We start from the raw sequence: 57,671 nt of genomic DNA, 5'->3' as shown, positions 1-57,671 counted from the left end.
TCAGGCATGCAATAGGGGCAGCGCAAATTGCACCTGTCCATGACGGAAATCCGCAGGTCCCGCAGCGGCCGCCCCAATTGGTCTAGCACTGGTGGCGCTGCGTTCATCGTTTGGCGCACCGGGGCGCTACCAACCATAAAAAGGCACTGTGGCGCCAACAGGCACAGGGTCCGCACCAGCCTCCTGCTGTGAAGGCACCACAATGATGCCATCTGTGGAACTGAGATGCATGAAATCGCCTGATGTGTCCTGGGGGCGGGGCATTACGCTGCCATCACGCTGCAGGTGGGCTGGCATGAAAAGGGTGCGCTTGCCGTGGCGCGGCGCAGGCGCAGCCAAGTGCACCAGCTGTGGCTGCGCCTGGGCCTTGCTTGCCAAAGCCAGCAGGGGGCCAACGTAGCGGGCCATGCACGCCATGACCGCCAAAGGATTGCCAGGCAGCCCAAAAACACGCTGCCCCTGCGGGCCGATGCCAAACCACAAAGGCGCACCGGGCTTCTGGGCCACGCGGTGGAACACCTTCACCACCCCTAGGGCGGCCAGGGCCTGGGGCACATAATCAAACTGCCCCATGGACACGCCACCGCTAAGCAGCACAATATCACGTTCTGCCAAGGCCTGGCCCAAGCTGCGCTCCAGCGCTCGTTCATCATCTGGCACATGACTGGCGGCGATCTCCTCCACGCCCCGCACACGCAAGCTGCCCTCAATAGCGCAGTCATTGGAACGTCTGACCTGCCAGGGCTCTATAGGGCCTTCAACGTCAACCAGCTCATCGCCTGTGGCCAGAATGGCCACGCGGGGCCTGCGGCTGACCAACACGCTGCCCTTGGCATTGGAAGCCAACACAGCTAGCGCTGGCGCACCCAGGTGCAGCCCCGCTGCAAGCAACACGTCGCCTTGCTTGGCATCCAAACCACGGTCATGCACATGCTGGCCTTGAACGGCCTTGGCTTGCGGTAAAACGCGCACCTGGCTGCCGTGGCGCTCAATTTGTTCAACGGGGATGACGCATTCCGCCCCTTGCGGCATGACCGCACCTGTCATGACGGCCAGGCAGGTGCCTGTTGGGCCCAGGGGCAATGGTTTGGCACCAGCGGCAACGGTGCCTGTGCACATGAGCGCTTCAGCGCGCACATCAACCAAGCGGCAAGCGATGCCATCCATCATGACACGGTCAAAGGGGGGCTGGTCACGCTCAGCATGGATAGTTTCACGCAGAATGCGCCCTGGCGCCTTCAGCAGGCTGACGCGTTCAATGCCAAAATCCCCTGCGTGTTCAGCCACCAGGGCAGCTGCCTCAGTAACACTCAATGGTGCAGCCACCCGAATCCCCTTGCCGGTCTTTTAATAACGGCTGCACTCTAGACTCTGATGGCTGACCCCTCAAGCACTTGATGTGGATCAAGCGTGGCTATGCCTCAGCAACGAGCGCCAAGGCGCGCCATGCCATTGACAACGCCAAGGCACATCAAGTGCCCCCTGGTACCCTCACTGCACCATGATGCTGTGGCGCCAACCATGCTTGTCCTCAACGCGCCCACGCTGCACATCCAGAAGGGCCTTCTTGAGTTTCATGGTCACGGGACCAGGGGTGGCACCGTCACCAAAAACGGCTTCAGTGCGGCGCCCTGCCTTGTCCCCCTCACCAGGGGTGCGCTTAAGGCGCCCAATGGGGGAGACGGCGGCAGCCGTGCCACAAGCGAAGGCCTCAACCACATCACCTGCTGCTGCGGCTTCGAAAAGCTCATTGATATCCACAGGCTCCTCACGCATGTTCAGACCCATGTCACGGCCCAAGGTGAGCAAGCTGTTGCGTGTGATGCCACGCAGGATGGTGCCATCAAGCGGAGGGGTGACAACGGAACCGTCTTTGCGCACGAACATCACGTTCATGCCCCCCATTTCCTCAACAAAGTGCCCCTGCGTGCTGTCGAGGAACAGAACCTGGTCGCATTTCTGGCTGTAGGCCTCGCGCTGGGCAACCAGGCCGCCAGCATAATTGCCACCGCACTTGGCTTCGCCTGTGCCGCCCGGTGCTGCGCGGGTGTAACGTTCCGTTACCCATACATCCACAGTGGGCTTAGCAAAGTAATTGCCCACTGGTGAGGCAATGACAGCGAACAGGTAGCGTTCAGCAGGCTTCACGCCCAGGAAAGCATCATGGGCAATCATAAAGGGGCGCAGGTACAGGCTATGGCCTTCGGCTTCTGGCACCCAAGCGCTGTCTTTCTGCACCAAGGCGTCAATGGCGCTGACGAAAGTCTCCACAGGCATTTCAGGCATCGCCAGGCGCCGCGCTGAAGCGGCCAGGCGCTGGCCGTTGGCTTCAGGGCGGAAAACCGTCACTGTGCCATCAGGGCCTTTGAAGGCCTTCATGCCTTCGAAGATTTCCTGACCATAATGCAGCACTAGCGAGGCTGGATCGAGCGCGAAGGGGCGGCGGGCTTCCAGGCGTCCGTCATGCCAACCCTTCTCTGGGTCGTAATCCATAAGAAACATGTGGTCGGAGAAGACCTTGCCAAAGTTGCCCTCAGCCAAAAGCTTGCGGCGTTCGGCTTCCGGGGTGGGGTTGGGGTGGGGAATATGTTTAAATTTTTCAGCGCTCATCAAAGATCCATCCTGCACAGGGGCGTGCTTGGTTCAGGGGGCAGCGTGCTCCAGCAACACGGGGGCTGCCTCCCACACAGGCACAGTGTTTGCCAGGCCATTGCGGCAGAATGTTAACCAGGCGCCCTGCCCTGGCAAGGGTCCGTTCTGCAACAGGGCCTTGCGCTCATGGCAGCCTGGGCTAAGGGCGCTGTGCCTAAAACAAAACCCTGCCTCCCATAGGGAAGCAGGGTTTTAGCAAGAAGCCTGGCCACTGTCGCCAGCAACCAGGCTGCAGGCTGTTCTCAGCGCTTGGAGAACTGGAAGGAACGGCGGGCCTTGGCACGGCCGTACTTCTTGCGCTCCACAACGCGGCTGTCGCGGGTCAGGAAGCCAGCAGCCTTCAGAATGCTGCGCAACTCTGGCTCATAATGGGTGAGCGCACGTGACAGGCCATGGCGAATGGCGCCTGCCTGACCTGAAAGCCCACCACCCTTGACAGTGCAGTAGATGTCAAACTGGTTGTAACGGTCTGCCACCAGGAAGGGCTGCGTTAGGATCATGCGCAGCACAGGACGGGCGAAATACTCCGTCACGGGGCGGCCATTGACGAGGATCTCGCCCTTGCCAGCCTTAAGCCACACGCGAGCCACAGCGTCCTTGCGGCGCCCTGTGGCGTAGGAACGGCCCTGGGCATCACGCTTCACTTCGTAAACAGGGGTGGCGGCAGCGCTGACGGCGGCAGCGACATTGGCCAGATCCTGCAGTGTACCTGTTGCCTCAATCACGGCGTTTTCCTGAGTTTCGGTCATGATGGCTGTTCCTTACGCCTGGCCCGGACGGGCAAGGGTGTTCTTGCGGTTCATGGACGCAACATCGAGCTTCTTTGGGGACTGCCCCTCATGCGGGTGTTCAGTGCCCGCATAGATGTAAAGATGCTTCATCTGGGCACGCTGGAGAGGGCCGCGCGTGATCATGCGCTCCACGGCCTTTTCCACCAGGTGCTCAGGGTGGTGGCCGTTCAGGCGCTGGGCAACAGTGCGCTCCTTGATGCCACCTGGGTAGCCAGTGTGGTAATGGAACAGTTTCTGGCCAGCTTTGTTGCCTGTCAGGACAACCTTTTCAGCGTTGATGACGACAATGGCATCGCCGCAGTCAACGTTGGGGGTGTACTGGGGCTTGTTCTTGCCGCGCAGGCGGTTGGCGATGATGGTCGCCAAGCGGCCCAGGACCAGGCCTTCAGCGTCGATCAGAACCCAGTCGCGTTTCACCTCAGCGGGCTTCAAAGGCCGCGTGGTCTTGGTCAGTGACATGCTTGTATCAGTGCCGTTTCATGGCAGCGCCGCCCCGCATTGTGGCGCGTGCGGGCTGGGCTGCATGGTGGTGGTTCACCCATGTTCACGACCCCACCACAGGGTGGGGCATGAAAACAGGCAGCGTGCGAAATTCGTAGGGGCCTTATCCAGTCTCAGAGCCAGGATGTCAAGACGCCATCACAACATTGTTGCCTAACCACCCTACCTTCACTGGCAGGAAACCGCTGCTAACTATCGTGTGGTATTATCATACCGTATGCAGTAACAGTGCTTGCGCTAACAATGCCCCCTTCCCCGCCTGCCCAGCCATGGCGTTTTGCCGTACCCCTATATGTTGTAGGGTGGGCCTTTGCTTGCTGGCTGGACAAAGCCAGCTTGCCAACCGCAGGCGCCAAGGGCCAATGCAGGCCAACTTCAGTTTGAACGGGGGAGGACAGCCTTGGGAAATGACTGGCTGAGACGGGGATGGTGGGCCATTCTCCTGTTCATCCTTACAGGGGGCATCATTGGCCTTGGTGTGTGGCATGAGGCCCAGCAGGCCTTGGCTGAGGCAGTGGGCAACTTCAAAGCGGCCCTGCCACCAGGCACCAAATTCACCTACGCTAGCATCAGGCCATCCTTCCTGGTGCGTGGCGTTACCCTTCATGGCGTCACCTTGGCGCGTGGCACCGAACGCTTCCAGACTGAAAGCATCAGGCTGGGCCATCCTGTTTTCCAGCCTGATGGCGCGTTGACGTTCAGCAGCCTCCTTTTTAGGGATGCGCGCTACGATGACGGCCCGCTTCACGCTAAGGCGGGGCGGATTCTGTTCAGCCACCTTTACCTGCCGCCCATCTATGCCCGCCATTCCAGGCGGCACCTCAATCGGGCTGGCTTGCGCGGCTTGGCAGCTGTGTTGGCCTTCACCCCTGAACAACTGACACGCATGCGCTTCCGCAGGCTACGCCTGCGGCGCGCGGCCGTCAGCATGGACACCCCCCTGGCACTGGTTGGTCAAGGGCTGACATTAAAAAGCGCCCAAGCGCGCCTGGCCATCCTGGAAGGCTATGGTAAGGGCAACCGCCTTTTCGCTGAAATCCAGGATGCCACCGCGACCTATCATTTGGACCCACGCCGGCTCCTCAACCTCTACATGCCGGCTGGCACGCTTGCTGCCCAGGTTCCAGGGCGCGCCCATGAGTGGCGCCTCACTTTAAGCAGCCTCTACGCACGTGAAGGAAGCCTGCAGCTGTTCAGCCACCCCTTCCAGCGAGACAGTGACATCGTGGCGCGCTTCTGGCAGGCCCCCATCCTGACGCTTTGGGAAGACCCTGGCAATTTCAGCGCCACCAACCTGAAACTCCAGCTGCTGTCTGACAACACCACACCAACCCTAACGGCCAATGCGGATGCGCAGCCTGTCAGCATTGGCAATATCAGCTTTGTCCGCCACATTCCCACAACCACGGTTCGCGCTGTGGAAACCAGCGCTGAAAGCAATGAAATCCCGCTAGGTCAAAACATTGAGGCCACCAGCGCAGGGGACGTGTCTGGATTGGTCTGGCCCATATTCGAATCAAGCAAACAGCCCCCCCAAGGTCATTTAGCCACCAATGCCAAGGCTGAACTCACCCCCAAGGGCTGGAAAGGCACATTGGCGTTGCAGTTCCAAGACAGCAACGGCCAGCTTGACCTGGAAACGGGCTACGTCATGCCACCAGTGCGCTCCTACCTGCCTACCCTTAGAAACACCCTGCAACTGACGCCCACCATCCCGGTCAGCGCTTCTGAAGTATTCAAGGCCATTGGCCAATCACTGCTGCACACCAGGTTGCTTGACCCTGAGGTTAGGATTGAGGGGCACAACCTCATCCCGGCCCTTCTAAAGGGCCTTGGCCTTCTGCCTGAAAGCAACACCCCTGAAGAAGCTCAAATGGCCACCGAGCAATTGGTTAGTGCCGCAGCCCAACAGCACGACCAATTCCAAACAGCCCAAACCTGGCTTTTGTCAGATCAACCAGACGTGCTGCGGCTGACATTTGGAAACATCAACCTCAAGAATTTCGAGAATGCCCCTGTGAGTGACGGCATGGCCGCCTTCATGCACGCTCTCAAGCTCAGCACAGTTCACATGAGCAGTGGTACAGGCACAGCAGACAAAGAATCTGGGCACGGTGAGGCCCCCCTTGCCAGATCAATCCCAGACCTGAAGCCTTAAAAGGCCATTTAAACGCATGAAAGCCCAGCTGCCTGGTTGCAGCTGAGCTTCCATGTTCACACCTAGTGCGGGGCAACTTAGAATTTCAAAGCATGAAGGGCCAAACCAATTGGCCTAGCAAAACGCGCTGCCTTAGCGGTAGCGGGGCCGCACCACCACAGCACCCCAACGCGTTGTGGTCAGCCGGAAGCCAATAGCTTCTGGCCTGTTGCGCTGGCTCTCCAACGTGCGTTCCACTGTGATGGCTTGCAGGAGGTGATAGAGGTCATCCTCCTCCCGTTGGGTCAGGGAAGGTTCATGGTTGATGGGAAACAGGGCCAAGGGCGCCTGGGGGTGCGCATGACGTGGCGCCAAAAGCCAAACGGCTTTGTAAGGGTATTGGGCCAGGTCATAGACAGGCCAACCCTCTTCACCCAAGGGGGCACGTGCCTCAACCAACCAACGGCCTTTTCTATATGTACGCGCCACAGCTTTTCCCTTCCTGCCATGAGGTTGATAACCGCTTGTCCTCACTCTGGCCCTTCAGGGCAGAGGTTTCAAGAAGCTTTGTCAGGACCACTGTGGAAAGGAGGCAGGGGGCAGCCCCACCCTGCAAGCCATCACATTCATAGGGCGCAACGGCACGATGCGGCATTCATGACCCAAAGCTGGCTGGTACCGCACTTTAAATCATACTGTGTTAAAACCCAGCTTCATTTAAGCCCAGCGTGCTTGAAGGGGAACAGCTGTACCAAGCCCCAGTCAAGGTAGCCCTTGACTTTCACCTGAAGCCAAAAACTGAATGGACTGGGCGTGCCATTATCGATTTTTAAGGGAAGGGCTGGGGCGAATGACGGGGATCGAACCCGCGACAACCGGTACCACAAACCGGCGCTCTACCAACTGAGCTACATCCGCCACACAGCGATTGAAGACTTAGAAAATCCTGCGCTTCCCGTCCAGCCCCCCAAGGGGTTTTAGGTCAAAAAAACGCAAGATTTTCATCACCCCCCTTAAAGGAAGGGCATTTAAACTAAGCCCAGCTCATCTTCAGAGGCGCGCTCTGCCGCCAGAAGGGCCTCAGCAGCCGCACCTTCCAGAATGGCGTTGGGGAAACGGCGCCTGAAACGGCTCAGGCCAGATTCAAACAGCCGCACATGCAGGACCATCCCCTCCTCACTGTCGAGGCGTTCCACCACTTCGCCATGTTCATAAAGCCAAGCCAGAGCAGCGCCGTCAGCCAATCCAATCTTGATGGTGACATCCTCCATGGAGGATGTCAGGTGCTTGTCGAGCAGCTCCAGCAGATCTGGTACGCCTTCACCCGTCAAGGCAGAAACAGCCACAGCGCGCTCACGTAAAGGCACGTCCGCCGTACCGCCCAGCAAATCAGCTTTGTTGAGGACCTCCACCGTGCGTGCTGGCCACTCCCTATCCATGATGCCGTCTGCGGCCATGTCATTGAGGACGCCCAGAACGTCCTCGCGCTGGGCTTCGGTGTCGGGGTGGGCGATGTCGCGCACATGCAGGATGATGTCGGCTTCAGCCACCTCCTCCAGCGTGGCGCGGAAAGCGGCCACCAATTCCGTGGGCAGCTCGCTGATGAACCCCACTGTGTCCGACAGGATGACCTTGCGCCCTGAAGGCAGGTCAATGGCGCGCATGGTGGGATCAAGGGTGGCGAACAGCTGGTCCTGGGCGTGGACGTCCGCCCCCGTCAAGCGGTTGAACAAGGTGGATTTGCCAGCATTGGTGTAACCCACCAGGGCCACGACCGGGAAGGGCACCTTCTTGCGGGCTGACCTGTGCAGACCGCGCGTGCGCCGCACCTGGTCAAGCTCGCGCTTGAGCTTGACGATGCGGTCGCCAATCATGCGGCGGTCAGCTTCAATCTGCGTTTCGCCAGCGCCACCAAGGAAGCCGAAGCCACCACGCTGGCGCTCAAGGTGGGTCCAAAGCCGCACCAGGCGTGAACGCTGATACTCCAAGTGGGCGAGCTCCACCTGCAGCACACCTTCACGCGTGGCGGCGCGGGCGCCAAAAATCTCCAAGATGAGGCCTGTGCGGTCAATCACCTTGCACTTGAGAGCTTCCTCAAGATTGCGTTGCTGCACAGGGGAGAGGCGAGCATCCACCACGACCACGCCTATGTCGAGCGCGCGCACCGCATCGCTGAGCTGTTCAAGCTGGCCGGGGCCAAAAAGGGTGGCCGGGCGGCGGGTGCGGATGGTGAAGATGTCCTGATGGACAATGTCCATCTCAATGGAAGAAGCCAGGCCAGCTGCCTCAGCCAGGCGTGCTTCGGCAGCACGGGTCGATTCACCCTGCCCGCGCGCCTCCCATGGCAGGACCACGGCAGCCCGCACCTTGGGGGTGGCCGTTTCATGGAGGGCGCCTTTGCGGCCTGGCGTTGCTTGGATGTTCTCTGTTGTCATTCGTCCGTCATTCTTCAGAAATCACCTGCAGCGGGGTATTCCTCAAGCCCTTCAACCATGTCGCGCGGCATGGGTGTGCTGGGCATGATGGTGCTGATGGCGCTTTTGTAGACAAGCTGCACGTGACCATCGCGCTTAAGCAGGATGGTGTTGCGGTCAAAGCTACTCACAGTGCCTTGAAGCTTGACGCCATTGACCAGGAAAATCGTCACAGCTTCAGCGCTGCGGCGCAGGTGGCACAGGAAAACATCCTGAACAGCATGGGGGGAGGGAGCGTTTGAGGGGGTGGTGTCAGTCATGGTCACGTGGTTCCTTCAGCGCTGGCATCTGTGCGCGCAGCCTGACCGGGCACGCGGGAGCGGTCATCCTGGGTGACACCAAGCTGTTTCAGTTTGCGGTGGAGTGCGCTGCGCTCCATGCAGACAAAATTTGCCGTGCGGCTGATGTTACCCCCAAAACGCATCAGCTGCACCTGCAGATATTGCGTTTCGAAATGGTCGCGCGCCTCACGCAGGGGCAGGCTCATCACATCGGTGTCTGCATTGAGGCGGCTCATGGAAGGAGCACCCTTGCGGACGATCTCTGGCAGCATGTCAGCCCGGATGGGCTCTGCCTCATTACTGGCGTCTGGAGCCATGATGAGCATACGTTCCATGAGGTTGCGCAGCTCACGGACATTGCCAGGCCAACCATAATTCTGCAGGGAGGCCACAGCGTCCACTGAAAGCTCGCGCACCCCAAGGCCTGATGAAATGGCGCAGGTTTCAAGGAAATGCCGTGCCAGGGCGGGGATATCGTCTGGGCGCTCCTTCAAGGAGGGGATGTGCAGCGGCACCACAGCCAACCTGTAGTAAAGGTCCTCCCTGAAGCGCCTAGCAGCGATCTCCTCTTTGAGGTCGCGACTGGTGGTAGCGATAACGCGTACGTCAGCGCGCACAGGTGCACCCCCCACCCGCTCAAACGTCTTGAGTTGCAAGGCACGCACGATTTTGCCCTGCGTTTCCAGCGGCATATCGGCGACCTCATCAAGTAGGAGCGTACCACGGTGGGCGCGTTCCAAAAGCCCACGGCGCGTCTCGCCGTCCTTTTCAGCGCCGAACAACTCCTCCTCAAAGCTGCCTGGCGCCAGCGTGGCGCAGTTCAGCACCACGAAGGGCCCTTCGGAACGGCGGCTCTGAGCATGGATCATGCGCGCTGCTACCTCTTTGCCAGCCCCAGCGCCACCACTGATCATGACGCGCGAATTGGTGGGGGCGACCCGGGCGATTTGCGAACGCACAGCCTGCATCTGGGCAGAAGTGCCCATAAGGGTCATTTCCTGCCCGGCCCTTGTGCGCAACTCAGCGTTTTCACGCCGCAGGCGCGCATCCTCCAAAGCGCGTGAAACCAGCATGACCAGGCGGTCGGACTGGAATGGCTTCTCTACAAAGTCGTAGGCGCCCTTCTGAAGGCTGGCAACAGCGGTTTCAATCGTGCCATGGCCTGACATCATCAAAATGGGGACGTCTGGATCCTCGGTCTTGAAGATTTCAAGCAGGCCAATGCCATCAAGGGCAGAATTGCGCAGCCAGATATCCAGAATGACCAAGGACGGCCTGTGCTCACGGAAGGCGGCCAGGGCTTCGTCAGAATTGGCCGCCCCGTGAACTTCATAACCCTCATCCTCCAAAAGCCCTTTCAGGAGAAAGCGGATGTCAGGCTCATCATCGACGATCAAAATCTCATGCTTCATCGAGCGTCCTTGTGTCAGGGATGGTTGAAAGGGGGCTGGACCCGTGAACGCAACGGCGCACCTGGCCACCAACCATCAGGTTTTAGAGCGCTCCAGGCCCTGGTTGCCTGTAGTCCCCCCCTGCTGTTCTGCCAGTGGCAGGCGCAGGCTGACAAGCGTTCCCCGTGCAACACCGCTCCCCAGCTGGGTGCCTGGGGGGGCTTTTGAGTCATGTGCGGGGCCAATCTGTTCTGCCGGGGTGGGTTGTTCCCAAACCGCGTCAGCCAGCTTGAGGCCCCCACCATGGGCATCCATGATTTTACGCACAATGGCCAGACCCAGACCGGTTCCCTTCTCTTTGTGGGTGACGTACGGCTCCACCAAGCGGTGACGTTCTGCAGAAGGCAGGCCAATACCATCATCCATGACTGTTATCACCCCGTCATGCCCGTCACGCTGAAGGGTAAGGGCTATCGTGCCACGCGTGCCGTCAACCCCTGCCGGGCGCCCTGCCATGTCGATGGCGTCAGCGGCATTCTGCAGCAAATTGGTTAAAGCTTGCGTAATCAACCTGCGGTCACACAAGGCTGTGAGCTTTGGCCCATCCAGGCCTGATGTCTCAAACGTGATTTCAGGATGGGCATGGCGCTGCAACACAAGGGCTTCACGGCAAAGCCTGGCCAAATCGTGGGGGGCCATCTCAGGTTGGGGCATACGTGCAAAGGCTGAAAACTCATCAACCATGCGCCCAATGTCACCCACTTGCCTGATAATGGTCTCTACAAGCTGGCTGTAAGTTTCAGGGTCTGACGAGATCTCCTTCTGGAAGCGCCGCCGCAAGCGTTCGGCGGCCAACTGGATGGGGGTAAGGGGGTTTCTGATCTCATGGGCGATGCGGCGCGCTACATCAGCCCAGGCCGCTTTGCGCTGGGCCATCTGTAGGGCCGTGATGTCATCGAACGTCACAACGTAGCCTGCAGGGACAGGACCGCGCCCAACTGCTTTGGCGGGCTGGACCTCATGCTGCGCGCCGCGCGTGAGCTGGGTGGGCAGCTGGTCTGCGCCGAACTCGCCAGCGACACGCACAAGCAGGGTGCGCCCAGCGCCTGCGCCGCCACCATCGCCAGGGCCGCCTGGCGCTGCTGCGCCTTCAGCGTCAATTTGCACCTCCGCCGTGTGCTCCCTGGTGGGGTCCTGTTGGGCAGCGGCCAGCAAGGGGGCGAATTCAGGCACAACTTCCGCCAAGGGTTTGCCGATGCAGTCATCAAGGTTGCGCTGGAGAATAGCTGAGGCTGTGCGGTTAGGCAGTTCGATGATTTGGTGGCAGTCCAGGCCAATCACACCAGCTGAAACGCCTGAAAGGACCGTCTCCGTGAAGCGCCGGCGCTCATCAAGCTGCCTGTTGGCCGTCACCAAGGCGCCCCGTTGGCTTTCAAGCTGGTCCGTCATGCGGTTGAAGGCCCGCGAGAGCACGGCCACCTCATCGTCACGCTCATGAGGGGCTGGGCCTGCGCCTTCACGGCCTGCGCCATGGCGCCCACCATTTTGGGGCACTGGCACGCGCACCGCCAAATCACCATGGGACACACGCCGTGCCGCTAGAATAAGCAGGCTCAAAGGCCTGGCGATGCGGTTGGCCAGCCGCAGCCCAATCAACATGCCCACACCCAGGACAAGCAGTCCCATGAGGGCGAAGATGCCCACAAAAACGGCCTGGGTTTCACGCCTGTGGGCCAGCAAGTGCTTGTAACCTGCAACAATGGCGCTGGTGGTGTGAACATGGCGCAGGATCTCTGGGTCCACAGGCTGGGTGATGGCCAGCATCAACCCACTGTTGCCCCCCAGGGAGACCACGGCGCGCACCACCCTATCCTCAGGTTGGTCAAGGACGGCCACATCGCCTGCGCGCGCCATTTCCACCATGGAGCGCGGCGGCAGCTCCGGCTCAGCCTGGGGGGTGTTGGGGGGGGCGTTGCGACCACTCAGGAAACCGGCGGAGGCCACAACGCGCTCAGTTAGGGGGTCGAACACCACGGCATCGGACAGGCCGCGCTCTAGCACCTCATTGTCCAGGAGGACCTGCAGGCGCGATGGGGCATGGAAAAGGTCCGCGCCTTGGGCGAATTCGTCATTTTCCACCGTCAGCAGCGTGTTGGCCAGCGCGAAGGCCTCTGTGCGGGTATTGGCGTTGTGTTCATGCAGGTAGCCAACCGCCACTTCGCGCGCTTCCGTCAAGGCGCTGTCAACGCGATTGGAAAACCAGATCTCCACGCCGAAATGGAAAAACAAAGCAGCCAGAAGGCCAACAATGATGGTGGGCGCCACAGCCACAACGCCAAACAGCGCCACAAGGCGCGTGTGGAGGCGCGCTCCAGCCAACCCCATGCGGCGTTCGGCCTGCAGGCGTCCAATTTGCCGCCACCCTGCCAAAACGACCAAAATCAAGGCCAGCAGGTCCAACAGGAACATCAAAGCCAGGATAAGTGAATTGTGCCCTAGCGCCATGCCCATGCCGCCAGCCAGCAACGCAAAGGTGAGGAACGCCAGACAAAGCGCAATGACCATCACGGTGATGACGCCACGTGTGCTGGTAACGCGCACAACCCAAGTGCGCGCGCCATTGCGCAGGCGCCGCCCCAGCTGAGCCAGGCGCCAGAAGAACACCGTGACCCGGCCTGCGTTCAAAGGGGGGGGATTATCCACAACCGTCAACCATGGCTAGCCTCCAACCAACTTTACATGCAGCCATGGCGGTTTCCTGGTAAGCACTTCATAACTGCGTAGCGACTGAGTTGGACTCAGGGAGGCTACGCTGCCAGTCACTTTCAATCAGGCGGTCATAGAAATTAGCGATAAAGGCTAAAACCTCAGCACCATCCTCCATCCTGTTGACTGTTGAACGGAAAAGGGCTGAATCGCGCAGGCCAGCTGAATACCAGCAAATGTGCTTGCGGGCTACGCGTGGTCCAGAAACGGGGCCATAATGCGCCACCATGGCTTGGTAATGCTGCAGCGCTAGCCCCTTCTCCTCAACCAAGGGCATGGTTTCCACCTCTCCACCGCAGCGCAGGGCTTGGGCCAGGCGCGCAGGGAACCACGGCCTGCCGTAACAGCCCCGGCCTACCATCACCCCATCAGCCCCGCTCAGTTCCAGGGCGCGCCGCGCCGTGGCAGCTGACGTCACGTCACCATTGACGATCAGAGGCAGCGTGCAGGCCTCGCGCACGCGGCGCACAAAGCCCCAATCCGCTTGCCCACGGTAAAATTGTTGGCGGGTGCGCCCATGCACCGTCAGCATCCTGATGCCGCATTCCTGGGCAATGCGCGCTAAGCTGGGGGCGTTGAGGTTCTCATGGTCCCAGCCCATGCGCATTTTCAGCGTTACAGGCACTTTAACCGCCTTGACCACTTGTTCAAGCATGTGGGCAGCGCGTGTCTCATCACGCATCAAGGCGGAACCAGCAGCTTGGCCAACAGCCACTTTACGCGCAGGGCAACCAAAATTGATGTCAACCACTTGAGCGCCGAGCGCTTCGGCACGCTTGGCTGCCTCTGCCAGGTCGTCACTGTCGCAGCCTGTCAGCTGCACAGCGTTGACACCCCCCCTGCCAGCACTCAACGCCATGCGCTGGGTGGCAGGATTGTCATGAATCATGGCTTTGGAGGCAATCATCTCCGATATGACCAGGTCAGCGCCAAATGAACGGGCCAAGCGGCGAAAAGGCAAATCCGTGACCCCGGACATGGGCGCCAGAATGACTGGATCCTCAATCCTGACGCCCCCGCCAAGGTCGATGGCTGGCAAGGGAAACAGCTTTTCAGCCATGGGTTCCGCAGCGGTGCCAGCCTTTGTGGGGCCTGGAACCGGTATGGACGACAGGGGTGTGTGTGAATGCAGGCTCATGGGGAAGCGTTTCTAAGCCACTGCGCCTGGATGGTGCAAACCACCCTGGCGCCCTGGCACTGTGGCAGCTGGCTGGGCACCCACTCAGCTGGGCCAGCCAAACTGTTCCAGCCAACTCCCCTCAAGGTGTGGGGGAAGGGGCCTGTTGGCCAGCAGTGGAAGCCAGGGCGGCACTTTGCGCTTTGCCCGTTTGGGCCGCCTGGTTGGCCTGGGCCAATTGATGCGCGTCCGCCTGGGCCTGCAAGGCCACAGAACACTGGCTGAAAGCGCTGGCAGCCTGCGGGGCCCCTGCAAGGCTGTATTGCCACACCTCCTTGTTATCGAAACGCTCTGAGAGCATCCCCTGCCCCCCTGACAAAGACAGCAAGCGCATGACCTTGCTCACGAAATGCTGCCCGCCCCTGTCGTCAAGCGTGCGCCCAGAGAAGGTGTAAGGCGTGTTGAGAGCCCCTGAAATTACATTGTTCATGAGGTAGAACATGGGGGAGGAACGGTCCTGCACCACCAGGGTCATGACCGGGGTGCTGTCATTGCCATTGGCCAGCGCGGGCGCCATGACGCCTGCCGCCACACCTTGGGCGTTCTGCACCAGCACCAGCGGTGCTACGCCGCCTGGCAGGGTGGGAGCGCGCAAAACGCACTGCCCAGGGCGGCTTTCCGTCACCCAGCTGGCGGCAGGGGTGATGGTGCCAGTCGGTGGGGCGCCGTTATCCGCTTTCAAGCTGGCTTGATTGAGGGTGAGCGTGCTGTTAAGCGCCTTAGACATATCAGGCTGGGGGGTGGCGCATGCAGTGGCGCGGTCCAGCATGTGGCATTCATGGGCAGTGTTGGGCACGGGGCACAAAGCCTGCGGGCTGACAGGCCAAGCAGGCCACATTACCCCCGCAACGAAAAAAGCCGCATCATGTACAGTCCCTTTGCAGTAGGTGCTGTCTTCTGCGCACCCAGCCAGACCTGTGGTCAGGGCTGCAAAAGTGATTAGTGGAATCATGCCCCTGCCAGCCATGCGCATGGTCATGGCGTTAAGCAAACGCTTAAGGGAGGAAAAACAGAACGTCCTGTTTGAAGGGGGCATGGTGTTGCGGCCTTAAAGGAGGGTTTAAAGGTCGTTGATGGTGCAAGAACGGTGCAAGCCATCATCCCTGAACTGTGCCAGTTCATTTCAGGTACGGCTAGATGTTAACGAAGCGTCACAAATATCTTGAAGGATTTTGTAACACCTCATGGAAACAGCCTCTGGTTTGGGTGCGGTCCGTGATGGAGGGCACCAGATGGCCAAAGCATGACTTTTCCCTCATTGGCCATACACCAGGGGAAGGTTCAAAAACTCGAGCGCCTGAACAGGCCTTCAACCCGGTCTTGCTTGACAAACTGCCAAAACTCGCAGTGCGGATAGCTTGGCCGTAGAGGTGATTTTCTAGCTTTTGCCATGATCGTTCATTGGTTTTTCATCTGGCGCCAGTCAGCCCCAGGGCCCTTCCCAAACAGCTAGGCATGAACTGTCATCCCCTTTGCCTGTTTATTTACATTTGCCCCTTGGCAATTTGCTATGGTGCCCTAAGAGAGCCCCGCAACATGGTGGGGCCGGGGCTACAGGGTGAACAGGCCAGCGTTCCAGCAGCTTTGCTTGTTCAGCCAACGTTCGAAACCATCGCAATTCTTCCTTGATAAAGGTGACGTGACAATGGTGAGGGCAAGCGAAATGGCCGCATGGCTTCTGCGGCGCCTGGGCCCAGAAGACGCCCATGAAGTGGCCATGCGCACGCTCCAGAGCGGCCTGGCGGGTTGGGCACGTCCTGATGATCCAGCCTTGGCTTGCGACGTCATGGGGATGCGCTGTCCCAACCCCGTTGGGCTAGCTGCTGGTTTTGACAAGGATGGACGCGCCATCAGAGGGTTGGCCCGGCTGGGCTTTGGTTTCATTGAGGCTGGAACTGTTACCTTACATCCCCAGAAGGGCAACCCAAGCCCGCGCCTGTTTCGCTTGCCTGCCGAGAGGGCCATCATCAACCGTATGGGTTTCAACGGTCGGGGGGCAAAGGCCTTTGAAGCCAACATGCACCGCCTTCAACGCCATGGTGGCAGCATCGTGCCGCTTGGCATCAATATCGGCCTCAACAAGGAAGGCGCCCATCCCCTGCAGGATTACCCAACATTAATCAATGCACTTGGGCCGTTTGCCCGTTACATGGTCATCAACATTTCCTGCCCTAACCAGCAGGGCGTGCGTGCCCAGCAAGGGGCTGACACCATAGGGGCGGTCCTAGCGGCTGTGCGCCAGCAATGCCCTGTGCACCCGCCGCTGGCCATCAAGCTTTCACCTGATTTGTCCTCACAAGATTACCCCCCCCTTGTGGAAGCGGCGGCACGCAGTGGCGCCTCAGCCCTTGTGCTCACTAACACCACCACCACGCGCCCTGGTGTGGGCAGCCCCTTGGCTTCGGAGGTGGGCGGGCTTTCAGGGCGCCCCTTGGCCCAGCGCGCACGTGAAGTGTTGCGAACCGTTGCCGCCTGCAATGAGGGGCGGCTGGTGCTGATTTCCACAGGGGGGATTGAAAGCGGGCGCGACGTTTTTGAACGCCTTTGCATGGGTGCCGACCTCGTGCAAATCTATTCATCCTTCATTTATGATGGGCCCAGCGTCATCAGCCGCATTAAGCGCGAACTTCTTGAAGCCATGCGCAGCCATGGCCTTGAATCCATCCGTCAACTGCGCAGTGAACGCGCAGAAGGCCGCCTGCGCGCCCACGCCTGTTGAACCACAGGTGGGCTGCCCATGCGCTTTGGAATGCAGCCCGTTAGGGCCATTGGTCGTGTTTCCAGTGGCCTTCCCCTCCCATCCTTGGCGTAGCACCCAGGATGATGTTTCACAGCGTCAACAATTGGGATTGTACCATCGGCATGATCAGGCCACCGCAGAAACCAGCCCAGAACTTCAGCTCTTTCCCTTTGCCTCAACGCTCCATGGCATGGATGGCCAGTGTGGCCTTGGTGGCCAGCCTACTGGGCAGCCCTGCTCTGGCAGCCACAAGCGCGGCCAAGGACCAGACTCCACCCACCCAGCTCGCCCCATCCTCACCTGCGCAGCCAGCAAACCAAAACACGCAGCCTGAACTGCCGCCTAGGCCTGGCACCATCCATGGGGAGGGGGCGACCACAACGGCTGCGCCTGCGCCAAACCAGCCTGCCACAAGCCAGCAAGGTCCCCAGAAACGTTTTGGCTGGAACCGCGTGATAACGGACCTAACCAAACGCCTTGACGCTGACCAGCATAAGCTGAGTGAGATCTACAACCTTCTGGAGACCGCAGACCCTGCCCCCACGGGCTTTATTTTGAGCATTTACATGGACAAGGTCAGCACCCTTCGGGGTGATGTCCAGTCCATTCTGGGCAAGCTGCAATCCTACAACAGCGCCATCAAGGCGCTGCTGGACATCCTGGGCCCCACGCCACAGCCAGGCGAAGCGCCCACTATCACAGCCCAGCGGGCCAAAGCCCTCCAAAACGCTACCGCCTTCAAGGCGCTGACTGTCCAGGCCAAATTATGCGAGCTGGAAACCAGTCAGCTCAAAAACCTGCTGAGCTCGCTCACCAACCACATTCAGCAAGCTACCCTCTCCCACCGGGACTATTCGCCCCTGGGCCTGGCTTTTTGGCGCAATGTTTGGCGCGAAGGGCAGGATGCCCTGCAATCCATGCAGTATGTGGGCATATTGCACAGCGTCATCATCCTGCCCTTGGGCTTGCTGCTTGCGCTGGTGGGCAGCAACCTCCTGGGGCGTGTGCTCGTCAAATACATCTTGCGTTTCCTGCTCAGGATGTTTGGGCAAACCGTGCCTGAGGCCACACCCTCTGGCAGCCAACTGCCAGCTGGCGCCAGTAGCCCTAAAGCAGGAGGAGACGGGGATGACCAGGGCACTGCCAAGGACGACCAGCTAAACCAATCCTCCCCGCCACCCCATCAAGATGCTGCTGGCAGCGCTTCAGATAAACATCCAAGGCCTTCAAGCAAAGCTGTCCCTCTCAACCAGCTCACTCCTGGCCAGCAGCAGTGGCTAGCTGGCTGGCAGCCCCTGGCAGCCTTGGTGACGGGCATTGCCTGCGCACTCATGGCTTGCCTGTTCTGGCTTCTCTGGAACAACTTGCTGCTGCCTTCCCCCATGGTGCTGACCTACACTGTGACGGTCAGCCTGCCAGCGTGTGCTTTCGTGCTGGGGGCGGGGATTCCCCTTTCCCAATGGCACCATGGCCAATCCACACGCATCCTCAGCCTTTACCTAGGTTGTGAGCTGATGGGCTACGCTATGCTCAACGCTTTGCAAAACCAGGAGATCATCGGTCAAAGCCTGGCAGGCCTGTTCAGTGGCATTGTAGCCCTGATCGGCGCTGTGGCCATTGTCCTGCTGGGGCGGACCATAGTGCGCAATGGCCAATCCAAAACAAGCAAGCCTAGCCAAGAGGGCAGCACATCCTCCCCATCAACGCATGAAAGCAGCCAGGGCCACGACCGGGCGGCGGTGAAGCTGCCTGCCCTGCCACCATCACCTCTGCTGCGGAAAACCTCCCATATCAACTTCCGCAAGCCGCTCTACGCCCTTTGCGTGCTTGTTTTCACCCTCACAGCTGGTGCGGTGGCTACGGGCTATATCACCTTTGCCTATGTCCTCAATGGCATCATCATTGACTTCATCTACGCTATCAGCGTCACCGGTGTTTTGGCTGGGGCATGGCAAACGGCCGTTCGGGAACTGCTCAACCCTTCATTTGGCCTGGGCAAATGGATTTGTTCCATTGGCGTGTCGCCACGCCACCTCAAGCAGTTTGAAGTTCTGCTTGGGGCTTTCGGTTCACTGGCGCTTATCATCGTCCTGATTGCCCTGCTGCAAACTCACGGCGATCTTTCGCTCGCGGTGCTGTGGGAACGCATGCACCACATCTTCATTGGCACCTCTGGCGCGGGCGTTGACATCTCGCCAGAAAAAATCGTCATCTGCCTGACCATCATCGTGGGCACCCATTACTTCATCGCTTATGTGCGGGATTGGCTGGAAAACCGCTTTTTCCCCACCACCAACCTGGAAATGGGCGCACGCACGTCCATCATCAGCATCCTGGCCTACATGATTTGGATTGGCATGGGGTTGACGGTGCTTTCCATGCTGGGCCTGTCCGTCCAGAACCTGACATGGGTTGTCAGCGCGCTTTCAGTGGGGGTGGGCTTTGGATTGCAGTCCATCGTCAAGGACTTCATCTCAGGCCTCATCTTGCTGGCTGAACGCCCCATGCAACCAGGCGACATCATCAACATCAACGGCAAAAGCGGTGAGGTACGGCGCGTCAATATCCGCGCGACAGACATCACTTTGCTGGGTGACGGTTCCACTTTGATCGTGCCCAACTCGCAGTTCATTTCATCGGATGTGAACAATGCGAGTTTCGGTGGGCTGCCTTCACGCATGGCGCTGAACTTCACGTTCTCAGCCAGCACGGACCTTGACCAAGCGCGCCAGGTCCTCATGGACGCCATGAATGACCAGGAACTCATCCTGGCCTTTCCAGCGCCAGTCGTGCCGGTGACCCACATCGGTGACATGGAGGTAGTTCTAACGGCAGCCTTCTGGTACGCCACCGCGCGTGACGCCACAGGCATTCAGACGGCCCTGCTGGGGGATGTGTTCAAGCGTTTTCATGCTTTGCACATCAATGTTTCCATGCATTGAGGGGCCTTGATTTGAGGACAAACCGCTGCCCCAGCTGAGCTATTGCCCTGACAGGGCACAGGCCTACAAAGCAACGCCTTGGCACAAGCCAAGGCGTTTTTCATGGACACAGAGAATTGGGCGCAGCGTTTTGGCTGGGAAAGCCGTTACCTCTCTGGCTGCCCCTAAGGTCCCTTCAGGAAGCACTGAACCCGGTGCACGCACCCCACCTTCCTTACCCTTAAATTATATGCGTTATCATGGGCAGCGTTCCCATCCCTGGGCTGGGGCACTCAGGAAAAGGACACTCCAAGGTGTGGCTTTCAGTCCCAACAAGCTGGCAGCACATGTAACACAAAAGGCGGGCGCCCCAATTGGGAAGCCCGCCTTTCAATATTGAAAGTAGTTGCCGTTCAGGGAAGGTTCAATTCACTGCCCTTGCTGAGAGGCAATGTTTTTCAACGGCCAATGTCACGCAGCTTTTTGCCGCTCAACAAGTTCTTCTCAATGGTGTCGAGGGAGACGTCCTTGGTTTCAGGCGTCAGGAAGTAGATCAGCAGCAGGCCAAGCACGTTGAAAATGGTCAGCAGCCAGAAAGTGTCCGCTTTGCCCATGAAGGCCAGAACAGCTGGGAAGCTCTGGGCGATGATCAAGCTGAAGGTCAGGTTGGTGGCTGTGGAGACCGTCACGCCGAAGTCACGGCCAGCCGCAGGCTGAATTTCAGCGCAAAGCAGCCACACAATGGGCCCAGCCGACATGGCGAAACCAGCGACGAACAGGAAGATCAACGCCAGTGTGGTAAACTGGGCAGCCACGTCAGACCAGCCCATAGTGAACAGGAAGGCCAGACCACCCATGGCGATCGTCATGGCCGTGCAGCCCAGGTACATGATGGGGCGACGGCCAAGACGGTCTGAGTAGCGCATGGCAAACACAGTCATGATGGCGTTGACGGCACCGATGGCCACTGTGCCCCACATCTGGCCAAGTTCACCGAAATGAGCTGCCTGAAGGACTTTAGGGGCATAGAACAGCACTGCGTTAATGCCGCAGAACTGCTGGAAGATCTGCAGCAACATGCCCAACCCGACAGAGCGGCGGAAGTTGGAGTTGGTGCGGAAAAGGTGCCAACCGTCAGACTTCTTGTGCTCGCCACCGCTGAGGGCCTCGTCAAGCTCAGCCTGGGCTTCCTCAGGCGTGGCGCGCAGCATGGTGAGGACCTTAAGCGCCTTGGCGTGCTCACCCTTGGCGGCCAGCCAACGGGGGCTTTCAGGCAGGATGAGTGAACCCAGGACGAACACAACGGCCACAGCAGCTTCAAGGCTGATCATGCCGCGCCAGTTGCCGCTTGGAATCCAAAGGGTGTTGTAGAAGAACTGAACCAGGATGCCGATCGTCATGAACAGCTGGAACGTGGACACCATGATGCCGCGTTGGATGGGCAGCGCGATTTCAGAGAGGTAGAGCGCGCCCGTGAAGTTCGTCAGGCCAAAACCCAACCCGACAATAGCGCGGGAGGCGAACATGGTGGGCACGTTCCAGCTGAACATGGCGCAGAGCGCGCCAACGGCAAAGAAAATGCCAGCCAGGGAAAGCGTTTTCTTGCGGCCATAATGCTGACAGAAAAACCCGCCAGACATGGCACCAACAATGGCGCCAACCAACATGCAGGCTGCAAAGCCACCCTGCAGGAGGGGATCGACATGATATTGGGCAGCCCAGGCATTGATGACACCAGCAGGCAGGCCAGTGTCCAGGCCGACCAGAAGGGCGGCTAGGGATGTCAATATGCAATACAGCATGATGCGGCGCGCGGCAGAGCCGTTCGTCGCGTCAGCGTTAGGGCCGGAGGCCGGCTGTGCGGTTGAGGTCATGTTGAAGGTGTTCTCCCACCGTAGGTGACGCCAAAGGACTTCATGAACTTCGCTGGGGCCGGGCCCCGGTCCTTAAAGCCGTTTTTAATGGACATTCATCAAATGTCCAGCAGTAACCGGGACACTAGCGCAGTGTGCTTTCATATCCAAGCCATGGCCCCATGATGAAAACGGCCTGGGGAAAATTAACCTGCAAAGCCGCCATGTGCTGACGTACTGCCTAAAGTTCCTCCCCGCTGCCTTACCCTGGCAGCCACCCCAAAACGTGCAAGCCCTCTCGCGCTAATCAGTTTTCCTGGCCATGTTCCTGGCATTGGCGGCACTGCTTGCAGCGCCCTGTTATCTCCACCACGGCTGTTTCAGGTTCGAAACCTTCTTGGTGCGCGGTCTCTTCCATGATGGTGCGGAACGTTTCATGGCGTAGCTCTCTCGCCTCACCACAATGGCGGCAAATAAGGAACTGGGCTTGGTCAGCATGGTGCCAACCTTGAGGATCATGTGCTTGAGCGCCATTGAGTAGGGCACCCTCACCCTGATGGACCATATCATGGCACGCCACAAAAGCGCTGAGGCGCTCAATCTTGTGGATGAAGCCCTGGGCGCGCAGAAAATCAAGTGCACGGTAAATGGTTGGGGGCACGGCGTTGGTGCGGCTGTGGCGCAAGCGTTCAAGCAGGTCGTAAGCCCCCACAGGCCGCAATGACGCCAAAACCAATCCCAACACCTGCCGCCTGACCGCCGTCAGCTTCTCCCCCCGGGCAGTGCAGAGCTGTTCAGCATGCTGTAATTGCGCCTGGATGGCCGGGCTGAAACTGGTGGGTTGGCCTGTCTCCTTCAGCGCTACCGCTCCCTTCATGGCGTTAAGGCCTGGACTGCCTGAACCTGCTCAGGTGGCAGTGCCCAGCGCCAGGTGGTCAGGCCGCGGCGCGCCAGTTCACGGTGGACCACCATGATGGAATCCACTCCTATGGCCCCACCCACCCCTGCCTGGCGCTGGGCACTGATGGCCTGCGCCAAATCAGCAGCCAATTTTTCCGCCACGGTGACAGAGCGGTGCTGCCCGCCACTGCACCCAAAAGCGATGGTCAAGTACTTTTTTCCCTCAGCCACGAAACGCGGCAACACAATGTTCACCAAACGCTCCACAGCTTCATAAAATTCCCTGAAATGCCCGTCTGCCTGCACATGGTCTGAAACGCGCCCCTCCAACCCAGTGGCTGCCCGCAAAGTAGGTTCATAGTGGGGGTTGGCCAGAAACCGGACATCAAAAACCATGTCGGCCTCATGGGGGAGGCCAGCTGGATAGGCGAATGACATCACCACCACACCAAGCCCCCCGCGGGCACCCTTCACGCCAAAACGCGTGTTGACCAACCGCCGCAGCTCCGGCAAGGGCAGGTCGGTTGTGTCAATGACCAGGTCAGCTTTGTGGCGCAAGGGGGCCAACATGTCGCGCTCACGTTCAAGCACTGGTTCAATGCTGCCGCCCAGCGCCAGGGGGTGGCGGCGACGCGTGGCGGTGTAGCGGCGCAAAATCACGTCATTGTCGGCTGTAGCGAACACGATCTGCACAACCCAATGGCGCATGCGCAATGCTGAAAGGGCCTCCAAAAGGCGGTGCGGCTCAAACCCACGGCTGCGAACATCTACCCCCACTGCCAAGGGCTTGTCTGTGCGCTCAGCCAAGGCGACAAGCAAATCCAATGGTGGGTTATCCACCACCTCATAACCCAAGTCCTCAAGGTGGTTGAGGATAGAACCTTTGCCTGCACCTGAAACACCCGTCACCACCACAATGCGGTGCGCATTGTCCTGGCCCTCTCCAGGGGCATTCTGCGGAGAGCTGGCAGTTAAACCACCCTCCCCTGCTGGGGCGCGGCAAGCATCCCCCCAAAGGGGGGTGGGGTCAGTCAACCAAGTGAGAACAGGTGACATGGCGTTATTTTACCCTGAACATGGTGGTCATCAGCAAAGCCTTCCCCAGCACCAATCTAAGCCCAACAAAACAGCTTTGAAGGGCATTCATTTCAGGGAACCGTGTCCCCGAAAGCGCGCCTTACGCAACCAAATCCAGCCTGTGCGGCCTTGGTTTGAACGGAAAGGGGAGGTTCTCAATCCCCACTGTTCCCCATTCCACTCGAATAGTCATTGTTCCCCAAAGGGGCGCACGGCAGAATAACCACAAAACGCGCCCCAGCCACATGCCCTTTGCCATCTGGTCCGGTTTTCAACACGTTCTCCGCTTTCACCGTGCCATCAAGCGCCGTGATGATTTGTCGGCAGATGGCCAGCCCCAATCCTGAATGCTGGCCAAACCCTTCACCTTGGGGGCGTTCTGAGTAAAAGCGCTCAAAAATGTTCTCCAGCTGATCTGGCGGGATGCCTGGCCCCTCATCCTCCACCACGATTTCCACAGCAGGGCGCAAGGAGGCATGGGGACCAACCAAACGGGCGCCTGTCTCATCACTTCCATGGTCGGCTACCTGCACCTGCTTAGCGCGCAGGGTAATGGTGCCCTGGGGGGGGGAGAAGGAAATGGCATTGCTGATGAGGCCACGCAGCGCCTGCACAAGCCTGTCCTCCACCGCCATCACAGCTAGGGGGGGGTCGGTCTCAACAGCCTCAAGGCGCATGCGGGTACCCTCAGCATCCCGCGTTGTTTGGTGAAGCTCCACAAGCAATGCCAGCAAGGGCACCACAGCTACTGCATGGCGCGTGCGGCGCGAAAGGTCGCCTTCCACGCGGCTAGCATCCGATATGTCAGCGATCAACCGCTCCAGGCGCGCCACATCAGCCCGCACGATGCTCAGCAAGCGTTGGCGCTGGGTTGGCTCTTTCAAGCGCGGCAATGTTTCCAATGCTGAGCGGATCGAGGCAAGGGGGTTTTTGAGTTCATGGCAGACTTCAGAGGCAAACCTCTCCGTGCCATCAATGCGCCCCCAAAGCGAAAGGGTACTTGTGCGCAAAGCGCGCGCTAAAGAGCCGATCTCATCGCGCCGCGCCAGCAAGGGCGCTGGCACGGGGTCAGTGCGGCCCTGGGCGCTTTCCCCCATGGCCTGGGAGGCCAAGGCCAAATGCCGCAAAGGCCGCGCAATGGTCAGGGCAAGAATAAAGGACAGAACAGCAGAAACGGCCAACGTCACCAGCATCATGGTCAGGATAAGGGAACGCACAGCGAAAAGGGAATGATCGATTTCCGGGTCGTGGCGCGTCAGGATGATTTCACCAACGCGTACGCCGTCATAAAGCACAGGCTCTGAAATCGTGATGACGAATTCATGGTGCGAAGTGCGCTTAATGCGCGCCGGCCCCTCCCCCATCATGAGGCCGATCTTGGCGCCCATGCCAACAGGTTCCTGCCCAAGTGGGGGTGGGTTCTCTTCAAAAGGAACGGGGCCGGTGCTGGTGCTGAGAGGCAGACGTGACAGCAGCCAGCCATAGATGCCATCAATGGTGTCCTCCCCCATACGGCGCCCCAAGGCTGGCGGGTGGGGGAGCAGCGCGCTGCCATGGCTGCGCCTGACGCGGCGCATGGCCACCACCAACTGCCCGCCACCATTGTAAAGTGCCACATGGGCGTTGCCGCTGCCCGCCATTAAGGCCTGAAGCAAAGAACTGGCCGCCAAGGGATCCATGGCTGGTCCATCTGGCGTAGGGTGGACGGTGACCTCACTCAGCGCGTCAGCGTAGATCCGGGCTTCCTCACGCAGGGACGTCACGTCTGATTCAAGCAAGCTGGTCTGGAACTGCGTGATAGAAAGCAACATGCCTGCCAGCACCACAAGCGGCCCCAGATTGAGCAGTAAAATCCGCACAAGCATGGGGGAACGGCAGCGCCGCCACCAGCGCTTGAAAGCCCTTGACCAGCTTGGGCGCGCGCCAGAACATCCAGGGGAGGGTGCCGTTGGGGGCGTGGCGCCCAGCTTCAAGCTGCCTTGGGCGTTGCTTGCTTTCATGACCACTGTCTAAGCCAGCCCGTCACTCTTTGTAACGGTACCCGATGCCGTACAGGGTCTCGATTTGGGCAAAGGTGTCGTCAACCTGGCGGAACTTCTTGCGAATGCGCTTGATGTGGCTGTCAATGGTACGGTCATCGACATAGACGCTGTCACCATAGGCGGCGTCTATCAGCTGGTCGCGCGACTTTACCATGCCTGGCCTGGTGGCCAGCGCGCGCACAATCAGGAACTCCGTCACGGTCAGGGAAACTTCATGGCCCTGCCAAAGGCACTGGTGGCGCTCACTATCGAGGGTCAAGTCACCACGGACGACCGGCAGGCTTTGCTCACGGCCTTGGCCTGTGGCCACCTGGATGGCGGCTTCCTGTCGGCGCAGCAAAGCACGCAACCGTTCAGCCAGCAAATGAACCGAGAACGGCTTGGTGATGTAATCATCCGCCCCCAGGCGCAGCCCCGTCAGCTGGTCAAGCTCATCATCCTTGGAGGTGAGGAAAATCACAGGCATGGTGGAACGGCTGCGGATGCGCCGCAACAGTTCCATCCCATCCATACGGGGCATCTTCACATCCAGGACGGCCACATCAGGTGGGGTCGTCATCATGCCCCGCAAGGCGCTTTCACCATCGCTGTACGTGCGCACTGTGAAGCCTTCGGCTTCAAGGCTCATCCGGACAGAGGCAAGGATGTTGCGGTCATCATCCACCAAAGCCACAGCGGGACCTTGGTTAGGATTGCGCCGTGGGGGGGAAGTCATGTCATCAGCCATGCCTGCCTTATTATCACCTCCCAAAGGGGGCGTCATCACCTGGCGGCGCCAAGCCAGCCTGACCCCAGGGGCCTGGGTGCGCGGCAAGGCCAGTCTGGCCGTGGCGCCCCCCTTGCTTTCAAAGGAACAATCCCCATGTGCATTTCATGCTGAGCAATCTCTGGAAACGCCGCGCCAACCGCAAAGCCGCCCGCCAGGCGCCAAGCGGCAGGCAGGCGCCCCAGCCCTCCCCCAACCACCAACGGGATGAGACCATGAGCAAACACCATCACGACCATCACCACGAACACCCCTCCAGCCAGGAAGAGCAGGCCACCCAAGCTGCCATGGCTGCGGCGCAGGCCGCCCAGGAGGCGCAGAACGCTGCTGAAGGCGAAGCGGCAGGCAAAGCTGAGGACGGTGGCGACCGCCTGCAGGCGCTGGAGGCAGAAGTGGCCAGCCTGAAGGACCGTTGGATGCGTTCTGAGGCGGAAATGCAGAATGTGCGCAACCGCGCAGCACGTGAGGTTTCAGACGCACGCCAGTTCGCTTTGCAGAAATTCGCTGGCGACATTGTGGAGGTTGCCCATTCCCTGCAGCTTGGCCTGGCCCACATTCCCCCTGCCCATGAAGGCGAAGATCCCGCCATTGGCAAGCTGCGTGAAGGGTTTGAATCAACTGAGCGTGCTTTGCTGAACATCCTCAAGCGCCACGGCATCACCCGGATTGAGGCTGAAGGCCAGCCTTTCGACCCAGCCATCCATGAAGCCATGCAGGAGGTCCCCTCAGACCAACATGCCCCTGGCCATGTGGTGCAGGCATGGACCCCAGCTTGGATGCTCAACGGGCGCTTGCTTAAACCAGCCAAGGTCATTGTGGCCAATGACGCTTCAACAGGCCAGCCCCCTGCCCCCAAGGCTGACTGAACGCCCTTTGGCGGGAGCCCTTTTGCAACCAGGGCAAACAGGGCGCGTGCCACAGCGCATCCTAGTCATCCGCCATGGCGCTTTGGGGGATATTGTGCAGGCGTTTGGTTTCTTCGCAGCTTTGCGGGGGGCCTGCCCCCAAGCATGGATCACGTTGCTGACGGAACCTGCCTTTGCACCCTCCATGCGCTTGGCGCCCTGGTTTGACGCCGTGGCTGAAGACAGGCGCCTGCCTTTGTGGGGAATACCGCCATGGCGGCTGTGGCGACAAGCGCGCCACCTGACGGGGCTTTTCAACCAGCATTGCCTGGTGGTGGATGCCCAGCAAAGCGGGCGGACACGCCTTTACCGGCGCTTGGATGGCTTCTGGCGTCAGGCGCGCGGGCTTAAAGCGCTTGAATGGCCTTGCGCTGAACGGCTCCACCACCATGGGCGACTGCACACTTCTGAACGCCAGAAATCCCATTTGCGTTGCTTAGGTGTGCTGCCTGTGGCGCCCACGCAGCCCCTTTGGCTGTTCCAAAGCGTGGCCGAACCCATGCGGTCCTTCATTCACGCTTTGGCAAAGCGCCCTTTTGTTGTTCTGGTGCCAGGGGGCTCCGCTGGGCGCCTTGGCAAGCGCTGGCCAGCTGGTTGCTTTGCGCACGTGACTGCTCAACTGGCCCAAGCAGGCTGGCATGTGGCCCTGGCAGGCACAGACCAGGAGCGCACCTTAGTGCGCGCCATTACCACCCAGGCTATAAAAAGGGGGGCGTCTCCTAAATATTTGGTGGACTGCAGCGGCCGCACGGACTTGGCAGCCCTAGCCCTGCTTCTGCATAAGGCCCATGGCGTGGTGGGTAATGACACAGGCACCATGCACCTAGGGGCGGCTTTGGATGTGCCAAGCCTAACCCTTTTTTTTGCTGAAAGTGACCCGCGCCGCACAGCGCCCTTGGCCCCCACCCCTGGGCATTCACGGGTGCTGTCCAGCCGCCAAGCTGCACAGCTTGCCCCTGAAACCGTCCTGGCTGCTTTCAAGGCCCTGCTTGCTGAGGTAGCCAGGACACATTAAATTAACAAATTGACCCATCCTATGGCCCCTCTTGCCAAACTGGACATCATGGCGGCATTTAGGGCCCCGCCCATGCTCTGGCTAGGTTTCAAGCAGGCAGCAGGGCACACATTCCATGACCACAACCTTAAAGCCGCGCCACGGGGCCAGGAACGACAGCCCCAGCGCAGCGCCATTCAATTCTTACCGGGAGCAACCCATGCCAGTCATCACCTTCCCCGACGGCCAGACCCGCACGTTCGGCGAGACGGTGACGGGCACTACCATCGCCGAGGCCATAGGCCCCGGCCTGCTGCGCGCCGCCCTAGCCATGGAAGTGGACGGCAAGCTTGTGGACATGGCCACCCCCATCAGCCAAGACGCCGCAGTGCGGTTCGTCACCCGCAAAGATGAGGAAGCGCTGGAGCTCATCCGCCATGATGCAGCCCATGTTCTGGCAGAGGCCGTGCAAGCTTTGTGGCCTGAAACGCAGGTCACCATCGGGCCGGCCATCAAGGATGGCTTCTATTACGATTTCTCCCGTGAGGTCCCCTTCACGCCAGAGGATTTCCCCGCCATTGAAAACAAGATGCGCGAAATCGTCGCATCCAAAGCGCCCTTCAAACGCGAAACATGGCCGCGTGACGAGGCTATCAAGTTCTTCGAAAACAAAGGCGAGCGCTTCAAGGCTGAGCTCATCCGTGACCTGCCGGGCGATGAGGAGATCTCCATCTACCGCCAGGGCGAGTGGCTTGACCTCTGCCGGGGCCCGCACCTGCGCACAACAGAGGATGTGGGCACGGCCTTTAAGCTGATGCGCGTTGCTGGCGCCTATTGGCGTGGTGACCACCGCAACCCCATGCTGACGCGCATCTATGGCACCGCATGGCGCGACAAAAAGGAACTTGCCGCCCATCTCACCCAGCTGGAGGAGGCTGAAAAGCGCGACCACCGCCGCATTGGCCGGGAAATGGACCTGTTCCACATCCAGGAAGAGGCCGTGGGGCAGATTTTCTGGCATGCTAAAGGCTGGCGCCTTTACAACGCCCTGCAGGATTACATGCGCCGTGCCCAAGGCCGCCATGATTACCAGGAAGTGCGCACCCCACAATTGGTTGACCGTGCCTTGTGGGAGGCTTCAGGCCACTGGGACAAGTACCGTGAGAACATGTTCATCGCTAAGGTGGAGGATGAGGACAAGACCCTTGCCCTCAAGCCGATGAACTGCCCATGCCATATCCAGATTTTCCGCCACGGGCTGCGTTCCTACAGGGAACTGCCTTTGCGCATGGCTGAGTTCGGCGCCTGCCACCGCTATGAGCCTTCAGGCGCGCTCCATGGTTTGATGCGCGTGCGCGGCTTCACGCAAGATGACGCCCACATTTTCTGCACTGAAGACCAAATCGCCAGTGAAACCGTGGCCTTTGTGGAGATGCTGGAGGAGGTCTACCGCGACCTCGGCTTTGAGGCTTTTAAGGTCAAGTTCTCAGACCGCCCTGAAAGCCGCGCCGGCACAGACGAAATCTGGGACAAAGCTGAGCAAGCGCTTAAGAAGGCCTGTGAAACCGCAGGTGTGGCTTGGGAGCTTAACCCAGGGGAAGGCGCTTTCTATGGTCCTAAACTGGAATTCGTCCTGACAGACGCCATCGGCCGTGATTGGCAGTGCGGCACCCTGCAGGTGGATTTCGTTCTGCCTGAACGGCTGGACGCCACCTATATTGGCGAAGACAGCCAACGTCACCGCCCCGTCATGCTGCACCGTGCGATTCTTGGCAGTTTTGAGCGCTTCCTCGGCATTCTCATTGAGCAATTCGCTGGTCGCTTCCCGCTTTGGCTGGCACCTGTCCAGGTAGTTGTGGCCAGCATCGTGACGGACGCTGCCCCCTGGGCGGAAGACGTGGCCAGGCAGCTGCGCGCTGCTGGGTTGGCTGTGGAAACAGACACCCGCAATGAGAAGATCAATGCCAAGGTGCGCGAGCACAGCTTAGCGCGCGTGCCTGTCATCCTAGTAGTGGGCCGGCGGGAGGCTGAAGAAGGCACTGTGGCCATGCGCCGCCTTGGCGGCAAAGCGCAGGAGGTTCTGCCCCTTTCTGAAGCTATAAAGCGCCTGCGTGCTGAAGCTACCCCCCCTGACAAGCTGCGCCAGCAGGAAAACGCCACTGTGGCTGCGCACATGGCTGGCTGAAAGCTTATGGAGAGCAGGTTTTCCCGTTTGGAAGCGTGGTAAAACCAGGCTCCCACAGATGGGCTTTGCAAAATTTCATAATGCAGTGCCCGTTTCACTCATGGTCCCTGGCAGAAAACAGGGGCCTTTTTTGTCCCTGCATTTCATGCTGCCCTGCTTTCCCCAACAATCCCTTGCACCTGGTGGTGGCTGTGGCTATGTGTTGGCCGTAAAGATTCAAAGTGCTGCCAAGGGGTTGATAGGCACGCTTGGCCTTTCACGGCCTTGCCCAGTAGCCCTGGCACACAGGCCACACAGCGACAGGAGTCGACCATAGCCAGACCGCCCTTTCAGAGCGCCCCTACCCGTGGCGGGCCTCGTGTTAACGATGAAATCCGCGTTCCCCAGGTTCGAGTCATCGATGCTGATGGTGAAATGATTGGCATCATGTCCACGCGGGATGCACTGCAACGCGCTTTTGCGGCTGGACTGGACCTGCTGGAGATCAGCCCCACGGCTGAGCCGCCAGTGGCCAAAATCCTTGATTACGGCAAGTTCAAATATGAACAGCAGAAAAAACGTAACGAGGCCCGCAAAAAACAGAAGGTTATTGAGATCAAGGAAGTCAAAGTCCGCCCTGGCACGGGCGAGCATGACTTCAACACCAAGCTCAATGCTGTGCAGAAATTCCTTGAAGGGGGGGACAAGGTCAAAGTTTCCCTGCGCTTCAAGGGGCGTGAGATGGCCCACCAGGACCTTGGCTTGAAAATGCTTGAGCGCATCCGCGAATCAGTGGATGCCCTGGCCAAGGCTGAGCAGATGCCCCGCATGGAAAACCGCCAGATGATCATGATCCTGGCTCCCCGCTAAACGGAGCACCCGTTTTCATCAGCGCGTTGATGTCCGCAGAACCTTCCCAGTCACAAGCTGGGGAGGTTCTGTGCGTTCAGGGTCATGACCTCAGGTGGCCTTGGCCGTGTTGTTATCTTTGGGGGTGGGTTTTTCCGTTGTTGGAACGGCATCTGGTTTGGTCCGCACCACAGACTGGCAATAGCGCGCATCGCCACTGGCGACAGCGTAAACGTAGAAAGAACCCCCAACCTGCCAGCCTTCTGAAAGATACTGGTTAACTTGCTTGTTCAGGGCATAGGCTGATTCAGCGTCACAGAGGCAGTATTCCTGCATGGTTTTTCATCCTCTTTAAATTGGGTGGCGATGAATGGCGTGGCTCAAGGGCCAGGCAAAGCACCTTCTCAAGGTTGGGGTGGCTGCGCGTGAACTATGCGCCACGCCTCCCCCTTACTGAGGGCAATACCATAAAAACGGCTGTAAAAAGCCCTGGTTTCAACCATCATAGCCTGGGCGACCTTTTCATGGGCCGCTTCACGGGCTTCACCAGGTATAGGGTGCGTTTCAGCCTCAACCACCATCCTGGCCCAGGAAAGCTGCAACAACAATTCTGGCCCATAACGGTCCCACAGGAACAGCCCAGCTGGATTGCGCCAAACATGACCATGTCGCACAGCTGCCAACCGTGACAGCACAGGATCCTGCGCCAACCATTCTTCAGGGCCCGCATTGGCAGCCAGGATAATGATGTCTGGCGCCCAGGCCAGGACCTGCTCAGGGGTCACTGATTGCCGGTTACCACAAACGCCTTGAGCAGCCGTGGTGGCGCCTGCAGCCTGCGTCCATTGGGCCAAGATGGTGCCGCAGCCATCTACCCGCAAAGGGCGCAGGGAAGCGATATGCAGCAAGCGTGGCTTGCGCTGGCCTGCACCAGCCGGGGGCATGGGCCTTTTCAAGCTGGCCTGCAACGCTTGCTGGTAAGCTTGCGCACGCTGGCGCGCCAGAGTGGTCCCCACCAGGGTAGCGGTTCGCCAAACACATTTCTGCAGCCCGTCAAAATCATCAAACCCCAACACGGACGCCTTGATGCCCGCCATGGCCAGCTGGGCTTGCTGGGCACGGTCAGCCTTGGGCAGGATGGCCACCTTAATGCCAGCATGGACCAGTGCCTCCACATCAAGCGCACCTGTGTGAAGGCGCTTAGCGCGTTCCAGGGTGGGCACCAGCTTGAACAGCCATGGCTGGTCTTTGGGGCTGGCCACTGTGGCGCCAATGTTCCCTGCTGCACCCATCATGACCATCATGGCGTTATGAGCAAACCAGTCCTCAGCCCATGTGGCGGTTGTGCCAAGCGCGCCTGCAGTTGAAGCTTGGCCCACTTGGGGGAGGGCAGAGAACGCCCCAGCCAGCGTGAGGGCTGCCCACGCAAGCCAACTGGCCCCAACCGCGCTTGGTGAGCGATCCCTCACTCACAGGCCTGTTTGGGAAGGTTGCGCCTTGAACCGCCCCTGGGGTGCCTTGCGCTGGCTGGGGGAGCGGGGTTGGCAGGACATGAAATAGATCCCCGCCACAAACACCATCAGTGAAATTTCGTAAAGCCAATCCCAAACCCACATGCTGGGCGAGGGCGGGTGCCACAGCAGGGCCACCATGTTGCCCAAGCTGATCAACCCAAAACAGACACGCAGCCCCCACAGCATGAATTGAAGCGGATTGGCCATGCCAGGCCGCACCAAGGCCCCCAAGCGTTGAAAAGCCACGTACACCAACACGGCACTCAACAGAAGCAGGCAGTTGCTCAGGCTTTCCCCCCAGGTAGCGCCATAAAGCACCATGGGCATTACCACAGCGGCCGCTTCAAACACGATTGACCCCAACACCAAACTGTTGCCCAACGCCCAGCTGCTCAGTCCAACTGGCAAATGGTTGGCACATGGTTGGAACACCCTGTTCAGTACTGCCAGGTCAAGGGTTCGCAACAGGTTGCCAAGCGGATGTGGTTTGGGGGAAGGGTTCAAAAGGACTCTCCTTAGATGGTCTGCAGGGGGCGGTCCTGCGACAGTCATAGCGTGCCCACTTTAAGCGCAAGGGGGAGGCTGCGTCATAGTACCCTGCACTAAAAAGCTTTTGGGCAGGCATGGTTGGGGCATGGGGGCTTGGATGCTATGGTGCCCATGGCCCAGTGTCCCTGGGGCCTTCCTGCCCCGCTTCACTGGAATGGTGCTGCTCATGTCCTTGCGTCTGCCCTTTTTGCCTTTTTTTAAGAACACCCGCCTGACACAGTGGCTACTGGCTGGCACAGCCTTGGCCGCCGCCCATGGCCTGGCCCTGGGTTTGACCACACCAGCGCAGGCAGCCCCACCAGCCCTAGCCACCACTGCCACCCCCACGGAACTGCACCCTCTGCGCGCCACCCTGGCCAATGGGCTTCATGTGGTGATCATCCGTGACGCCTTGGCCCCTGTCGTGCGCACTGTGCTGACCTACGACGTGGGATCTTCAGAAGCCCCCAAAGGCTTTCCTGGCACAGCCCATGCCCTTGAACACATGATGTTCAACGGTTCCAAAGGGCTGACGCGCGATCAACTGGCTACCATTGGCGCTGAGATCGGCAATGACGAGAACGCCTCCACCACCTCTGACGCCACGCAGTATTACTTCACGGCGCCTGCAGATGACCTGGACATCCTCCTCCACATCGAGGCTGCCCGTATGGAGGGGCTGGACATCACCCCTGCTGAATGGTCGCATGAAAAAGGCGCCATCGAGCAAGAGGTCTCACGCGACCTCTCCAACCCCGTTTACCGCTACCTTTCCCAATTGCGGGCACTGCTTTACGCCAACACCCCTTACGATCATGACGCCCTGGGCACCAGGCCATCCTTTGACGCAACAACAGCCCCCCTTCTGCGCCATTTCTATGAGCAATGGTACAGCCCCAACAATGCCGTCTTGGTGATCGCAGGTGACGTTCAGCCTGAAAAAGCCCTAGCTGAGGTCAAAGCCATCATGGGCGCCGTTCCAGCGCGCCCACTGCCAGCCCGCCATGATGTCAAGCCTGGCGCCGCCAAGGCCCAGACCCTTCACCTGAACACAGATCTGCCTGTGGGGCTGGTGACGGTGGGTTGGCGTATGCCAGGCGAGCGCAGCCCAGATTACGCGGCGGCCACGTTGCTGTCTGACGCCCTCTCCAGCCAGCGTGGGGCGCTGTTTGCCCTGGTCCCCGCTGGCAAGGCGCTGGAAGCGGGCTTCATGTATGAGCCTGAGGCCCAAGGGGGCATTGGCATTGCCTATGCCGGCTTCCCCAAAAGCGCTAACCCAACCCCTCTAGTGAAAACCCTGCAGGGCCTGATGGACCATGCTTGGCGCCACGGCGTTCCAGCCGAACTAGTGGAAGCAGCCAGAAAGCGCGAAATCGCAGGGTTGGAGTTTGACGCCAACTCCATCAGCGGGCTGGCCTCCAGTTGGGCACAGGCCGTGGCGGTGGAAAAGCTGCAAAGCCCCGCTGACATGATCGCCGCCTTCAAACGGGTGACCCCTGAGGAGGTCAACCAACTGGCACGCCGCCTCTTAGACCCGGCCCATGCCATTACAGCCATCCTCACCCCCAGCGACAAGGGCAAGGTGTTGGCGGACAAGGGTTTTGGGGGCACTGAATCCTTTGGCGCCGCCCCCAAATCGGTTGTGCCGCTTCCTGACTGGGCATCAGCGCCTTTGGCCAAGCTGACACTGCCCCCACCCATGCCATTGCCCCAAGTGACCCATCTGCCTAATGGGCTGACGGTGCTGGTTATGCCTGAGCATGTCAGCCACACTGTGGAGCTAGTCGGGTCCATCCGCCAGAATGCTGCCCTTGAACAACCCAAAGGCCAGGAAGGCGTTGCTGACATCACAGACCAGATGTTCCTGTTCGGCAGCACCACCCGTGACAGGCTGAAGTTGGCGCGTGACCTGGACAACCTGGCGGCAGATGAGAGCGCTGGGTCTTCCTTCAGCCTCAGCACGCTGACGCCTGTATTCAGCAAAGCCTTGGGCATTTTGGCTGACCATGAGCTACACCCCGCCTTCCCTGAAGGGGCTTTCCGCATCATCCAGGCCCAGGCTGCCAGTGCCCAGGCTGGCGTTCTTGAATCACCTGGTTACCGTTTTGGGCGGGCCGTGCGCAAAGCCCTTGTTCCGGCCAATGACCCAACACTGCGCCAAGCTACGCCAGAGAGCATCAAAAGCCTGAAGCTTGACGACGTGAAAGCGTATTACCACCACACTTACCGGCCTGACCTCACCACCATTGTGGTGATGGGCGACATCACCAATGACGAGGCCGTTAAGCAGGTACGCGCCGCCTTTGGCGATTGGAAAAACGAAGGCCCCACGCCAGCGACCACCCTTCCACCTGTGCCCCTCAGCAAACCTTCCCAAGCTGACGTCAGTGACCCTGGCCGTTCGCAAGCAGACGTCAAACTACCAGAGACCCTGGGCCTTGACGTTCGCAACCCAGACCGCCACGCGCTGGCGGTGGGTAATGAGATCCTGGGGGGCGGGTTCGCCTCCAAATTGCTGCAGGACCTGCGTGTGCGCACAGGCTATGTCTATGGCGCTGGCAGCTCCATTGGCTACAGCCGCACCCGCACCACATTCTCCGTGAGCTTCGGCGCTGACCCGGACAAGGTGGAACCAGCCCGCAAACTGGCGCTGGAGGACATCAAGACGCTACGCACCACGCTGGTCTCCCCCGACACATTGGCCCTGGCCAAAGCCACGTTGCTGCGCGGCATGCCCATGGGCCGTTCCAGCTTCGATGATCTAGCTGAAAGCTGGCTGAGCATGATTGACCTTGGCCTGCCCCTGAACGCGCCAGACGAAGGCGCCAAAGCCGTCTACAGCATGACGGCCATTAAGGTGCGCAAAGCCTTCGCACGCTGGATCAGGCCTGAGGACCTCTCCACCATTATTTTGGGGCCAGCGCCCAAAGGCTTCAAACCCACACCCTGATGGTCTGGGGTGGGGGTCAGCCACAGCTTGGCCCCTGCACGCGATACCTTAGGTCAGGGGCTGCCTAAGCTACTGCCATAAGAAAAAGCCCATCCCTGAAAAGGGATGGGCTTTTCTCTTGTCAGCCACCGCTCAAAACGGAGCGCTGGACTGCTCCATGACCTGCTTCAGGAAACCGCCCAGGCCTGGGAGGCATATTGGCCACCCGGGCCCCTTATGGGGCTTCCAGAAAACTGGATCAGGATTCCGGGTTGCGGCGGCGGATGGCCGCACCCAGGATGTCACCCAGTGACGCGCCGCTGTCGGAAGCGGAGCCGTACTCGTTGAGGGCCTGCTTGTCCTCTTCCATTTCACGGCCGCGAATGGTCAGGGAAAGCTTGCGCGCGCCCGGATCCACAGCCATGACCTTGGCTTCCACAGTGTCGCCGACATTGAAGCGCTCAGCACGTTGCTCTGCCTTGTCGCGGGCCAGCTCGCCACGGCGGATGAAGCCTGTCAGGACGTCATCAACCTTCACTTCAATGCCGTTGCTCTGCACAGCGGAAACAACGCAGTTAACGACGTCACCCTTGTTGATACGGGCCAGGACATCTGCTGCGGGGTCTTCCTCCAGCTGCTTGATGCCAAGGGAGATGCGCTCCTTCTCAGCATCGATGTCGAGGATCTTGGCCTTGACGACCTGACCCTTCTCATAGTGCGACATCGCCACTTCACCAGGCTCGTCCCAAGAGAGGTCAGACATGTGGACCATGCCGTCAATGTCAGGGGACAGACCAATGAACAGGCCGAATTCCGTGATGTTGCGGATCTCGCCTTCAATGACGGAGCCAATCTCGGTCTCTTCGGCGAACTGCTCCCACGGGTTGCGCTGAACCTGCTTCAAGCCCAGGGAGATGCGGCGCTTGGCGCTGTCCACATCCAACACCATGACCTCAACTTCCTGGGAAGTGGCCACGATTTTGCCAGGGTGGACGTTCTTTTTGGTCCAGGACATTTCAGAGACGTGCACCAGGCCTTCAACGCCAGGCTCCAGCTCCACAAAGGCGCCGTAGTCGGTGATGTTGGTGACGCGGCCCGTGAAGCGGGTCTGCACAGGGTATTTGACGGCCACGTTCTCCCAGGGGTCAGCCTCAAGCTGCTTCATGCCAAGGGAGATGCGCTGGGTTTCCGGGTTGAAGCGGATAACCTGCACGCGGACTTGCTGGCCGATCTGCAGCGCTTCGGAAGGATGGTTGATGCGCTTCCAAGCGATATCAGTGACGTGCAGAAGCCCGTCAACGCCGCCCAGGTCAACGAACGCACCGTAATCGGTGATGTTCTTGACCACGCCATCAAGGATCATGCCTTCCTTCAGGCCCTGAATAAGCTCAGAGCGCTGCTCGGCGCGAGTCTCTTCAAGAACGGCACGGCGAGAGACAACGATGTTGCCGCGCGCACGGTCCATTTTCAGGATCTGGAACGGCTGCGGCTGGCCCATCAGGCCGCTCACGTCACGCACGGGGCGCACGTCAACCTGGCTGCCTGGCAGGAAGGCCATGGCGCCGCCCAGGTCAACGGTGAAGCCACCCTTGACGCGGCCATAAATGCTGCCGCTAACGCGCTGGTTGTTGGCAAAGGCGCGCTCAAGCGCTGTCCAGGCTTCCTCGCGGCGCGCTTTTTCACGCGAAAGAACGATGGAACCGTCACGGTCCTCATAGCGTTCCACGTAAAGCTCAAGCACGTCGCCAGGCTTGACCTCAGAGGCGGCTGGGCCGAACTCCCGCAGGGGAACGCGGCCTTCACTTTTCAGGCCAACGTCCACAACGGCGTGGTCATCAGCAAGGCGGATAACGCGGCCGCGAACGACAGAGCCTTCAAAACCCGTGTCGGCAGCGCCCAGGGTCTCATCAAGAAGGGCGGCAAAATCTTCAACGCCCGCAGTCATGTTGTCAGTGGCAGAAGCCATGTAATTCTTGTTTCCAGGAAGTGCCCTGTGCCGCTTCCCCAAGGAAGGGCCATGGAACTTCACCGATTTGCGCAGCCCAGCCTACAGGGCCGTTCCTGACGGACGGCAGACTTGGCGACGGCTCCCAGCAGCCCAAAATCGACCTTTGGGTGGCTAGTCAGTGTGGGAAAAATCAAACCATTCACCCACCATGTCCCAAAAAGCCAAGGACCAGACCCTTGCAGCATGAATGCTTTGAAGGCGAATCACCCAACCAGACCAGAACATGGCATGTGAAATGGTTTTCACGTCAAGTGTGACAGCACCCCAGGGGGTTTCTGTCAAGTGGGGTCCAGCAGGCCGCGTTTTTCAAGGTGTGCCACGACCACCTTCAGCACCCCGGCAGCATCCAGCCCATCTGTCATAATATGATGGGCATCAACAGCAGGGCGCAAAGGGGCGGTTGCGCGGTTTTCATCCTGGCTGTCGCGCTGCTTGATGGCCTCCACCTCAGCTGCCAGGGTTGCTGTCTCCTGGGGGTTGCAGCCATGGCGCTGCCTGTAGCGGCGGCGTGCCCGTTCCTCTGGACTGGCGGTCACGAAAAACTTTACGTCAGCGTCAGGCAACACCACAGTGCCAATGTCACGCCCATCCAGCACAGCCCCCGTGGCAGCGGCGAAATCACGCTGGCGTTGCAGCAGGGCTGCGCGCACCTTGGGTTGGCGCGCCACAAAGGAGGCAGCCTGGTCCACATCAGGGGTGCGCAGGTCTGGGCGCACCAGGTCCGCGCCTTCAAGCTGCTCTGCAAAGCGCACCGCCTCTTCCAACGGGGCGCCTGCGTCAAGCGCCAACCTTGCCGTTGCCCTGTAGAACAGACCTGTATCCAGGTAAGGCAGCCCTAGGAACTGCGCCAAGGCCTGGGCCAGCGTGCCCTTGCCGGCTGCAGCTGGCCCATCAACGGCAATGACCAAGCGCTTGGCTGGAGACGCTGTGCCTGCCCTGCCAGCTTTGCTTGAAGGGCCCGTCATGGTTTCCCTCCCACAGGGGTTTGCTGAAGCTGGCCAAGCAACTGTAGAAATCCTGGGAAGCTGGTGTCCACAAAAGAGAGGTCGTCCACCTCCAGCCCCTTCTGGCTTGCCAACCCCATGACAACAGCGCTCATGGCCAGGCGGTGGTCCATGTGGGTTGCGACCACCCCGCCACCGGGCACAGGGTCACCACCAGAGCCTTCAATGAACAGGTCATCGCCTTCCACCCAAGCCTTCACGCCATTGCCTTGCAAAAGGGCGAGCGTGGCCGCTAGGCGGTCCGATTCCTTGACGCGTAACTCCTCCAAACCGCGCAAGCGGGAAGTGCCAGCGGCCATGGCGCACGCCATAGCCAGGATGGGGTATTCGTCAATCATGCTAGGCGCGCGTTCTGCTGGCACATCCACAGCCTTCAAGGCGCTGTGGCGCGCATGGAGGGTGCCCATGGCTTCCCCAGCGCCATCACGCACATCCTCCAACTGCAGGTCCGCACCCATTTCACGCAAAGTCGTCAGCAAACCTGTGCGCAGCGGGTTGAGGCCAACATTCTCAATGCGCACATCCGAACCAGGCACCAGCAAAGCCGCTACAAGGGGGAAAGCAGCCGATGACGGGTCACCAGGCACATTGATGTGGACTGCCCGCAACGTGGCTGGCCCTGTGAGGCGAATAGTGCGGCCCCTCTCCGTATCCTCCACGCTGACGGGCACGCCAAAATGGCGCAGCATGTTCTCAGTATGGTCGCGCGTGGGGGAGGGTTCAATGACCACTGTTTCCCCCTGGCAGTTCAACCCAGCCAGCATAAGGGCCGATTTCACTTGCGCTGAGGCTACCGGAAGCCTGTAGGTGATGGGCCTGCCTTTAACCGTGCCTTGAATGGCCATGGGCAGCCTGTCGCCAGCGCGGGTGGCGAAACCAACCCCCATCCGCCCCAGCGGCGCTGTGACGCGCTTCATGGGGCGTTTGCGCAACGATCCGTCACCCGTCAGGAAAGCGGTCAGGGGCCAGGGGGCCAGCAGGCCAGCCAGCAGGCGCGCGCCTGTGCCGGCATTGCCCATGTCCAGCACGTCCGCCGGTTCCTGGGGGCCTTGCCTGCCCCACCCCACGACACGCCACATCCCTGGCCCATCCCCCTGGGTGACGGTGGCGCCTAACTGACGCATGGCCCTGATGGTGGCCATGACGTCAGCACCTTCCAAAAGACCTTCAATAGTGGTGGTGCCTTCAGCCAAAGCCCCCATCATAATGGCGCGGTGGCTGATGGATTTGTCCCCAGGTACGCGCACAGCGCCCCGCAGCGGCGCTGCGGCAGGGCTGGCTTGATGGGCAATGGGGGTACGGGCGGATGGGGTGGGGGCGGGCTCACTCATGGTTTCCCTAGATGGCTGCAGCAGCTTGCGGGTGTCAACCGCCCAGCGCCTTGGCGGCAGCTGCCTTCAGCCGTGCTGAGCGCAACGTTGGTAACGCCGGCCAAGGCCATTTAGCCTTTGCTGTGCATTGACAGCCACGCCCCACAATGGCATGGGCGCTATCTTTCCATGACTCATCACCCGCCATTCACAGGAACAGGTTTGCACCATGGCCAATGAAGAACTCGGGCTGAAACGGACATGCGTTGAATGCGGCGTGCGTTTTTACGACCTCAACCGCATTCCCCCCGTCTGCCCCAAATGCGGGGCTGAACAACGCTCCCCTGAGCGCCCCAAGCACCTTGAAGACGATGTCCCCGCCGCCACCAAGCACAGCAACGGGGTGGAAAACGATGATGATGTCGACATCGAGGAAGATGACATCATTGATGATGACATTGACGATGACATCAGCAGCGACATCGAAGTCAAACCCACCAAGGACGACCAGGACGACAGCTGAACGCACCCCTGAATCCCTTGCTTCCCACTGGAGTAAGGGCACGGGCCTCTGCAGGCTGCGCCAAGCCCTTGCCAGCCACGCCAGCGCCACCAAGGCGCTGCAACAACTGCACCAGGCCGCTGCCCATATAAGGTACCAGCCGCTCCAGGGGGCGGTAGAATTGCCTGCCGCGCTTGAAGGGCACCTTCACCTTCTGGGCCTCACGGGGCAGAATTGGCGCGCCCACGCCACCTTGCGCATGGTGCAGCTGCACTGCGGCGCACGGCATTGTTCAGATGCCTGGAACCTATTCCTGCCCAGCCAGCTTGCACCCATGGCCCTTGAACAACTGCAGGCCAACCCGTTCCTGCCTTTTGGGCTTGCCGCCGCACCCTTCAACCGGCGGCAGTTGGGGGAACGGTGCCAACCCTTCCAGAGCTGCAGCGAAAACCCGTGGGTTCTGGAGCACACCGCGCTGCTTTCAAACCTTGGGGGGCCTTTGGCGCTTGTGCTGGAACGCTACCGCCCAGAAGCCCTTCCTGAAAACACAATCCCTGAGAACACGGTGCTGGAAGCTACGCCTATACCCCGTTAATCCAAAATCTCCTTAGGCAGGTGGGCCCCAATTGAGGTGCTGCCCACCATCGATAGCCAACATCTGCCCCGTGACGCCCGGCAAACAACACAGGGCAAGCGCTGCCTGCGCAACTTCATGGGGACTGGCCCCGTGGCGCAGGGGGGTGTTATCGCACATGCGCTTGAAATGCCCTTCCCCCTGGCCTGCCGCTGGCAGAACGGGGCCTGGCCCCACAGCGTTGACACGTACTGAAGGGGCCAGAGCCAAGGCCAAGGTGCGCGTCAGCGTCCACAAAGCGGATTTGGCCACTGTGTAGCTGACGAAGTGCGGCGTCAGGTTCCAGACACGTTGGTCAAGCACATTGATGACCAGTCCAGACCGCCGCCCTTCAGGCGCCTGGGCAAGACCTGAAGCCAAACCTTGGGAAAGCACAAAGGGTGCGCGCAGGTTCGGTTCAAGGTGCCTGTCCCAACTTTGGCGGGTGGCGCTGTGCCATTCATCACGTTCGAAAACGCTGGCATTGTTGATAAGGATGCCAACGGGACCGCCCAATGCCGCGTGCGCTTTGGCCATCAGCGTTGCAGTCTCCCCCTCAGAGGACAGGTCAGCGCGCAGAACGCAGGCCTGGTGGCCATGTTGGTGCAGTTCATGGGCCAGTTCATCAGCTGCCTGAGTGCTTTTGTGGCAATGGATGGCCACAGCGCACCCTTGCTCAGCCAGCATGGCCACAAAGGCCCTGCCAATGCGGCGCGCGCCACCTGTAACCAAGGCCACACGGGGCACAGTAGGGGGCAGGCGCAACACGTTGAATAACTGTTCCATGAGCCCAGCTGCTTGTCAGGTGGGGGGGTTGCCAGCGCCACCAGGGACTGGACGGGGGGGCTTGATTTCAAAGGGTTGGTTGGTGCCTGGCTGCACCTCAACTGTTTGGCGGGTGGCCAGGGCGGCCGCCAAGGTGCCGTCATCGAGAACGTCAAGCGTTCCCCCCATGGGCATACCGTGCCCAATGCGGCTGACGGGCACGCCGTAAGGCGCTAGCCGCCCCTGGAGCCAATGGCGGGTCGTGGCGCCATCCACCGTGGCGCCCAGCGCCAGGATGACCTCACGCACCTCTCCCCCTTCAAGCCGCGCCTGGAGCCCAGACAGGTGCAGTTCCTCTGGCCCTTTGCCACTCAATGGCGAAAGGACGCCCCCCAAAACCTGGTAGCACCCCCTGTAAGTGCCAGAGCGTTCCAAGGCCCAAAGGTCGCCAACGCTTTCCACCACGCACACAACACCCCTGTCGCGGTTGGGGTCTGCGCAAATGGTGCAAGGCACCGCAGTGTCCAGGTTGCCGCATTGCGGGCAGGCGCGCACAGCGCGCACCGCCTCCTCCAGCGCCTGGGCCAAGGGCCGAAGGCGGCTTTCAGGTTCCTGCAGCAAAGCCAAGGCCGCTTTGCGGGCTGAACGGGGCCCAAGGCCAGGCAGGCGCGCCAGCCGCTTGATGAGCTGTTCAATCGCGCCGTTTTCCTGCCTTGGCTGGAATGAGGCGTTGTTCCAGCTCAGAACGGCATCTCCAACCCTGGCGGCAAAGTGATGCCCCCTGTCACCTTGGACATTTCCTCTTTGCTGGCGGCCTCCGCTTTTTTGCGGGCGTCAGCGTAAGCGGCCATCACCAAGTCCTGAAGCGTTTCCATGTCGTCTGGGTCAGCCAATTTGGGGTCAATGACCAGATCATTCAAATCCCCTTTGCCCGTCAATTTCAAGCGTACAAGGCCATTGCCAGCTTCCCCCTCCAGCGTCAGCTGAGTCAGCCTTTCCTGGGCTTCCTTCATGCGGGCCTGCATTTGTGTGGCCTGTTTCATCATGCCAGCCAGGTTCTTCATAAAACCAATCCTTCAAACGTCTGTATCAATGGGTTGCTGGCAACAGTCTTAGCACAGCCTGCCCAGCAGGCAGACGGGAAATTGCCCTTGCACACCCAGCTGTTGGCCCAAGGCGCCAGTTGGCTGCTGCCTGGTGTTCACTCCTCGACCATGTCCCCATCCTCATTGAAGGGATAGGCGCCGTAACTATCCTCATCCAGGGCAAAGGGGCTCTCATAGGGCTGGCCTTGAAAAGTGCCGCCAGCGCTTTCCCCAGCACCCAGCAGGGTGAAGGCGTTCTCAGCGCCAGCGTCCTGTCCCCCTTCTGGCTCCGTATCGCGCACCGTGCCCATGCGTGCCCCGGGGAAACGCTTCAAAATGGCCCTCACCAGGGGGTGGCGCCCAGCGGCCGCGTGGTGAAGCGCAATGACCTCCGCGCCCTGCGCCTCCAAGGTGGGTTCACCTTCACCGTCAGAAGGGAGGATGTGCCATTGGCCTGGGTAGTATTCCTCAAGCCGTTCTGAAAGCAATTTGAGGGCGCGTTGCCTAACAGCCTTGTCGTCAAGCCGCACGCTGACGCACCAGGGGGCTGCCCCATGGTCGGCAAAGCGCACCATATGGGCTTCGCAACGCAGGATGCCGTGCAACCAAGGCTCATGGCAAAGGCTGGTGAAGCGCACCATTTCACGCCAGCTGCGCGGCAGGGGAATGGTGTCACGCTTAGTAGGGCGGGCCAGCTTTGCAGCAGGTTCCTCTGGGCTGTCGTCTGCCCAACACATGGGGGCTGGAACGCGTTCAGCCCCCCCTTCCAGGCGCACAGACCCAAAGCGCGCCTGGCTTGGAGGCATAGTTGCCGCTGCACCCGGCCCCTGCAAGCTGCCTTGGAAGGCCTGGGGGGCGGAACCCTGTTCAGAAACCGTTTGGGGGACTGGTTGCTGGGCGCCCTTCAAAGGCGCAGTTCCCAATCCACCCTGAACGGGAGCCCTTGAAACCCCAGCCCCTTGATGGGGCGCAGGAGAGGAGGGGAGGTTCTGGTTTTGTTGGTTTTCCTGCTTGGCCAGGCGCGCCAGGATGCGCTCTGGCGTGGGCAGCTGGCTGGCATGGAGCAGGCGGATGAACACCATCTCCGCCGCGTTTTCCCCCTGGGGGGCTTGGGCGATCTCTTCAGCGCCTTTGAGCAAAATCTGCCACGTGCGGGCCAGAACGCCCATCGGGTGCTTGTCTGCTAAAGTACTGCCGCGCTCACGCTCCAGTTCAGGCAACGTCTCGTCCTGGCGCAAAGCTGGCACGGCGCGCAAACGCGAGACAGAATGCGTGGCCTCAAGCAAATCTGCCATGAGGGCCTCTGGGGCGATGCCGTGGCTCCAGGCCTGTTCAGCCAATGCCAGGGTGCGGGCCCCTTGCCCCTCCAGCATGGCTTCAAGAAGGTCAAACACCATGGCCCTGTCAGCCTGGCCCAGCATGGCTGCCACGCTTGGCGCGTCAGAAGCCCCCTGGGCTATGGCCTGGTCGAGGAGGGACAGTCCATCACGGACGGATCCATCAGCGGCACGTGCGATGAGGTTGAGGGCCTCTGGCGCCAGGTTGGCACCTTCCTTGGCGGCGATGCGCCCGTAATGCTCAACAAGCATGGCCTGGGGCACTCGGCGCAGGTCAAAACGCTGGCAGCGCGACAAAACGGTGACGGGGATTTTCCGCAATTCTGTGGTGGCGAACACGAACGTCACCTGCGGCGGTGGTTCCTCCAGCGTCTTGAGCAGCGCATTGAACGCCGCTGTGGAGAGCATGTGGACCTCATCAATGATGAAAACCTTCATGCGTCCTTGAATGGGCCTGTATTGGGTGGCCTCAATGACTTCCCTGATGTCGTTGACGCCAGTTCGCGAGGCAGCGTCAATCTCCAAGACGTCTGGGTGGTTGCCAGCCAGGATGGCCGTGCAGTTAGGGCAAACGCCACAAGGGGCCGCTGTGGCATGGCCGGTCCCGTCTGCCCCTGTACAGTTGAGGGCGCGGGCCAGAATGCGTGCTGTGGTGGTTTTGCCCACCCCGCGCACGCCCGTCAGCATGAAGGCATGAGCCACGCGGCCTGTTTCAAAGGCGCGCTCAAGCACACGCACCAGGTTCTCCTGGCCGATCAGGTCATCAAGGACGCGCGGACGGTACGTGCGCGCCAGAACGCGGTAAGCGCTTTGCCCAGCACCTTCCCCCTGGCGTGCAGCAGAGGGAGCGGGGGAGAGGAAGCCACCATCCGTGACGGGGGGCAGGGGCATGTCGTTGTTTTCATCCATCACCCGTTCTCCTGCTGTGCTGCCTCATGGTGGCTCTTAAAGGCCTAAAGGCACCTGTACCCCATCATGGCGCATGTCAGGGCGGATTTTAAGCGGCCAAGCGTGCAAAGCGGAAAAGCCACCAACCACAGCAAAACCCTGGCGGCGCCCCGCGCGGTGCGTCCAGCCTAGTGGCTCCAGCATGGTGACCACTGTGGCCGTTCAGTTTTGAAAGGGGGTGGAAAGCCGGACACCGACCCGACCGGACAACGCTGCGGCTGCTTCGTTCCCGATCTGACCGGGTTCACGCGCCAATCGTCCGGGCCGACTTTCCAGGGCCTTTAACATCACATTCAGCCACGACATGCAAGTACCCCAGCCCCGTGCCGCTCAATAGCCTATGGCAGCGCCACCAGGGTGGCGGGGGTCAGCCACCCCGAAGAAACGCCGCGGCGGTGTGGCGCCAGCCTGTGGCACTAAGTGGGGCGCATCAGTCAAGATGGCCTCCACCATGCCCCATGGTCGATGGGGCACGATGACGTAACCCAGCTTTTCCAGTCCCTGTCGCACTTCAGGCGACAAAGCGCCCGGCTCCACCTCCACAGGGGGGGGCATCCACTGCTCATGGATACGCGGCCACACCACCGCCTGGCGCAGGTCAAAGCCATAGTCAGCCAGCCCTGACATCACAGAAAGCAGGATGGTGGGAATGCGCGACCCGCCAGGGCTACCAAACACCAGCACAGCGCGGCCATGGCGTGTGACCACAGTGGGCGCCATAGAAGAAAGCGGGACCTTGCCAGGCGCAATGGCGTTGGCGGCACTGCCTGGGACGCCAAACATGTTGGGCACACCGGGCGCCATGGCGAAATCGTCCATTTCATCATTGAGCCAGATGCCTGTTCCACCCCCCATGACGCCAGCCCCGAACCACCCATCCAACGTGAAGGTCGTTGAAACCGCCATGCCGTCATGGTCCATGACGGAATATTGGGTTGTCTCGTGCTTCTCCTGAGCTAAGGGGCCAAGGGGGGCAGCCAAGGGCAAAGGGGCTGCGCGCCCCACCTGCAGGCGGCGCGAATCAAGCGCGTGGTCCAAAGGAAGGCTCTGGCGCACTGCGCTGAGGTAACGTTGGGCCAAAACCTGCCCCACCACCTTCATGGAAGGCGTGAAAGCAGGGTCCCCTATGCTGCGCCGGTCTGAGTAGGCATGGCGCATGGCTTCCAAAGCCACCTGCACAGCTGGCAGGGTATGGGGGCCTAGGGCCTTCATGTTGTAGCCCTCCAGGATGCCCAGCATTTCACACAGCGCCACACCGCCAGCGCTGGGTGGTGGGGCTGTGTGGAGGGTAAAACCACGGTAGCCGCAACGCAGGGGGGCGGCCACACTGGCATGGTAGCGCGCGAAATCCCCCATGGTGAGCAACCCGCCGCCCTGTTGGCTGGCCTGGGTGATGGCACCCGCCAAGGGACCTTTGTAGAAGGCATCGCCACCCAAGCGCGCCACCAACGCCAAGGAGGCTGCCAGGGCAGGCTGCTTGAAGCGCTCCCCCACTTTCCAGGTGCTGCCATCCTCATGGAGGAATATATGGCGTCCGTAAGGGTCTTCCCTGAAACTGGGCAGATTAGTGCCCATCAAATCTACATCGCCTTGTTCCAGCACGTAGCCTTCGCGGGCCAGCCGGATGGCAGGTTCCATGACAACGGCACGGCTCAGCCGGCCCCAGCGCTGGCGCAGCGCCTCCATGCCAGCGACAGTGCCTGGCACCGCCACCGCTTTCCACCCATGCGCTGAAAGGCCTGGGCGTGGCTTGCCAAGGCCATCAAGAAACATGGTCGCTGTGGCAGCAGCTGGGGCCTTCTCCCGGAAATCCACAAACACGGCATGGCCTTGGCCAGCTTGGTGGGAACGGGCAGCTTTGCCAGGCAGCCAAACTACGCTGAACCCACCCCCACCCAGGCTGCCAGCCGCAGGGTAGACAACAGAAAGGGCATAGCCCACAGCCGCGGCGGCATCAGCGGCATTGCCACCTCGGCGCAGGATGTCAGCGCCAACTGCGCTTGCCAAATGCTGGGCGCTGACAACCATGCCATGGCGCCCTTCCACCATGGTGCCGCGGGGGATAATGTCAGGCCCAAAGGCCAGGGGATCGTGGGCTGCGCTTAAAACAGGCGCTGGCGGGGTGGTTACAGCCTGGGCCCAAACCGGGACCTTAGGCGCTAAGGTCCAGGCTGCCAGCGCCAGCGCTGCTGGGCGCGCCACCTTTTTCCAAAAGTGGCCCATCACTCCTTGATGGGGGGCCAACCAGCCCCTTTGGGGGAAAGGGTGAAAATCTCGCACCCGTCATGTGTCACGCCCAGCGTGTGCTCAAACTGGGCAGAAAGGGAACGGTCACGGGTGACGGCCGTCCAGTCATCAGCAAGCACCTTTACGTCAGGCTTGCCCAGGTTAAGCATGGGCTCAATGGTGAAGACCATGCCAGCTTCCAGCTTGTCGCCTGTTCCAGCTTTGCCGTAATGCAGCACGCTTGGAGATTCGTGGAAAGCCAGCCCCGTACCGTGGCCGCAGAAATCCCGCACCACAGAGCAGCCATGGCTTTCAGCGTAGTCCTGTATGGCGTGGCCAATGTCGCCAAGCTGGGCGCCAGGGCGCACCACGGCAAGCGCGCGCTGGAGGGATTCAAACGTCACGTCAATCAGCTTTTCAGCTTTACGGGGGATTTTCCCCACACCGTACATGCGCGAGGCGTCACCATAATAACCGTTCAGGATGGGTGTGACATCAATATTGAGGATGTCCCCTTCACGCAGCGCCTTGTCACCTGGAATGCCATGGCACACCACATGATTGATGGAAATGCAGCATGACTTAGGAAAGCCGTGGTAGTTCAGCGGCGCTGGAATGGCGCCATGGTCACAGGTGTAGTCATGGATGATCTGGTTAAGCGCGCCTGTGGTGACGCCTGGCTGCACATGGGCACCGATCATGTCCAGCAAATCTGCAGCCAGGCGCCCAGCTGCGCGCAGCCCTTCAAAATCCTGTTCGCTGTAAAGGCGGTGGCCGTTGCGGTTTTTGGCTGCCATGGAGGGGCCCTCTCATCTCTTGTGAATGAATGATTACAGGGCTTCCCGCATGGTGCCCATGTGCCGCGCAGCCCTAGGGGAGTACAAAGCTGCCGCTTTGGGGGAGCGCAAAACTTCCGAGCGCGGCCAGGTCTTGTTCATGCGTCTTCCACCACTATGATGCAAGGCCAGGCGCCAGCCCCTGCAAAGGCCCCCTGGCAGCAAGCGCTTTTAGTGGTGGCGCTTGTGAAGCACCGCGTGGGCTTTGCCATGCTTAGCATGGGTTGCATGCGCCGCGTGGGACGAGAACGTCAGGTGATGGGTGTAATGGCGCCAGGTGGCCATGCGCAGCGTGCTGTGCTGCGGCCGGCTGCGGTGGTAATGGACATAAAGGAGCGGGGAGCGGCGGGGCGCCACGTAAGTGGGGCGCGCATAAGGGGTCTGTCCCATGGCGGTGAAGCCATTGTCCAACTGGTCCATCATGATGAGGTTGCGGATGTTATTGCTGCTTGCCCCCATGACCACACCAATGAGGCGCGACTGCCCCTGCACCGCTGAGCTAACCAGGTTGTGCCCTGCAGCGCCCGTGTAACCGGTCTTGAGGCCGTCAGCGCCAGCGTAAAGGCGCAAAAGGGTGTCATGGTTAGGCAGCATCCGCCCCCTGAAATAAAATTCCTTGGCGCTGAAATAAGGGTAGAACTGCGGGAAATCCTTGATGAGGTGCCGGGCGAGGATCGCCAGGTCACGCGCAGTCGTCACTTGGTCAGGGTTGGGCAGGCCTGAAGCGTTGCGGAACGTGGTGTTACGCATGCCAAGGGCACGGGCTTGGTCACTCATGGCGTTGGCGAACCGTGGCTCGCTGCCATTGCCCAGATACTCGCCCAAGGCACAAGCGGCATCATTGGCGGATTTCGTCACCAAGGCCATAACGGCCTCATAAACCGTCAGCGTGCTGCCGGGGCGCAAGCCCAGTTTGGAAGGCTCCATAGAAGCCGCATGAGGGGTGATGGCAATGCGCTGGTCGAGCGACAGGCGCCCTTCGTCAATCGCCCTGAACGTTAGGTAAAGCGTCATCATTTTAGTGAGGGACGCAGGGTAGCGCTGCAGGTCAGCGTCAGTTTCAGACAGGACACGCCCTGAGGCGGCATCCATCACCAAGGTGGAGACATGACCTGCGTATTGCGCTTGCGCCTTAGGCACCATGCTGAAGAAAGCGGCCATGCCCATGCCAACCCCAGCGACCAGGGTACCATGTTGGCGCAGCCCCTGCCCCACTTTCCGCCCCAGCACCGTGCAGATGCGCACGGCAAGACGCTTCAGGGAGGAAGGGCCTGGCGTTGGGGAACGCTGAATGTCACCCTGATTCTCAATGTGCATGATGCATCTCCTGATGCTTCGGGCCCGGGACGGTGCATCCCTGGATGTTCAATGAATGTTCACGAGTGGGCAAGGCAATGGCCCCGTTGCCTTTTGAAGGGACCTTGCAGGCTCGGCTAAGCATCCCCATCTTTTTCTTCATGATAGGGACGCCTTGTTGCCAATGTCCAGAATTATTAGCGGCTACGGCGACAGAAACCCCTTGACCCCACTTGGCCCCTCCTGGTGCACGCTGGCTGTACCAGTGTGAAGGGTGCCTTCCCTATTCAACCACTGCGCGAGGACACACGGCATGGACAAGGACAAGCGCCCAGCACCAGCACCTCAATCACACCGTCCTGCTGGTGTGCAGGCTGATGTCCTCTCCCAAACCAGACAGCGCCTGGCCCATCCTTCCCTTTATAAAGTGCTGCTTCTCAATGATGACTACACGCCCATGGATTTTGTGGTGCACGTATTGGAGCGGCATTTCCACAAAAGCCCTGAGCAGGCCATGGCCGTCATGCTGCAGGTCCACCATGAGGGGAGCGCTGTTTGCGGCCTTTACACCCGTGAGGTTGCCGAAACCAAAGTCGCCCAGGTCACTGGGCTGGCGCGCCAGAAGAACCACCCCCTGCAATGCACCTTTGAAAAAGCCTGAAGGCCCCGGGGCGCAACTACCCTCAATCCCGACATATTTTTTCCCCATCAACTTGAAAACCCCTACTCCCAGGGTTCCAAAACCGGGGCCCTGGCTACCCCCACACCTTGCTTTCCAAACCAGCCTTGCCCTCTCCGGCCCTTGGCTGACCAAGCTGAAGCGCTGCGGGAATCATCCCGCCCCAGGCCGGACACGTTCGTGAAGGATCGCTAGATGCTCACTCCCAACCTTGAACAGACGCTCCAGCGTGCGCTGGCCCTTGCCGCTGCTCGGCAGCATGAGTTCATCACGCTTGAGCACCTCCTTCTCGCCCTTTGCACCGATCGTGACGCCCGCGCCATCATGGAAGCGTGTGACGTGGACGTGGAGCAGCTCATCCAGGAATTGGACGACTTCCTCCAAAGCGGCCTGGAAAGCATCCACTATGCTGAACGCGAGGAACCACCCCAGCCCACAGGCGCTTTCCAGCGTGTGATCCAGCGTGCTGCCGTGCACATCCAAAGCACAGGCCAGCACAAGATGAATGGTGCTAACATTCTGATTGCGCTGTTTGTGGAGCGTGAAAGCCATGCCGTCTATTACCTGCAGCAGGCGGGGATGACGCGCCTGGACGCCATTCACGCGCTGGCGCAACGCAATGTCTCCTCCACGGAGGATGAGGGTGAAGGGGAAGATAGCCCCCCAAGCGGCAAGCGTGGGCGCAGGAACGCTGGCGCTGAACTGCTGGCGACCTACTGCACTGACCTCAACAAAAGCGCTGAGAAGGGCAAAGTCGACCCTTTGATTGGCCGTGAGGGGGAGGTGGAGCGCGTCATCCAGATCCTGTGCCGGCGCACTAAAAACAACCCCCTTCTGGTGGGTGACCCTGGCGTTGGCAAAACCGCCATCGCTGAAGGCCTGGCCTGGCGCATTGTCCAAGGTGACGTTCCAGAGGTGCTTTCAGGGGCCACCATCTACGCCCTTGACCTGGGCAGCTTGCTGGCTGGCACCCGCTACCGGGGCGATTTTGAAGAGCGCCTCAAAGGCATCTTAGCTGAACTGGCCAAACGCCCCCACGCGCTGCTGTTCATTGATGAAATCCACATGCTTGTGGGGGCAGGCTCCACAACGGGTGGCGCCATGGATGCTTCCAACCTGCTTAAGCCCGCTTTGGCGGCCGGCAAGTTGCGTTGCATAGGCGCCACAACATGGCAGGAATACAGGCAACATTTCGAGAAGGACGCAGCCCTGACCCGGCGCTTCCAAAAAGTGGAGGTGGCCGAGCCATCCCCAGCAGACGCCGTGCGCATCCTCAAAGGGTTGAAGCCCCGCTATGAGAGCCACCATGGCATTCGCTACACTGAGGCAGCCATCAAGGGCGCTGTGGAACTGGCCAACCGCCACATTCACGACCGCAAATTGCCTGACAAAGCCATTGACGTCATCGATGAAGCCGGCGCGGCCCAGCGTCTGCTGCCTAAAAGCCGCCGCCGCGCCACTATCGGCCTGCGTGAGGTGGAAGCCATCGTGGCCAAGATTGCCCAGGTGCCACCACGCCACATCTCCCATGATGACCGTGCGGCTCTGCGCGACTTGCCAGCTGCCCTTAAAAGGACGGTTTATGGGCAGGACAACGCCCTAGACGCCCTTTCATCAGCTGTGCGGCTGTCACGGGCAGGGCTGCGTGATAGTGAGAAGCCCATTGGCAGCTTTCTGTTCTCAGGCCCCACAGGCGTTGGCAAAACGGAAGCGGCACGCCAGCTGGCCAACACGCTTGGTGTAGAGCTTATCCGTTTTGACATGTCGGAATATATGGAGGCCCATTCGGTTTCCCGGTTGATTGGCACCCCGCCAGGCTATGTGGGTTTTGAACAAGGCGGCCTGCTGACGGACGTCGTTGACCGCACCCCCCATGCCGTCCTCCTGCTGGATGAGATTGAGAAGGCCCATCCACAGCTTTTCAACCTGCTTCTGCAGGTCATGGACCATGGCAAGCTGACTGACCACAATGGCAAAACAGTTGATTTCCGCAACGTCATCCTTGTCATGACCACAAATGCCGGCGCTGAGGCCATGTCGCGTGAAGCAGTCGGCTTTGCGCGCCCAAGCGCCCGCAGCGGCGAGGATGAGGAAGCCATCAAGCGCCTGTTCACGCCTGAGTTCCGCAACCGTCTGGACGCCATCGTGCCCTTTGCCCCGCTGGCGCCTGAAACCGTGCGCCATGTGGTGGACAAGTTCATTGACGCCCTGGCCCTGCAGCTGGCGCAGAAGCATGTCACCCTCAGCCTTTCGCAAGGCGCGCGTGACTGGCTAGCGCAGAAAGGCCATGACAAGCTCAACGGTGCCAGGCCCCTTGGCAGGCTGATTGAGGAGAAAATCAAAAAGCCCCTGGCTGAGGAACTGCTGTTCGGCACCCTGGTCCAGGGCGGTCATGTGCGGGTTGGGGTGAATAGCAAAGCTGATGCCCTAACCCTGGCCACCAGCCCAAGGCCAGATCCCAAAGCCGCAGCAGCCTTGCCTGGCAAAGCCCAGCGCCTGAAAAAGGCTGCGCCCAACCAAACCAAAACACCCAGCGGGGGCAGGGGTGGCAGACGTGCCCCTAGTGGGCGCCTCAAAGCGCCTACCGCTACAGCTGCTGCCTAAGCGCGCTTCCAGGTTAGGCGCTACCTGCGTGAAGGGTCACCCCAAGGGGTGGCCTTTCACTTCATGATATCCAGCATGCGTCACCAAGGTAGTGCGCATTAAGATTCAATCAAAACGCTGCCCGTTGACAATCACAAAGCCCGTGTAAGGCCAGCGCCTGCTGCTGCCTTCATGAGTCCAATCAATGCCTTGGCGGCGTTTTGAATCAAAATAATAGCGCCCTTCCACCTCAACGCTGTCTCCTGGCTGGACCCAAGGCCAATGCAGGTGGGGTTGCATTTCTCCCAGGTTCACAACAATGCGCACAGGGGCGGCATTGCCTATATTGAGCAAAAAATAGCCATGCCAGCCGCTGCGTGTGCGGCGGGCACGCCATGTTTTCATCACCACCCCGCACACATGCTCAGGATGGTTGAAGTGGGGATGCCTGAAAAAGCTGTGCCGTGCCTTCTCCTCATAACCTGCGCGTGCTTCCGTGAAAGCGGCGTTATCGCAGCTGGGCGGCATGGAAGGTGGTGGGGCGCCATCAATGATGTCTTCAACATGCTGGGTCAGGCTCCAGGCCATGGTTGGTGTGGGCATGGCCCACAAAGCCCCCCCAAGCGCCACAGCCATGAGTAATTGCCCGCCCAGCAGGGCAGCCCGATAATCCGGCATGCATGTTTCCTTGTCTGCGTCTGCAGGCCAGCCTGACTGCCAGGGTGCGCCCACCTAAACCTCCCATAACCGCTCCGCGCATTCACCTCAAGGCAGTGAAAGACTACTGTTCAAAGGCACAGCCGCGCCTTGCAGCGGCACACGGCCTGCCAGACCTCCTGGCAGATTTCACCCACCACGTCAGGAATCACCATGGCACTGCCCACTCCCCAACCTTCCCAACCACGCAATTTTTTTGAACGCCTCCTCTATGAAGTCCGCCAGGAGTTCCAGGGTCGCAAACGTCCTCAACCCGTCCCCCCCAAGGCCCCTTTGGTGCAAATCAGCCACCAGCCCCATTTTGAAATCCTGCCCTTGGGGTCACGCAGTGGTGACATTGACGGCAACCTCAGCGCTTACATGGTGCGAGCGCTGCCCCTTAATGAAGCCATCCTTTGTGATGCTGGCACGTTGGGAGGGGGCTTAAAGTTCTGTGAGGCCGCAGGCGCGCTGGCTGACATCCCCCTGCCCCACACCCCAGCCAACAGGGCTGAAAGCGACGCCCCCCTGAGCGTAGCGGGGCGTGTGCTGACGGAGACCATCAGGGCCTACTGCATCAGCCATGCCCACCTTGACCATGTTGCCGGGCTGGTGCTGACGTCACCTGATGACGTCCCCAAGCCCATCTACATGCTGCCCCCCACCCAGGAGCTGATTTCAGCCCACCTGTTCAACAACCAGATTTGGGGCAACATGGGTGACAAAGGCCCAGCCCCCCAAATCGGCAAATACCATTACCAAGCCATGGAGACCGGAACAGGCCTTGGCGTGCCTGGAACGGGCTTCACGCTGCAAGCATGGCCCCTTGCCCATGCCAACTTGACGTCAACAGCTTTTGAACTGCGCCATTCAGGCCACAGCGTGCTTTACTTGGGCGACACAGCACCAGACCAACCTGACAGTCCTGGTGCCCTCCATGCCTTGTGGGAAGCGGTGGCACCGCGCATCAAAAACGGCACCCTCAGCACTATCTTGATTGAGACCACCTACCCCAACACGCAGCCTGCCGACAAATTGCGTTCCCACCTTACCCCTCAGCTGCTGCTGGCCACCTTGCATGATTTGGCAGCTGTTTGTGGCGGACGCCACGCCCTGCGCGGGCTGACGGTCATCATCACCCACGTGAAGGAGACTTTCGCCGCACTGCCTGAAAACCCCCAGAAAGCCATCCAACGGGAGCTGGAGGAAGGCAACAACATGGGCATCCGCTTCATCATGGCGCAGCAGGCCACCCGTTACCTGGTGTGACGGCCCTTTGAAGGCAACTTTTGAAGCTTCCAGAACAGCAAGACCCCTGAACATGAAAAACCCCGCCACCCTGTAAAGGATAGCGGGGTTTCTGTTGGTTACTGTTCAGTCCTCACCAGGCCTGGCAGGACCCAGCTTCACTTCTTGACGGTGAAGGTCAGCTTGTTCTTGTCCTTGTCAGCGCTGACCTGAACATTGTCACCATCCTTCACCTCCCCACTGAGGAGCTTCTCAGACAGGGGGTTCTGAACGCTGCGCTGAATAACGCGCTTCAGCGGGCGGGCACCATATTCAGGGTCAAAGCCGTTCTCAGCCAACCATTCACGGGCAGCGTCATCCAGGCTGATCTGAATGTTGCGCTCACCCAGCAGCTTGCGCAAGCGGCCCATCTGAACGTCAACGATCTTGCCCATGTTCCCACGCTGAAGGTGGTTGAACATCACGATCTCGTCCAAGCGGTTGAGGAACTCAGGGCGGAAGTGGGCGCGAATGGCCTCCATCACGCGGTCATCAACGTTCTGCGGGTTCGTCACATCCTGCTTGGAAGTCAGGGCGGAGAAGCCAAGGTTGGTGGTCAAGATGATGATGGTGTTGCGGAAATCAACAACGCGGCCCTGACCGTCAGTCAGGCGCCCATCGTCAAGCACCTGCAGCAGGATGTTGAACACATCCTCATGAGCCTTCTCAACCTCATCAAACAGGATGACCTGGTAAGGGCGGCGGCGCACGGCCTCCGTCAGGACGCCACCTTCCTCATAGCCGACATAACCGGGAGGCGCGCCAACCAGGCGGGCGACAGCGTGCTTCTCCATGAATTCGGACATGTCGATGCGCACCATGGCCTTGTCATCATCAAAGATGAAGGAAGCCAATGACTTCGCCAGCTCCGTTTTACCAACGCCGGTTGGGCCAGCAAACAGGAAGGAGCCAAGGGGGCGGTCAGGGTCCTGAACACCAGCGCGCGAACGGCGCACGGAGTTAGCCACCGCCACCAAGGCAACATCCTGGCCAACCACACGCTCCTTCAGGAGGTCCTCCATATGGAGCAGGCGCTCGCGCTCACCTTCCATCATCTTCGTGACAGGGATGCCAGTCATGCGGGAGACGATGTCAGCAACGCCTTCTTCAGTGACGGTGTCGATGTACAGGCCAGACTTGGATTCCTGCTGGTCCTGTGTCTCCTGGGCGGTGGCGATCTGCTTGGTCAGCTTGGGGATGACGCCATGCTGCAGTTCAGCTGCACGCTGCAGGTTGCCGGCACGCTGGGCGATCTCAACATCGGAGCGTGCTTTGTCCAGCTCCTCCTTCAGTTTCTGTACTTTGCCCAGGCGATCTTTCTCCGCCTGCCAGGTGGCGGTCATGGTGTCGACCTTTTCCTGCAAGTCGGCGATTTCACCCTCAAGGTTTTTCAGGCGCTCCTTGGAGGCCTCATCTTCCTCTTTTTTCAGCGCCTCACGCTCAATCTTGAGCTTGATGAGCTCACGGTCGAGCTTGTCGAGGGCCTCAGGCTTGCTGTCAATCTGCATGCGGACGCGGCTTGCAGCCTCATCGATGAGGTCAATGGCCTTGTCAGGCAGGAAGCGGTCAGTGATGTACCGGTTGGAGAGCGTCACCGCAGCGATGAGCGCAGTGTCCGTGATGCGGACACCATGATGCATCTCATATTTTTCCTTCAGGCCACGCATGATGGAAATGCAGTCCACCACTGTGGGCTGATCCACAAACACCGCCTGGAAGCGGCGTGCCAGCGCCGGGTCCTTTTCGATGTACTTGCGGTACTCATCAAGCGTGGTGGCGCCGATGCAGTGCAGGACACCACGGGCCAGCTCAGGCTTGATGAGGTTGGCGGCATCCATGGCGCCGTCAGAAGCGCCAGCGCCCACCAGGGTGTGCATTTCGTCAATGAAGAGCACGATCTCGCCATCGGAGTTCTCAATCTCCGTCAGGACGGACTTCAGGCGTTCCTCGAACTCGCCACGGTACTTGGCGCCAGCAACCAGCGCGCCCATGTCAAGCGCCAGCAGCTTCTTGCCGCGCAGAGCCTCAGGCACGTCGCCATCAATGATGCGGATGGCCAGGCCTTCCACGATGGCGGTCTTGCCAACGCCAGGCTCACCGATGAGGACAGGGTTGTTCTTGGTGCGGCGTGCCAGCACCTGCAT

45 protein-coding genes, 1 tRNA gene, 1 other RNA gene and 1 pseudogene (2 of these 48 only partly in view) are annotated in these 57,671 nt (G+C 60.2%); 14 read left to right on the top strand and 34 right to left on the bottom strand.

The features are described 5' to 3' along the window. The 5 genes from moaA to rplM all read right to left on the bottom strand — a co-directional run. Window positions 1-107, bottom strand: the start of a protein-coding gene (gene moaA, locus E3E12_RS05185) for a GTP 3',8-cyclase MoaA (protein ID WP_141443374.1). Its footprint begins 952 nt before the window's first position; only the first 107 of its 1,059 coding nucleotides appear in the window; the start codon lies at window positions 105-107; the stop codon falls past the left edge of the window. A 19-nt stretch (window positions 108-126) separates the two neighbouring features. Next, on the bottom strand, window positions 127-1,326 hold the full coding sequence (locus E3E12_RS05180) for a molybdopterin molybdotransferase MoeA (RefSeq protein WP_141443373.1): 1,200 nt from the start codon (window positions 1,324-1,326) through the stop codon (window positions 127-129). Window positions 1,327-1,491: 165 nt separating this feature from the next. After that, window positions 1,492-2,610, bottom strand: coding sequence for a branched-chain amino acid aminotransferase (locus tag E3E12_RS05175; protein ID WP_141443372.1), 1,119 nt, complete (start codon window positions 2,608-2,610; stop codon window positions 1,492-1,494). Between the two features lie 284 nt (window positions 2,611-2,894). After that, window positions 2,895-3,401 (bottom strand): 30S ribosomal protein S9, encoded by a 507-nt coding sequence (gene rpsI / locus E3E12_RS05170; RefSeq protein WP_141443371.1) that lies wholly within the window; start codon window positions 3,399-3,401, stop codon window positions 2,895-2,897. A gap of 12 nt (window positions 3,402-3,413) precedes the next feature. Next, window positions 3,414-3,902 (bottom strand): 50S ribosomal protein L13, encoded by a 489-nt coding sequence (gene rplM, locus E3E12_RS05165; RefSeq protein ID WP_141443370.1) that lies wholly within the window; start codon window positions 3,900-3,902, stop codon window positions 3,414-3,416. A 442-nt stretch (window positions 3,903-4,344) separates the two neighbouring features. On the opposite strand from rplM, the gene E3E12_RS05160 reads away from it, so the two are divergent. Then, the gene (locus E3E12_RS05160) at window positions 4,345-6,102 is read left to right on the top strand and encodes a hypothetical protein (RefSeq protein ID WP_141443369.1); all 1,758 of its coding nucleotides are present in this window, start codon (window positions 4,345-4,347) and stop codon (window positions 6,100-6,102) included. A gap of 132 nt (window positions 6,103-6,234) precedes the next feature. On the opposite strand, the gene E3E12_RS05155 is transcribed toward E3E12_RS05160, so the two are convergent. The 8 genes from E3E12_RS05155 to E3E12_RS05120 all read right to left on the bottom strand — a co-directional run bounded on the left by E3E12_RS05155 (window position 6,235) and on the right by E3E12_RS05120 (window position 15,122). Then, on the bottom strand, window positions 6,235-6,540 hold the full coding sequence (locus E3E12_RS05155; RefSeq protein WP_141443368.1) for a hypothetical protein: 306 nt from the start codon (window positions 6,538-6,540) through the stop codon (window positions 6,235-6,237). Window positions 6,541-6,923: 383 nt separating this feature from the next. Next, window positions 6,924-6,999 (bottom strand) — tRNA-His (locus E3E12_RS05150). Window positions 7,000-7,109: 110 nt separating this feature from the next. Next, window positions 7,110-8,516, bottom strand: a complete 1,407-nt coding sequence (gene hflX, locus E3E12_RS05145) for a GTPase HflX (protein ID WP_141443367.1) — start codon at window positions 8,514-8,516, stop codon at window positions 7,110-7,112. A gap of 14 nt (window positions 8,517-8,530) precedes the next feature. Then, window positions 8,531-8,815, bottom strand: a complete 285-nt coding sequence (gene hfq / locus E3E12_RS05140) for an RNA chaperone Hfq (RefSeq protein WP_141443366.1) — start codon at window positions 8,813-8,815, stop codon at window positions 8,531-8,533. A gap of 2 nt (window positions 8,816-8,817) precedes the next feature. Next, window positions 8,818-10,248 carry a nitrogen assimilation response regulator NtrX gene (gene ntrX / locus E3E12_RS05135; protein ID WP_141443365.1) on the bottom strand — a complete coding sequence of 477 codons (1,431 nt, stop codon included), beginning with the start codon at window positions 10,246-10,248 and terminating at the stop codon, window positions 8,818-8,820. A gap of 75 nt (window positions 10,249-10,323) precedes the next feature. Continuing rightward, complete coding sequence (locus E3E12_RS05130; RefSeq protein WP_141444100.1) at window positions 10,324-12,792, bottom strand: sensor histidine kinase NtrY-like; 2,469 nt, start codon at window positions 12,790-12,792, stop codon at window positions 10,324-10,326. A 205-nt stretch (window positions 12,793-12,997) separates the two neighbouring features. After that, entirely contained in the window at window positions 12,998-14,053 is a 1,056-nt protein-coding gene (gene dusB / locus E3E12_RS05125) for a tRNA dihydrouridine synthase DusB (RefSeq protein ID WP_141443364.1), read from the bottom strand. Window positions 14,054-14,252: 199 nt separating this feature from the next. Further along, on the bottom strand, window positions 14,253-15,122 hold the full coding sequence (locus E3E12_RS05120; RefSeq protein ID WP_141443363.1) for a hypothetical protein: 870 nt from the start codon (window positions 15,120-15,122) through the stop codon (window positions 14,253-14,255). Between the two features lie 711 nt (window positions 15,123-15,833). Here E3E12_RS05120 and E3E12_RS05115 point away from each other — a divergent pair. Further along, entirely contained in the window at window positions 15,834-16,889 is a 1,056-nt protein-coding gene (locus tag E3E12_RS05115; RefSeq protein ID WP_240810439.1) for a quinone-dependent dihydroorotate dehydrogenase, read from the top strand. Window positions 16,890-16,990: 101 nt separating this feature from the next. Continuing rightward, a complete protein-coding gene (locus E3E12_RS05110; protein WP_141443362.1) occupies window positions 16,991-19,852 on the top strand; it encodes a mechanosensitive ion channel domain-containing protein in 2,862 nt (953 codons plus the stop codon). A 437-nt stretch (window positions 19,853-20,289) separates the two neighbouring features. On the opposite strand, the gene E3E12_RS05105 is transcribed toward E3E12_RS05110, so the two are convergent. The 4 genes from E3E12_RS05105 to E3E12_RS05090 form a co-directional block, all read right to left on the bottom strand. Further along, on the bottom strand, window positions 20,290-21,705 hold the full coding sequence (locus tag E3E12_RS05105) for a sugar porter family MFS transporter (protein WP_141443361.1): 1,416 nt from the start codon (window positions 21,703-21,705) through the stop codon (window positions 20,290-20,292). Between the two features lie 286 nt (window positions 21,706-21,991). Continuing rightward, window positions 21,992-22,561 (bottom strand): Fur family transcriptional regulator, encoded by a 570-nt coding sequence (locus tag E3E12_RS05100; RefSeq protein WP_141443360.1) that lies wholly within the window; start codon window positions 22,559-22,561, stop codon window positions 21,992-21,994. Beyond that, window positions 22,558-23,640: an RNase adapter RapZ gene (gene rapZ / locus E3E12_RS05095; RefSeq protein ID WP_141443359.1), complete on the bottom strand. Its 1,083-nt coding sequence runs from the start codon at window positions 23,638-23,640 to the stop codon at window positions 22,558-22,560. Before rapZ ends, E3E12_RS05100 begins: the two co-directional genes overlap by 4 nt. Before the next feature lie 176 nt (window positions 23,641-23,816). Continuing rightward, window positions 23,817-25,526 (bottom strand): ATP-binding protein, encoded by a 1,710-nt coding sequence (locus E3E12_RS05090; RefSeq protein ID WP_240810607.1) that lies wholly within the window; start codon window positions 25,524-25,526, stop codon window positions 23,817-23,819. Here E3E12_RS05090 and E3E12_RS09045 point away from each other — a divergent pair. After that, window positions 25,471-25,674 carry a hypothetical protein gene (locus E3E12_RS09045; protein ID WP_240810645.1) on the top strand — a complete coding sequence of 68 codons (204 nt, stop codon included), beginning with the start codon at window positions 25,471-25,473 and terminating at the stop codon, window positions 25,672-25,674. The genes E3E12_RS05090 and E3E12_RS09045 overlap by 56 nt on opposite strands. A gap of 9 nt (window positions 25,675-25,683) precedes the next feature. Here E3E12_RS09045 and E3E12_RS05085 read toward each other — a convergent pair whose 3' ends face one another. Beyond that, the gene (locus E3E12_RS05085; protein ID WP_141443357.1) at window positions 25,684-26,418 is read right to left on the bottom strand and encodes a response regulator transcription factor; all 735 of its coding nucleotides are present in this window, start codon (window positions 26,416-26,418) and stop codon (window positions 25,684-25,686) included. 338 nt (window positions 26,419-26,756) lie between these two features. On the opposite strand from E3E12_RS05085, the gene E3E12_RS05080 reads away from it, so the two are divergent. From E3E12_RS05080 to infC, 4 genes are all read left to right on the top strand, one after another. Then, a complete protein-coding gene (locus E3E12_RS05080; protein WP_141444098.1) occupies window positions 26,757-27,335 on the top strand; it encodes a nucleotide exchange factor GrpE in 579 nt (192 codons plus the stop codon). 46 nt (window positions 27,336-27,381) lie between these two features. Then, the gene (locus tag E3E12_RS05075; RefSeq protein ID WP_168194396.1) at window positions 27,382-28,389 is read left to right on the top strand and encodes a glycosyltransferase family 9 protein; all 1,008 of its coding nucleotides are present in this window, start codon (window positions 27,382-27,384) and stop codon (window positions 28,387-28,389) included. Between the two features lie 199 nt (window positions 28,390-28,588). Next, window positions 28,589-30,553: a threonine--tRNA ligase gene (thrS, locus tag E3E12_RS05070; RefSeq protein WP_141443355.1), complete on the top strand. Its 1,965-nt coding sequence runs from the start codon at window positions 28,589-28,591 to the stop codon at window positions 30,551-30,553. A gap of 312 nt (window positions 30,554-30,865) precedes the next feature. Then, window positions 30,866-31,402, top strand: coding sequence for a translation initiation factor IF-3 (infC, locus tag E3E12_RS05065; protein WP_141444097.1), 537 nt, complete (start codon window positions 30,866-30,868; stop codon window positions 31,400-31,402). A 90-nt stretch (window positions 31,403-31,492) separates the two neighbouring features. Here the strand turns inward: infC and E3E12_RS05060 are convergent, their stop codons facing one another. From E3E12_RS05060 to E3E12_RS05050, 3 genes are all read right to left on the bottom strand, one after another. After that, the gene (locus E3E12_RS05060; RefSeq protein ID WP_141443354.1) at window positions 31,493-31,717 is read right to left on the bottom strand and encodes a DUF1737 domain-containing protein; all 225 of its coding nucleotides are present in this window, start codon (window positions 31,715-31,717) and stop codon (window positions 31,493-31,495) included. 68 nt (window positions 31,718-31,785) lie between these two features. Next, a complete protein-coding gene (locus E3E12_RS05055; RefSeq protein ID WP_240810438.1) occupies window positions 31,786-32,850 on the bottom strand; it encodes an ABC transporter substrate-binding protein in 1,065 nt (354 codons plus the stop codon). After that, window positions 32,851-33,399, bottom strand: a complete 549-nt coding sequence (locus E3E12_RS05050) for a hypothetical protein (protein WP_141443353.1) — start codon at window positions 33,397-33,399, stop codon at window positions 32,851-32,853. It abuts the gene before it with no gap. A 211-nt stretch (window positions 33,400-33,610) separates the two neighbouring features. Here E3E12_RS05050 and E3E12_RS05045 point away from each other — a divergent pair, with 211 nt between their 5' ends. Next, window positions 33,611-36,373 carry a M16 family metallopeptidase gene (locus tag E3E12_RS05045; protein ID WP_141443352.1) on the top strand — a complete coding sequence of 921 codons (2,763 nt, stop codon included), beginning with the start codon at window positions 33,611-33,613 and terminating at the stop codon, window positions 36,371-36,373. Window positions 36,374-36,611: 238 nt separating this feature from the next. Here E3E12_RS05045 and rpsA read toward each other — a convergent pair whose 3' ends face one another. From rpsA to aroA, 3 genes are all read right to left on the bottom strand, one after another. Continuing rightward, complete coding sequence (gene rpsA / locus E3E12_RS05040; RefSeq protein WP_141443351.1) at window positions 36,612-38,318, bottom strand: 30S ribosomal protein S1; 1,707 nt, start codon at window positions 38,316-38,318, stop codon at window positions 36,612-36,614. A 320-nt stretch (window positions 38,319-38,638) separates the two neighbouring features. Continuing rightward, on the bottom strand, window positions 38,639-39,325 hold the full coding sequence (gene cmk / locus E3E12_RS05035; protein ID WP_141443350.1) for a (d)CMP kinase: 687 nt from the start codon (window positions 39,323-39,325) through the stop codon (window positions 38,639-38,641). Next, window positions 39,322-40,695, bottom strand: coding sequence for a 3-phosphoshikimate 1-carboxyvinyltransferase (gene aroA, locus E3E12_RS05030; RefSeq protein ID WP_141443349.1), 1,374 nt, complete (start codon window positions 40,693-40,695; stop codon window positions 39,322-39,324). The genes cmk and aroA overlap by 4 nt, the downstream gene beginning before the upstream one ends. Before the next feature lie 208 nt (window positions 40,696-40,903). On the opposite strand from aroA, the gene E3E12_RS05025 reads away from it, so the two are divergent. Beyond that, the gene (locus E3E12_RS05025) at window positions 40,904-41,197 is read left to right on the top strand and encodes an FYDLN acid domain-containing protein (protein ID WP_141443348.1); all 294 of its coding nucleotides are present in this window, start codon (window positions 40,904-40,906) and stop codon (window positions 41,195-41,197) included. Continuing rightward, the gene (locus E3E12_RS08880) at window positions 41,124-41,771 is read left to right on the top strand and encodes a hypothetical protein (protein ID WP_168194394.1); all 648 of its coding nucleotides are present in this window, start codon (window positions 41,124-41,126) and stop codon (window positions 41,769-41,771) included. Before E3E12_RS05025 ends, E3E12_RS08880 begins: the two co-directional genes overlap by 74 nt. 12 nt (window positions 41,772-41,783) lie before the next feature. On the opposite strand, the gene E3E12_RS05015 is transcribed toward E3E12_RS08880, so the two are convergent. The 8 genes and pseudogenes from E3E12_RS05015 to E3E12_RS04980 form a co-directional block, all read right to left on the bottom strand. Next, complete coding sequence (locus E3E12_RS05015) at window positions 41,784-42,575, bottom strand: SDR family oxidoreductase (protein WP_141443346.1); 792 nt, start codon at window positions 42,573-42,575, stop codon at window positions 41,784-41,786. 105 nt (window positions 42,576-42,680) lie between these two features. Then, window positions 42,681-43,250 (bottom strand): annotated as a pseudogene (gene recR, locus E3E12_RS05010) (recombination mediator RecR); the annotation flags it as partial. A gap of 44 nt (window positions 43,251-43,294) precedes the next feature. Further along, window positions 43,295-43,618, bottom strand: a complete 324-nt coding sequence (locus E3E12_RS05005; RefSeq protein ID WP_141443344.1) for a YbaB/EbfC family nucleoid-associated protein — start codon at window positions 43,616-43,618, stop codon at window positions 43,295-43,297. Window positions 43,619-43,755: 137 nt separating this feature from the next. Beyond that, on the bottom strand, window positions 43,756-45,885 hold the full coding sequence (locus tag E3E12_RS05000; RefSeq protein WP_240810437.1) for a DNA polymerase III subunit gamma/tau: 2,130 nt from the start codon (window positions 45,883-45,885) through the stop codon (window positions 43,756-43,758). Between the two features lie 216 nt (window positions 45,886-46,101). Next, window positions 46,102-46,198, bottom strand: an RNA gene (ffs, locus tag E3E12_RS04995) — signal recognition particle sRNA small type. 56 nt (window positions 46,199-46,254) lie between these two features. Further along, entirely contained in the window at window positions 46,255-48,147 is a 1,893-nt protein-coding gene (gene ggt, locus E3E12_RS04990) for a gamma-glutamyltransferase (protein WP_141443342.1), read from the bottom strand. Then, complete coding sequence (map, locus tag E3E12_RS04985; RefSeq protein ID WP_141443341.1) at window positions 48,147-48,947, bottom strand: type I methionyl aminopeptidase; 801 nt, start codon at window positions 48,945-48,947, stop codon at window positions 48,147-48,149. Before map ends, ggt begins: the two co-directional genes overlap by 1 nt. Window positions 48,948-49,157: 210 nt before the next feature. Further along, window positions 49,158-50,153, bottom strand: coding sequence for a D-alanyl-D-alanine carboxypeptidase family protein (locus E3E12_RS04980; RefSeq protein WP_141444095.1), 996 nt, complete (start codon window positions 50,151-50,153; stop codon window positions 49,158-49,160). Between the two features lie 442 nt (window positions 50,154-50,595). Here E3E12_RS04980 and clpS point away from each other — a divergent pair, with 442 nt between their 5' ends. Next, window positions 50,596-50,943 (top strand): ATP-dependent Clp protease adapter ClpS, encoded by a 348-nt coding sequence (gene clpS, locus E3E12_RS04975; protein WP_141443340.1) that lies wholly within the window; start codon window positions 50,596-50,598, stop codon window positions 50,941-50,943. A gap of 213 nt (window positions 50,944-51,156) precedes the next feature. Beyond that, window positions 51,157-53,565 carry an ATP-dependent Clp protease ATP-binding subunit ClpA gene (gene clpA / locus E3E12_RS04970; protein WP_141443339.1) on the top strand — a complete coding sequence of 803 codons (2,409 nt, stop codon included), beginning with the start codon at window positions 51,157-51,159 and terminating at the stop codon, window positions 53,563-53,565. 105 nt (window positions 53,566-53,670) lie between these two features. Here clpA and E3E12_RS04965 read toward each other — a convergent pair whose 3' ends face one another. Further along, window positions 53,671-54,222 (bottom strand): hypothetical protein, encoded by a 552-nt coding sequence (locus tag E3E12_RS04965; RefSeq protein ID WP_240810436.1) that lies wholly within the window; start codon window positions 54,220-54,222, stop codon window positions 53,671-53,673. Between the two features lie 192 nt (window positions 54,223-54,414). Here E3E12_RS04965 and E3E12_RS04960 point away from each other — a divergent pair, with 192 nt between their 5' ends. Next, a complete protein-coding gene (locus E3E12_RS04960; RefSeq protein ID WP_141443338.1) occupies window positions 54,415-55,509 on the top strand; it encodes an MBL fold metallo-hydrolase in 1,095 nt (364 codons plus the stop codon). 137 nt (window positions 55,510-55,646) lie between these two features. Here the strand turns inward: E3E12_RS04960 and clpB are convergent, their stop codons facing one another. Then, window positions 55,647-57,671, bottom strand: the 3' portion of a protein-coding gene (gene clpB / locus E3E12_RS04955) for an ATP-dependent chaperone ClpB (RefSeq protein ID WP_141443337.1). Its footprint extends 573 nt past the window's final position; the window shows 2,025 of its 2,598 coding nt (coding positions 574-2,598); the start codon falls outside the window, past its right edge — the gene reads right to left on this strand; the stop codon is at window positions 55,647-55,649.

It is taken from the genome of Formicincola oecophyllae, from assembly GCF_006542395.2.
Lineage (GTDB): Bacteria > Pseudomonadota > Alphaproteobacteria > Acetobacterales > Acetobacteraceae > Formicincola > Formicincola oecophyllae.
Note: the sequence above shows the minus strand (reverse complement) of the source record. Positions and strands in the feature narration are given on the sequence as shown.

What these genes read in the sequence shown, in the direction of transcription:
- E3E12_RS05175 (WP_141443372.1), bottom strand. Translation starts at nt 2,610, where the DNA reads ATGAGCGCTGAAAAATTTAAACATATTCCCCACCCCAACCCCACCCCG.
- rpsI (WP_141443371.1), bottom strand. Translation starts at nt 3,401, where the DNA reads ATGACCGAAACTCAGGAAAACGCCGTGATTGAGGCAACAGGTACACTG.
- rplM (WP_141443370.1), bottom strand. Translation starts at nt 3,902, where the DNA reads ATGTCACTGACCAAGACCACGCGGCCTTTGAAGCCCGCTGAGGTGAAA.
- hflX (WP_141443367.1), bottom strand. Translation starts at nt 8,516, where the DNA reads ATGACAACAGAGAACATCCAAGCAACGCCAGGCCGCAAAGGCGCCCTC.
- hfq (WP_141443366.1), bottom strand. Translation starts at nt 8,815, where the DNA reads ATGACTGACACCACCCCCTCAAACGCTCCCTCCCCCCATGCTGTTCAG.
- ntrX (WP_141443365.1), bottom strand. Translation starts at nt 10,248, where the DNA reads ATGAAGCATGAGATTTTGATCGTCGATGATGAGCCTGACATCCGCTTT.
- E3E12_RS05130 (WP_141444100.1), bottom strand. Translation starts at nt 12,792, where the DNA reads ATGGTCATTGCGCTTTGTCTGGCGTTCCTCACCTTTGCGTTGCTGGCT.
- dusB (WP_141443364.1), bottom strand. Translation starts at nt 14,053, where the DNA reads ATGGCTGAAAAGCTGTTTCCCTTGCCAGCCATCGACCTTGGCGGGGGC.
- E3E12_RS05120 (WP_141443363.1), bottom strand. Translation starts at nt 15,122, where the DNA reads ATGATTCCACTAATCACTTTTGCAGCCCTGACCACAGGTCTGGCTGGG.
- E3E12_RS05115 (WP_240810439.1), top strand. Translation starts at nt 15,834, where the DNA reads ATGGCCGCATGGCTTCTGCGGCGCCTGGGCCCAGAAGACGCCCATGAA.
- E3E12_RS05110 (WP_141443362.1), top strand. Translation starts at nt 16,991, where the DNA reads ATGATGTTTCACAGCGTCAACAATTGGGATTGTACCATCGGCATGATC.
- E3E12_RS05105 (WP_141443361.1), bottom strand. Translation starts at nt 21,705, where the DNA reads ATGACCTCAACCGCACAGCCGGCCTCCGGCCCTAACGCTGACGCGACG.
- E3E12_RS05100 (WP_141443360.1), bottom strand. Translation starts at nt 22,561, where the DNA reads ATGAAGGGAGCGGTAGCGCTGAAGGAGACAGGCCAACCCACCAGTTTC.
- rapZ (WP_141443359.1), bottom strand. Translation starts at nt 23,640, where the DNA reads ATGTCACCTGTTCTCACTTGGTTGACTGACCCCACCCCCCTTTGGGGG.
- E3E12_RS09045 (WP_240810645.1), top strand. Translation starts at nt 25,471, where the DNA reads ATGCCTGCCAGCACCACAAGCGGCCCCAGATTGAGCAGTAAAATCCGC.
- E3E12_RS05090 (WP_240810607.1), bottom strand. Translation starts at nt 25,526, where the DNA reads ATGCTTGTGCGGATTTTACTGCTCAATCTGGGGCCGCTTGTGGTGCTG.
- E3E12_RS05085 (WP_141443357.1), bottom strand. Translation starts at nt 26,418, where the DNA reads ATGACTTCCCCCCCACGGCGCAATCCTAACCAAGGTCCCGCTGTGGCT.
- E3E12_RS05080 (WP_141444098.1), top strand. Translation starts at nt 26,757, where the DNA reads ATGGCTGCGGCGCAGGCCGCCCAGGAGGCGCAGAACGCTGCTGAAGGC.
- thrS (WP_141443355.1), top strand. Translation starts at nt 28,589, where the DNA reads ATGCCAGTCATCACCTTCCCCGACGGCCAGACCCGCACGTTCGGCGAG.
- E3E12_RS05060 (WP_141443354.1), bottom strand. Translation starts at nt 31,717, where the DNA reads ATGCAGGAATACTGCCTCTGTGACGCTGAATCAGCCTATGCCCTGAAC.
- E3E12_RS05045 (WP_141443352.1), top strand. Translation starts at nt 33,611, where the DNA reads ATGTCCTTGCGTCTGCCCTTTTTGCCTTTTTTTAAGAACACCCGCCTG.
- rpsA (WP_141443351.1), bottom strand. Translation starts at nt 38,318, where the DNA reads ATGGCTTCTGCCACTGACAACATGACTGCGGGCGTTGAAGATTTTGCC.
- cmk (WP_141443350.1), bottom strand. Translation starts at nt 39,325, where the DNA reads ATGACGGGCCCTTCAAGCAAAGCTGGCAGGGCAGGCACAGCGTCTCCA.
- aroA (WP_141443349.1), bottom strand. Translation starts at nt 40,695, where the DNA reads ATGAGTGAGCCCGCCCCCACCCCATCCGCCCGTACCCCCATTGCCCAT.
- E3E12_RS05025 (WP_141443348.1), top strand. Translation starts at nt 40,904, where the DNA reads ATGGCCAATGAAGAACTCGGGCTGAAACGGACATGCGTTGAATGCGGC.
- E3E12_RS08880 (WP_168194394.1), top strand. Translation starts at nt 41,124, where the DNA reads ATGATGACATTGACGATGACATCAGCAGCGACATCGAAGTCAAACCCA.
- E3E12_RS05015 (WP_141443346.1), bottom strand. Translation starts at nt 42,575, where the DNA reads ATGGAACAGTTATTCAACGTGTTGCGCCTGCCCCCTACTGTGCCCCGT.
- E3E12_RS05005 (WP_141443344.1), bottom strand. Translation starts at nt 43,618, where the DNA reads ATGAAGAACCTGGCTGGCATGATGAAACAGGCCACACAAATGCAGGCC.
- E3E12_RS05000 (WP_240810437.1), bottom strand. Translation starts at nt 45,885, where the DNA reads ATGGATGAAAACAACGACATGCCCCTGCCCCCCGTCACGGATGGTGGC.
- ggt (WP_141443342.1), bottom strand. Translation starts at nt 48,147, where the DNA reads ATGGGCCACTTTTGGAAAAAGGTGGCGCGCCCAGCAGCGCTGGCGCTG.
- map (WP_141443341.1), bottom strand. Translation starts at nt 48,947, where the DNA reads ATGGCAGCCAAAAACCGCAACGGCCACCGCCTTTACAGCGAACAGGAT.
- E3E12_RS04980 (WP_141444095.1), bottom strand. Translation starts at nt 50,153, where the DNA reads ATGGGCATGGCCGCTTTCTTCAGCATGGTGCCTAAGGCGCAAGCGCAA.
- clpS (WP_141443340.1), top strand. Translation starts at nt 50,596, where the DNA reads ATGGACAAGGACAAGCGCCCAGCACCAGCACCTCAATCACACCGTCCT.
- clpA (WP_141443339.1), top strand. Translation starts at nt 51,157, where the DNA reads ATGCTCACTCCCAACCTTGAACAGACGCTCCAGCGTGCGCTGGCCCTT.
- E3E12_RS04965 (WP_240810436.1), bottom strand. Translation starts at nt 54,222, where the DNA reads ATGCCGGATTATCGGGCTGCCCTGCTGGGCGGGCAATTACTCATGGCT.
- E3E12_RS04960 (WP_141443338.1), top strand. Translation starts at nt 54,415, where the DNA reads ATGGCACTGCCCACTCCCCAACCTTCCCAACCACGCAATTTTTTTGAA.